Source organism: Stenotrophomonas sp. YJH_SMC_25 (genome assembly GCF_059369595.1).
In genome coordinates, this window is the sequence record NZ_JCAFSV010000019.1 from 1 (window position 1) to 57671 (window position 57671).

At 67.5% G+C, this 57671-nt stretch carries 49 protein-coding genes and 1 tRNA gene (1 of these 50 running past the window's edge); 15 read left to right on the top strand and 35 right to left on the bottom strand.

The genetic code is table 11. The features are described from left to right. Positions 1-230: 230 nt before the first annotated feature. The 8 genes from tsaB to AC5P7E_RS19175 form a co-directional block, all read right to left on the bottom strand. A complete protein-coding gene (gene tsaB / locus AC5P7E_RS19140) occupies positions 231-944 on the bottom strand; it encodes a tRNA (adenosine(37)-N6)-threonylcarbamoyltransferase complex dimerization subunit type 1 TsaB (RefSeq protein ID WP_005410720.1) in 714 nt (237 codons plus the stop codon). A 9-nt stretch (positions 945-953) separates the two neighbouring features. Continuing rightward, positions 954-3002 carry a DNA repair helicase YoaA gene (gene yoaA / locus AC5P7E_RS19145; protein WP_043033640.1) on the bottom strand — a complete coding sequence of 683 codons (2049 nt, stop codon included), beginning with the start codon at positions 3000-3002 and terminating at the stop codon, positions 954-956. Positions 3003-3562: 560 nt separating this feature from the next. Next, positions 3563-4099, bottom strand: coding sequence for a hypothetical protein (locus AC5P7E_RS19150; protein ID WP_114619126.1), 537 nt, complete (start codon positions 4097-4099; stop codon positions 3563-3565). Further along, entirely contained in the window at positions 4096-6534 is a 2439-nt protein-coding gene (gene mrcB, locus AC5P7E_RS19155; protein ID WP_049395340.1) for a penicillin-binding protein 1B, read from the bottom strand. The genes AC5P7E_RS19150 and mrcB overlap by 4 nt, the downstream gene beginning before the upstream one ends. Positions 6535-6618: 84 nt before the next feature. Continuing rightward, positions 6619-7671 (bottom strand): glycosyltransferase family 2 protein, encoded by a 1053-nt coding sequence (locus tag AC5P7E_RS19160; RefSeq protein ID WP_049395338.1) that lies wholly within the window; start codon positions 7669-7671, stop codon positions 6619-6621. Between the two features lie 74 nt (positions 7672-7745). Beyond that, positions 7746-8636, bottom strand: coding sequence for an SDR family oxidoreductase (locus AC5P7E_RS19165; RefSeq protein WP_005414259.1), 891 nt, complete (start codon positions 8634-8636; stop codon positions 7746-7748). A gap of 63 nt (positions 8637-8699) precedes the next feature. After that, on the bottom strand, positions 8700-10271 hold the full coding sequence (locus tag AC5P7E_RS19170) for a hypothetical protein (protein WP_024956415.1): 1572 nt from the start codon (positions 10269-10271) through the stop codon (positions 8700-8702). A gap of 30 nt (positions 10272-10301) precedes the next feature. Continuing rightward, complete coding sequence (locus AC5P7E_RS19175) at positions 10302-12458, bottom strand: bifunctional (p)ppGpp synthetase/guanosine-3',5'-bis(diphosphate) 3'-pyrophosphohydrolase (RefSeq protein WP_114619127.1); 2157 nt, start codon at positions 12456-12458, stop codon at positions 10302-10304. Positions 12459-12588: 130 nt separating this feature from the next. On the opposite strand from AC5P7E_RS19175, the gene AC5P7E_RS19180 reads away from it, so the two are divergent. Beyond that, positions 12589-13125 (top strand): hypothetical protein, encoded by a 537-nt coding sequence (locus AC5P7E_RS19180; protein WP_005410728.1) that lies wholly within the window; start codon positions 12589-12591, stop codon positions 13123-13125. Between the two features lie 73 nt (positions 13126-13198). Here AC5P7E_RS19180 and hrpA read toward each other — a convergent pair whose 3' ends face one another. Beyond that, a complete protein-coding gene (hrpA, locus tag AC5P7E_RS19185) occupies positions 13199-17284 on the bottom strand; it encodes an ATP-dependent RNA helicase HrpA (RefSeq protein ID WP_114619128.1) in 4086 nt (1361 codons plus the stop codon). An 86-nt stretch (positions 17285-17370) separates the two neighbouring features. On the opposite strand from hrpA, the gene AC5P7E_RS19190 reads away from it, so the two are divergent. From AC5P7E_RS19190 to AC5P7E_RS19215, 6 genes are all read left to right on the top strand, one after another. Continuing rightward, entirely contained in the window at positions 17371-17919 is a 549-nt protein-coding gene (locus tag AC5P7E_RS19190) for a Dps family protein (RefSeq protein WP_005410730.1), read from the top strand. A 560-nt stretch (positions 17920-18479) separates the two neighbouring features. Then, complete coding sequence (gene recQ / locus AC5P7E_RS19195; protein WP_005410733.1) at positions 18480-20285, top strand: DNA helicase RecQ; 1806 nt, start codon at positions 18480-18482, stop codon at positions 20283-20285. 154 nt (positions 20286-20439) lie between these two features. Next, on the top strand, positions 20440-20820 hold the full coding sequence (locus AC5P7E_RS19200) for a CopL family metal-binding regulatory protein (protein ID WP_049396260.1): 381 nt from the start codon (positions 20440-20442) through the stop codon (positions 20818-20820). 75 nt (positions 20821-20895) lie between these two features. Then, positions 20896-22707 (top strand): copper resistance system multicopper oxidase, encoded by a 1812-nt coding sequence (locus tag AC5P7E_RS19205; RefSeq protein ID WP_049396259.1) that lies wholly within the window; start codon positions 20896-20898, stop codon positions 22705-22707. Continuing rightward, positions 22704-23729 carry a copper resistance protein B gene (locus AC5P7E_RS19210; RefSeq protein WP_049396258.1) on the top strand — a complete coding sequence of 342 codons (1026 nt, stop codon included), beginning with the start codon at positions 22704-22706 and terminating at the stop codon, positions 23727-23729. Before AC5P7E_RS19205 ends, AC5P7E_RS19210 begins: the two co-directional genes overlap by 4 nt. Positions 23730-23810: 81 nt before the next feature. Then, positions 23811-24323 (top strand): GNAT family N-acetyltransferase, encoded by a 513-nt coding sequence (locus tag AC5P7E_RS19215; RefSeq protein WP_049432721.1) that lies wholly within the window; start codon positions 23811-23813, stop codon positions 24321-24323. 73 nt (positions 24324-24396) lie between these two features. Here the strand turns inward: AC5P7E_RS19215 and AC5P7E_RS19220 are convergent, their stop codons facing one another. Next, a complete protein-coding gene (locus AC5P7E_RS19220) occupies positions 24397-24705 on the bottom strand; it encodes a TFIIB-type zinc ribbon-containing protein (RefSeq protein WP_044570743.1) in 309 nt (102 codons plus the stop codon). 149 nt (positions 24706-24854) lie between these two features. On the opposite strand from AC5P7E_RS19220, the gene AC5P7E_RS19225 reads away from it, so the two are divergent. Both AC5P7E_RS19225 and AC5P7E_RS19230 read left to right on the top strand, forming a co-directional pair. Further along, positions 24855-25622 (top strand): CPBP family glutamic-type intramembrane protease, encoded by a 768-nt coding sequence (locus AC5P7E_RS19225; protein WP_111174254.1) that lies wholly within the window; start codon positions 24855-24857, stop codon positions 25620-25622. 92 nt (positions 25623-25714) lie between these two features. Continuing rightward, positions 25715-26137, top strand: coding sequence for a response regulator (locus AC5P7E_RS19230; protein ID WP_005414268.1), 423 nt, complete (start codon positions 25715-25717; stop codon positions 26135-26137). Positions 26138-26145: 8 nt separating this feature from the next. Here the strand turns inward: AC5P7E_RS19230 and AC5P7E_RS19235 are convergent, their stop codons facing one another. Both AC5P7E_RS19235 and AC5P7E_RS19240 read right to left on the bottom strand, forming a co-directional pair. Then, a complete protein-coding gene (locus tag AC5P7E_RS19235; RefSeq protein WP_111198483.1) occupies positions 26146-27084 on the bottom strand; it encodes an alpha/beta hydrolase in 939 nt (312 codons plus the stop codon). A gap of 82 nt (positions 27085-27166) precedes the next feature. Then, positions 27167-28009: an alpha/beta hydrolase gene (locus AC5P7E_RS19240; RefSeq protein WP_111198485.1), complete on the bottom strand. Its 843-nt coding sequence runs from the start codon at positions 28007-28009 to the stop codon at positions 27167-27169. A 174-nt stretch (positions 28010-28183) separates the two neighbouring features. Here AC5P7E_RS19240 and AC5P7E_RS19245 point away from each other — a divergent pair, with 174 nt between their 5' ends. Beyond that, complete coding sequence (locus AC5P7E_RS19245) at positions 28184-28522, top strand: hypothetical protein (protein WP_005410743.1); 339 nt, start codon at positions 28184-28186, stop codon at positions 28520-28522. A gap of 75 nt (positions 28523-28597) precedes the next feature. Here AC5P7E_RS19245 and AC5P7E_RS19250 read toward each other — a convergent pair. Then, a tRNA-Lys gene (locus tag AC5P7E_RS19250) sits at positions 28598-28673 on the bottom strand. Positions 28674-28851: 178 nt separating this feature from the next. On the opposite strand from AC5P7E_RS19250, the gene AC5P7E_RS19255 reads away from it, so the two are divergent. Then, the gene (locus tag AC5P7E_RS19255; protein WP_076739542.1) at positions 28852-29808 is read left to right on the top strand and encodes a DUF2268 domain-containing putative Zn-dependent protease; all 957 of its coding nucleotides are present in this window, start codon (positions 28852-28854) and stop codon (positions 29806-29808) included. Between the two features lie 187 nt (positions 29809-29995). On the opposite strand, the gene queC is transcribed toward AC5P7E_RS19255, so the two are convergent. The 18 genes from queC to aspS all read right to left on the bottom strand — a co-directional run bounded on the left by queC (position 29996) and on the right by aspS (position 46375). Continuing rightward, entirely contained in the window at positions 29996-30661 is a 666-nt protein-coding gene (gene queC / locus AC5P7E_RS19260; protein ID WP_005410745.1) for a 7-cyano-7-deazaguanine synthase QueC, read from the bottom strand. A gap of 78 nt (positions 30662-30739) precedes the next feature. Then, positions 30740-31441, bottom strand: a complete 702-nt coding sequence (queE, locus tag AC5P7E_RS19265; RefSeq protein ID WP_076739543.1) for a 7-carboxy-7-deazaguanine synthase QueE — start codon at positions 31439-31441, stop codon at positions 30740-30742. 139 nt (positions 31442-31580) lie between these two features. Continuing rightward, positions 31581-32399, bottom strand: a complete 819-nt coding sequence (gene ybgF, locus AC5P7E_RS19270; protein WP_005414274.1) for a tol-pal system protein YbgF — start codon at positions 32397-32399, stop codon at positions 31581-31583. Positions 32400-32402: 3 nt separating this feature from the next. After that, positions 32403-32921, bottom strand: a complete 519-nt coding sequence (gene pal / locus AC5P7E_RS19275) for a peptidoglycan-associated lipoprotein Pal (RefSeq protein ID WP_005410748.1) — start codon at positions 32919-32921, stop codon at positions 32403-32405. A 64-nt stretch (positions 32922-32985) separates the two neighbouring features. Next, positions 32986-34305: a Tol-Pal system beta propeller repeat protein TolB gene (gene tolB / locus AC5P7E_RS19280; RefSeq protein WP_005410749.1), complete on the bottom strand. Its 1320-nt coding sequence runs from the start codon at positions 34303-34305 to the stop codon at positions 32986-32988. A gap of 283 nt (positions 34306-34588) precedes the next feature. Next, complete coding sequence (gene tolA / locus AC5P7E_RS19285) at positions 34589-35644, bottom strand: cell envelope integrity protein TolA (RefSeq protein ID WP_111198487.1); 1056 nt, start codon at positions 35642-35644, stop codon at positions 34589-34591. Beyond that, complete coding sequence (gene tolR, locus AC5P7E_RS19290; RefSeq protein WP_005410751.1) at positions 35634-36062, bottom strand: protein TolR; 429 nt, start codon at positions 36060-36062, stop codon at positions 35634-35636. Before tolR ends, tolA begins: the two co-directional genes overlap by 11 nt. A gap of 24 nt (positions 36063-36086) precedes the next feature. Further along, positions 36087-36866 (bottom strand): protein TolQ, encoded by a 780-nt coding sequence (gene tolQ / locus AC5P7E_RS19295; RefSeq protein ID WP_005410752.1) that lies wholly within the window; start codon positions 36864-36866, stop codon positions 36087-36089. Positions 36867-36876: 10 nt separating this feature from the next. Next, positions 36877-37308, bottom strand: coding sequence for a tol-pal system-associated acyl-CoA thioesterase (gene ybgC / locus AC5P7E_RS19300; RefSeq protein WP_062605806.1), 432 nt, complete (start codon positions 37306-37308; stop codon positions 36877-36879). Then, positions 37298-38338 (bottom strand): Holliday junction branch migration DNA helicase RuvB, encoded by a 1041-nt coding sequence (gene ruvB / locus AC5P7E_RS19305; protein ID WP_005410754.1) that lies wholly within the window; start codon positions 38336-38338, stop codon positions 37298-37300. The genes ybgC and ruvB overlap by 11 nt, the downstream gene beginning before the upstream one ends. 522 nt (positions 38339-38860) lie before the next feature. Further along, the gene (locus AC5P7E_RS19310; RefSeq protein WP_005410755.1) at positions 38861-40780 is read right to left on the bottom strand and encodes a potassium transporter Kup; all 1920 of its coding nucleotides are present in this window, start codon (positions 40778-40780) and stop codon (positions 38861-38863) included. Between the two features lie 49 nt (positions 40781-40829). Further along, positions 40830-41423 (bottom strand): Holliday junction branch migration protein RuvA, encoded by a 594-nt coding sequence (ruvA, locus tag AC5P7E_RS19315; protein ID WP_005410756.1) that lies wholly within the window; start codon positions 41421-41423, stop codon positions 40830-40832. A 13-nt stretch (positions 41424-41436) separates the two neighbouring features. Beyond that, on the bottom strand, positions 41437-41958 hold the full coding sequence (ruvC, locus tag AC5P7E_RS19320; RefSeq protein WP_005410757.1) for a crossover junction endodeoxyribonuclease RuvC: 522 nt from the start codon (positions 41956-41958) through the stop codon (positions 41437-41439). 105 nt (positions 41959-42063) lie between these two features. After that, complete coding sequence (locus tag AC5P7E_RS19325; RefSeq protein WP_005410758.1) at positions 42064-42795, bottom strand: YebC/PmpR family DNA-binding transcriptional regulator; 732 nt, start codon at positions 42793-42795, stop codon at positions 42064-42066. Positions 42796-43028: 233 nt separating this feature from the next. Then, positions 43029-43661 (bottom strand): esterase/lipase family protein, encoded by a 633-nt coding sequence (locus AC5P7E_RS19330; protein ID WP_005410759.1) that lies wholly within the window; start codon positions 43659-43661, stop codon positions 43029-43031. A 75-nt stretch (positions 43662-43736) separates the two neighbouring features. Continuing rightward, a complete protein-coding gene (locus AC5P7E_RS19335) occupies positions 43737-44258 on the bottom strand; it encodes a GNAT family N-acetyltransferase (protein ID WP_076739546.1) in 522 nt (173 codons plus the stop codon). A gap of 31 nt (positions 44259-44289) precedes the next feature. Beyond that, on the bottom strand, positions 44290-44607 hold the full coding sequence (locus AC5P7E_RS19340) for a hypothetical protein (protein ID WP_005410761.1): 318 nt from the start codon (positions 44605-44607) through the stop codon (positions 44290-44292). A gap of 16 nt (positions 44608-44623) precedes the next feature. Beyond that, positions 44624-46375 carry an aspartate--tRNA ligase gene (gene aspS, locus AC5P7E_RS19345; RefSeq protein ID WP_005414279.1) on the bottom strand — a complete coding sequence of 584 codons (1752 nt, stop codon included), beginning with the start codon at positions 46373-46375 and terminating at the stop codon, positions 44624-44626. Between the two features lie 158 nt (positions 46376-46533). Here aspS and AC5P7E_RS19350 point away from each other — a divergent pair, with 158 nt between their 5' ends. After that, entirely contained in the window at positions 46534-47277 is a 744-nt protein-coding gene (locus AC5P7E_RS19350) for a DUF3011 domain-containing protein (RefSeq protein ID WP_076739547.1), read from the top strand. Between the two features lie 49 nt (positions 47278-47326). Here the strand turns inward: AC5P7E_RS19350 and AC5P7E_RS19355 are convergent, their stop codons facing one another. From AC5P7E_RS19355 to blaL2, 3 genes are all read right to left on the bottom strand, one after another. After that, positions 47327-47968, bottom strand: coding sequence for a hypothetical protein (locus AC5P7E_RS19355; RefSeq protein ID WP_043035113.1), 642 nt, complete (start codon positions 47966-47968; stop codon positions 47327-47329). Between the two features lie 53 nt (positions 47969-48021). After that, positions 48022-49236, bottom strand: coding sequence for a cation:proton antiporter (locus AC5P7E_RS19360; RefSeq protein WP_005410765.1), 1215 nt, complete (start codon positions 49234-49236; stop codon positions 48022-48024). Positions 49237-49321: 85 nt separating this feature from the next. Further along, entirely contained in the window at positions 49322-50233 is a 912-nt protein-coding gene (gene blaL2 / locus AC5P7E_RS19365) for a L2 family extended-spectrum class A beta-lactamase (RefSeq protein WP_076739548.1), read from the bottom strand. A 175-nt stretch (positions 50234-50408) separates the two neighbouring features. Between blaL2 and ampR the strand changes: the two genes are divergently transcribed. Further along, a complete protein-coding gene (ampR, locus tag AC5P7E_RS19370; protein ID WP_049459365.1) occupies positions 50409-51275 on the top strand; it encodes a LysR family transcriptional regulator AmpR in 867 nt (288 codons plus the stop codon). 78 nt (positions 51276-51353) lie between these two features. Here ampR and AC5P7E_RS19375 read toward each other — a convergent pair whose 3' ends face one another. Then, positions 51354-53219 carry an ABC-F family ATP-binding cassette domain-containing protein gene (locus AC5P7E_RS19375; RefSeq protein ID WP_005414284.1) on the bottom strand — a complete coding sequence of 622 codons (1866 nt, stop codon included), beginning with the start codon at positions 53217-53219 and terminating at the stop codon, positions 51354-51356. A 335-nt stretch (positions 53220-53554) separates the two neighbouring features. Here AC5P7E_RS19375 and AC5P7E_RS19380 point away from each other — a divergent pair, with 335 nt between their 5' ends. Next, on the top strand, positions 53555-55942 hold the full coding sequence (locus AC5P7E_RS19380; protein WP_100443389.1) for a TonB-dependent receptor plug domain-containing protein: 2388 nt from the start codon (positions 53555-53557) through the stop codon (positions 55940-55942). A gap of 237 nt (positions 55943-56179) precedes the next feature. Then, positions 56180-57671, top strand: the 5' portion of a protein-coding gene (gene ybaL, locus AC5P7E_RS19385) for a YbaL family putative K(+) efflux transporter (RefSeq protein WP_032958934.1). 206 nt of this gene lie beyond the right edge of the window; only the first 1492 of its 1698 coding nucleotides appear in the window; it begins with the start codon at positions 56180-56182; its stop codon lies off the right edge, out of view.

Genomic DNA, 57671 nt, shown 5'->3' on the forward strand with positions numbered 1-57671 from the left:
GCGACGCTGAAAACGGGCTGGTCCCTGCCTAAGGCCAGCCAGGGCGCAAGACCAAAGGCTGCCGGCCAGCGGCCGGCACTACCGTGCCCGTCTCATGGAGGGGCCAAGTCCCTCCATCAACACAGTTGCTACAGGGACGTACTTGCGGCGTCCCCTGCGCAGCCCACCCGCCCGGCCCTCTCACGATGCCAGTCGACTAACAGTCGACTCTACCGTCTGCCACGAGGGGCTCAGCCGTTGGCCTTCGCCTTCGCCTCGCGCGCGGCCTGCTGCTCGACCAGGGTCAGCGCCACATTGTCACGCAGGTACGCCGGCTCGACCTTCTCCGGTGCAATGGCTTCGCCGCGAGCGAACGCCGGCAGCGCCAGTGCCAATACATCCGACGCCCGCGGCAGCGCCGTCGCATCAAAGCCGCGCAGGCCGGTGCCCAGCTGGGTCACCAGTGCCCCCTCGGCTGCACCGAAACCGGTGCCGACACCGTAGGCCGACATCCCTTCCGGCAGCGCGACCGCAGCGGGTGCGCACACGCGCTCGGCATCACGTGCCACCGGCAGGCCGTCTACACGTTCGAAGCGCGCGACGTACAGCTCGCCCATCCGTGCATCGATCGCCGACAGGATCTGCGTTTCGTCCGCCGGTGCCCGCAGCGCCAGCACCTGCAGTGTCGAGACCGGCAGCAACGGCCGATCCAATGCCAGCGCAATGCCTTGCGCGATGGCGATCGCCAGGCGAACGCCGGTGAACGCACCCGGGCCGCGGCTGAGCGCGATACCGTCCAGCTGGCGGCGGCTGATGCCGGCTTCGGCCAGCAGCGCCTCCGCCCACGGCAGGCTCAGTTCGGCATGCCGGCGCGGGGCGATCTCGAAGCGTTCCAGCACCTGCCCATCGACATGCAGGGCAACGGAACAGGCTTCGGTGGCGGTTTCAAAGGCGAGCAGTTTCATCGGATCGGGTCAGAACAGGGGGAACGTGGCACCGGGCGCCGGCTCGGGGCCGGTCGCAACGGCGGCCGGGGCAGCCGCATCATCGGCCACGGGCGCCCATTGTGGCGTAAAGAAGGCCTGCACATCGGCCAGGCTGCGGGTACGGCGGAATGGCGGCAGTGAATCGAGGAAGACCCGGCCATAGCCACGGTTGAGCAGGCGCGGGTCGCACAATACCAACACACCACGGTCGCTCTCACTGCGGATCAGGCGACCGACGCCCTGTTTCAGCGCAATCACCGCCTGCGGCAGCTGCTCATCGCGGAACGGATTGCCACCCTGGCTGCGGATCGCCTCCAGCCGTGCCTCGTACACCGGATCGTCCGGTGCCGCGAACGGCAGCTTGTCGATCATCACCACGCTCAGCGCCTCGCCCACCACGTCCACGCCCTCGCGGAAACTGGCCGAGCCCAGCAGCACGCCATTGCCCGATTCGCGGAAGCGCTGCAGCAGCGTCGCGCGCGGCGCCTCGCCCTGCACGAACAACGGCCATGGCCCATCACGCAGTGCCTCGGCGGCCTCGCGCAATGCACGGTGCGAGGCAAACAACAGGAATGCCCTACCCTGCGACGCCTGCAACACGGGCCGCAGGGTCTGGATCAACGCAGTACCGAAGCCCCGCGCAGCCGGATCAGGCAGGCCTTCGGGCAGGTAGCACAGCGCCTGCTCCGGCCAATTGAACGGGCTTGGCTGGACCAGCGTATGCGGGTCGTCCAGGCCCAGGCGGGTGGCGATGTGGTCGAAGCCACCGCCCACGGTCAGCGTCGCCGAGGTGAAGATCCATGCCGCGCGACTGCGTTCGCGATGCTCACGCAACGGGCCGGACACATCCATCGGCGTGCGCTGGCAGCGAAAACCACGTGGCGTGAGCTCGTACCAGAGCACATCAGCGGCAGTGGCGGTTTCCGCCGGGTCGGTATCGAAATCGAGGGCAGGTTCGTCATCGCCCAGCCAGCGGCTGAGCCGCGAGACCGCCTCGCGCGCCCGCGCATGGCAGGCATCCAGGCCCGCCGCGGCTTCGCGCAGCGGCTGCAGTGCCTGCTCCAGCGTCACCAACCCCGCCATCACCGTATCGAATCCATCGCGCACCTGCGGCATCGCCAGTGCGCGCCATTGCGTGCCACGCGGCGGCAGTCCCTCCATCGCCGAACGCAGGGCCAGCAGCGCCTGCTGCAACTGGTCGACCGGTTCCTGCAGCGCCGACTGCGCGCCGCCGACGCCACGCGCTTCGGCCAGGCAGTCGCGGCCCAGTTCCTGCCACGGGCGCATGCCGAAACCTTCGCCGAAGAACTGCGCGGCCAATTCGGGCAGCTGGTGTGCCTCGTCGATGACGAAGGCCTGCGCCCCCGGCAGCAGTTCACCGAAGCCATCCTGCTTCAGGGCCAGATCGGCCAGCAGCAGGTGATGGTTGACCACCACCACATCGGCCGCCTGCGCACGCTGCCGCGCGCGCACCACGAAGCAGTCATCCCAGAACGGGCAGTCGGTACCCAGGCAGTTGTCGACCGTGGAAGTGACCATCGGCAGCAGCGGCGAATCATCGGCCAGGCCTTCCAGTTCGGCGATGTCACCGAACTCCGAACGACCGGACCAGGCCAGGATGCGCTGGAACTGCGCCGCCTGTTCGGGGCTGGAAAAACGCGGCTCGCCGCGTGCCTGCTGCAGGCGATAGCGGCACAGGTAGTTCGCGCGCCCCTTCAGCAGCGCACTGCGCAGGCCGACACCCAGTGCCTGACGCACCCGTGGCAGATCGCGGTGGTAGAGCTGGTCCTGCAGCGCGCGGGTTCCGGTGGAAATGATGGTACGCAGCCCGGACAGCAGCACCGGCACCAGATAGGCAAAGGTCTTGCCAGTGCCGGTACCGGCCTCGGCCAGCAGCAGGTCACGCTGCTGCAGCGCATCGGCGATGGCTTCGGTCAGGTGCAGCTGTGCCGGACGCGGGACGAAGGCATCCAGGTGCGAGGCGAGCGCGCCGCCGTCGCTGAGGGCTTCGCGGCTGGCATGGACAAGGTCGGACATCAGAGGGAAAGGATACCCGGCCGGGCGCTGCCCGGCACCCGTTTCAAGCCGGAGCACCAGCAACAGCAACAGCGGTGTTCATGGCTCTGGGTTGTACTGGGGACTGGCGGGGGACTGTGGGTTTGCGGGGACGCCGTAAACCCGTCCCTGGGGGCTTGGCCGCGGCATCCATGCCGCGGACACCCCGCAAACCCACAGTCCCCCGCCTTCGACAGTTTCCCGGTGACGGAGGGGACAGACTTCGCAAAGCCGAGCCTGCTCGACTGGCAGCTCAGAAGCGATGGGAGTAACGGGGAAAGAAGAAAAGAAATGGCAGCGAGCGCGCGCAGCGCGCGACCCGCTTTTGATTTTGATTTTGTTCTTGCCTGCGGCCCGCGCGATGTATGGCGGACCGGGTGGGTGGGGCGTGCAGGACCGTTGGCGCCATGGATGGCGCCATCGAGCCCCCAGGGATGGGTTTACGGCGTGTCCTGCACGCCCCACCCACACGGCCCATCACGACCATCCATCAGTGCGAGCGCTTGCCGCAGAGGGGGCAGCGCCCGATGGAGTGGAATACCTCAGTACCGCTTGATCCCCGGCACCGTGCAGCCCTCAATCTGCGCATGCGCCGACACCGCATTCTCCTTCTCGCCCCGCGCCAGGCGCGACTGCTCGATCGTCGCCCAATGCCGGCGGCACAGCGGCCCTGTCTTCGAGCCCAGGTCGACCGCCTTGCGCGCGAACGCCTCCGCCTGTGCCCACTGCCCCTGCAGCAGCGCCAGCTCGGCGCGCTCCTGCAGCACCGCCGGGTCACCAGCGACGATCTCCAGCGCATGGTCCAGGCTGCTGGCGGCGCCGGCCAGATCGTTGGCCAAGCGTTGTGCCTGCGCGGTCACCCGCAGATCTTCCACCTGCGAGTCACGCAACGGCTGCACCGACAACTCCTTGTCATCCGGGCCAGCGGCTGCGTCAACTGCGGCCAGGCGCTGCGCCGGCGTGGTGGTATCGACCGGCTTGACCACCGGCGGTGCACTGCTCACGCAAGCGGCCAGGGCCAGGCTGAGGCCGGTCAGGGCCAGGGGCTGCAGCAGGGATCGCATGTTCATCGGCATCATCGGCTCGGGGGAGGAGTGGCGGCGGCGGGTGTCGCAGCAGGTTCGGCAGGCGCTTCCGGCTTGCGGTCCAGGCCGAACCAGCTGCGCCAGCCGCCACCCTCGCCTTCGGCCTCGCCCTGCCCGTCCGGCGACACCGCCGGTGCACAGGGCGCATAGGCCGGCGCATAGCCGACCACGAACGGGAAGCGGCGCGCTCCCGGGCAGCCCTCATCAGTCGTGTTGAGGCCGGTGGCGGCCACCGACTGCCAGTCCAGGCCCTTGTTGCTGACCCGCAGCGGCGCACTGGGAAGACGCTGGAAGATGCCCGACCAGACCCGCATCGCGCCGGTGGCACCGTACAGGCCAGCCTGCTCGTTCTGGTCGTTGCCGATCCAGATCACCGCCAGGTGATCCCCGGTGTAACCGGCATACCAGCTGTCACGACCATCGTTGGTGGTACCGGTCTTGCCGGCCGGCTGCAGGCGGCTGAGGCCATCGGCGTTGAGCCGCTGCGCGGTGCCGCTGGCAACCACCTGCTGCAGGCCGACACTGATCAGGTTGGCGGCAATCGAATCGCCTTCCTGGGCCGGTGCCGGGGTCTTGTCGTAACGCTTGAGCAGCTTGCCCTGCGGATCGAGTACGCCACGCACCGCATGCAATGGCTGGATTTCGCCACCGGACGCGAGGAACTGGTACAGCTGTGCCATCGCGTATGGGCTCTGGTCGGTCGAACCGAGGATCACCGCCGGATTCGCTTCGGCCTTGATGCCGGCCAGCACGTGGATCAGCTGGGTCACACGCTCGGGGCCGACCTGCATGCCCACGCGCACCGTGGCCTGGTTGTAGGAATGCGCCAGCGCGTCGATCAGGCGCACGGTGCCGTGGCTGCGGTTGTCCGCGTTGCCCGGGCTCCAGTTGCGGCCACGGCCGAGCTGCACCGTCACCGGCGAATCGTCGACCCAGCTGGCCAGCGAGTAGCGGTCCGGCTGCGCCAGCGCCAGCAGGTACACGAACGGCTTCAACAGCGAGCCGACAGGACGCTGTGCTTCGATCGCTCGATTGAACCCCACCTCGGACACCTCACGGCTGCCGATCACCGCCAGCACGTCACCGTTGTGCACGTCGGTCAGCACCATGCCGGCCTGCAGTTCGGGACGGCGCTTGCTTTCCAGCGATTTGATGGTGCGGGTCACCGCGCCTTCGGCATAGGCCTGCGCAGACGGCGACATGCCGGTCATCACGCTCAGGCCGGCGCCCTGCAGCGCCGATTCCGGATAGTCATGGCCGAGCTGGCGGCGAACCAGGTCCACATAGGCCGGGAAGCGGTTGGCCGCCACCAGGCCCGGCGTCTTGGGCACGCCCAGCGGCGCCTTCAGCGCACGCTGGTACTCGGCATCGTCGATCAGCGTCGCCTCATGCAGCTTGCCCAGCACGAAATTACGGCGATCCAGCGCGCGTTCCGGGTTGCGCCGCGGATCGTAGTAGGACGGGCCCTTGACCAGGCCGATCAGCAGCGCGATCTGCTCGGTTTCCAGCGATTGCAGGTCACGGCCGAACCAGAACTCGGCGCCGGAAGACATGCCGTGGATGGCCTGGCTGCCGCGCTGCCCCAGGTACACCTGGTTGAGATAGGCCTCGAAGATGGTGCGCTTGTCGTAGCGCGCCTCCATGATCAGCGCGTACAGCACTTCGTTGAATTTGCGGGTGACCGTCTGTTCCTTGCCGATCCCGAGCAGGCCGCTGCGGGCCAGCTGCTGGGTCAGCGTGGACGCCCCCTGGCGACTCTGGCCACCGGAACGGACCGTCACCCACACCGCGCGCGCGATGCCGGACAGATCGATGCCGTGGTGACGGTTGAAGTCCTTGTCCTCCACCGCCTGCAGGCCGGTCACCAGCAGGTCCGGCGCCTCGTCCATGCGGATCAGGCGGCGTTCTTCCTGCTTCTGCCCGTACAGGGTGGCAATACGCGCCGGGTCCAGGCGCGCAGCCTTCAGCGCCTTGCGGTTGTCGGCATCACGCAGCGACGCGACCGCACCGTCTGCCAGCGACAGTTCCAGCCGACGCGGTGCGACGCGGCCATCCACATCGTTGTAGCCACGGCTGGAAATGACAAAGCGCCCGCCGTTCACCGCATAGGTCGCCGGCTCCTTGCCCTGCCCGTCATCGCGGTAGGCGGATGCGGCGAGTTCGGTCTTCAGGGTCGCCGCGTCCATCGCCTTGCCGGGTGTGAGCACCAGCGGCCGCGCATATACCCGGGTCGGGATCTGCCAGCGCAGTTCACCGAAGCGCTGGGTCACCTGTTGGTTCAGGTACAGCGTATAAGGGATCAGGAAGCCCAATCCCAACGCGACCGCAGCCATGCTCCAGGTGATCAGGCGACGCCGCCACAGCGGGCTGTCGTCCTGCTGGTCGTCGTCGAAATCGTCGATGTCGTCGGAATCGTAGCGTCGGGGCACGGGCATGCAGGCAGGTAGGGTCTGGCGAGTCTAACGCAGGCGCCGCGGTGGCTGGCAGGCGATGGCCCGCGGTTTCACTGCAGTTCAAGCAGCGCGCGGCGCCCGCCACCCGGCCCACGCACCCGCAAGCGCTGCCCAGCCCCCTTTCCAGCCGCCCCCCGCCAGGCAGACGTTGGCCAGGCGTGCGATCAACCGCGGCGCATCATGGGCGATCCAGCCTGCCGGCACATCCACGCGGCGATACAGTTGCAGGCGCGACCAGGCCATGCGCCAGGCGAGCGCGTGAAGTCCCTGGAAGCGCTCCGGCGCCACCACCACGCCGCGCTGCCCCAGCAGATCGGCCAGGGCCAGCAGGCGGCCGGCCGTGCGCTGGCGCGCCTGTGAATCGAACAGATCGAGATGGCGCAGGCGTTGCAGGAAACCGCGGCGACTGGCACCGATCTGGTTGTTGCCATGCTGCCGGTAGTCGATGGTCGGTTCGGCCAGCATGTCCAATCCTCCACGCAGCGATGCGTGGACCGCCAGCCATTCGTCGTGGCTCCAGCCCGGCGGGACCGGCAGCGATCCGGCCAGCAGCCCGCGGCGCAGCGCACAGGTGGCACCGGTGATGAAGTTGCGCAGCAGGATCGCGTCGATCGCAAGGCCCGAGCGTTCCAGCTCGACCTCGGCCGGATGGACCACCAGTACCTCCAGCAACCGCTGGCCAAGCGGCGCGCCCTGCGCGTCCACCAGCCATGCATCGCTGTGCAGCAGCAACAGGGCCGGGTCTGCCTGGAAGCGTTGAACATAGCGGCGGACACGCCCCGGATGCCAGACATCATCCTGGTCGCACAAGAACAGGATGTCGGCCTGGCAACGCATCAGTGCATCGGCGAAATTGCGCACATAGCCGAGATTGCGCGCGTGCTGGACGATCTCGACACGGATGCCCAGCGCCTGTGCACGCGGCACGAAGGCCTGCAACAGCTGCAGCGTCTGGTCGCTGGAACCGTCATCGCCGATCATGACTTCGTTCACCGGAAGATCCTGGTCGAGGATGCTGTCCAGCTGCGCCTGCAGGTAGCGCGCACCGTTGTAGGTGCACAGCGCGACGCCAATGCGCTCGGCAGGGGCCGATCGGGATGGCGCGTCAGGCATCGAACGTACTCGCGGAAACAAGGGCCGGGGGATGGTAGCAGAGCCCCTCCCAAGAGGATGGATACGATGGCTGGCTAGCCGTTGCCGGGATACGCAGCGATCCGCTGCACGGCCTGGGCCGCGCTCATCGGTCGCCACGTGTCCGCGTCGGGCTGGAACGGCCGCGGATGTACGTCCAGCAGCGCCTGCAGTGGGCCATTGTCCGCAATCAGATCCTGCTGCAGGCGTGACACCGGACCACGCGCCCGCGGCAGCACCGCGGCCAGGCCCCGCAGTGCCGCGCCCGGCAACGGCAGCGCCAATGTCGGCTGTGCCAGGCTGGCGTGCACGCGGCGGAACATCGCGTGATAGGGCAGGCGCTCGCCACCGCCGATTTCCAGCACCCGTGCCGACGCTGCACCGGTGGCAATGCAGGCCACCACGGCGCGGGCGATATCGTCGGCATGCACCGGTTGGCGCAGGCCTCCCACCAGCGGAATCGGAAACAGGCGCAGACGCAGCGCACGCTGCACGATCGGGGTGATGCTGCGGTCGATGCCGGCCCCATAGATCAGGGTCGGCCGCAGGATCGTCCAGCCCATGCCAAGGCGCTCGGCCTGCGCGATCAGGCCCGCTTCGCCCCGCTGCAGCATCGCCACGACGTCCTGCTCGTCGGCCTGCTCGGAATTCTGCTTGCTCAGCACGCTCATCGAACTGGTGGCGATGACCTGCCGCGCGGGGGCCGCCGTCTGCCGCGACAACCACTGCGCCAATGCTTCAAGGGGGCCGAAGCTGGCAATCGCCTGCCAGTCCGGAGACGGCACGCTGTCCAGCGCAGCCGCCAGGTCCCCGCACAGCCACTGCACGCCGTCCTGTGCCGGTTGCGGTTGCCGGCTCACCGCCTGTACCCGTCCATGCGCCTGCACCAGGCGCGGCAGCAGGAACCGGCCGATCTGGCTGGTGGCTCCGGAAACAAGGACGGTCATCGGCACTCCGTGGGGATGTTGCGAGGGGTGGCTACTATAGCGGTCCCTCCGGCAGCGGCGGGCTCAGGGCGACGACACCCCGATGTCGCGCAGGCGCTGCCGCAACTGCTGGTACTCGCTGCTGGAAGTGCCGACGCCAAGCTCGCCCGCCTGCTGGAGCGCACGTTCGGCAAAGGCGACATCTCCGTTGCCCAATCGTTCGCTGCCAATCGCAATCCAACGCTGCGCGAGGCGCTGGCGGGCCGCAGGCAGGCCGCCAGCGGTGGGAGACAACGTCTGCCAGGCCTGCAGGCAGGCACCTGCAGCCTGCACCCGGTTCTGCCGGAGGTTGTCGTCGAAACAACGGCGACTGGCAGGCAGCAGGCGCGCGGCCGCGGCCTTCACCCGTGAATCGCGCGGTGCCAGCGCCTGTGCTTCGCGAAGGGCATCGAATGCGCTGTGCCCCGGCGGGCTGATCCATTGGCCTGCGCGCTCGGCGCGTTCGATCCGGCGCAGGTGATCGCGCAGCTCGCGCTCACGCTGCGCGTTGCTCACTGCGGGCTGCTGCAGTGCCTCCCGGGCCTGCCGTGCACGCTGCAGGCGCTGCACCAGTTGCTGTCGTGCCGCCTGCGAAGCGCCCAGTGCTTCGGCCAGCACGGCATCACGCTGCGCCGCCTCGAACTGGAAATCGTCGGCCTGGATCTGGCTTCGCGCCAGCACCGCCTGCAGCACCTGCTCGCGGCCCCGCTGGGCAGTGGGATCGTCCGGCGCCACCGCCAGCACGGCCAGGAACCCCTTTGCGGCACGTTCCAGCTGCTGTCGCTGAAGTGCGAGCTGTGCCTGCCGCAAGCGCTCGTCGACCGCCCGTGCCAGGGCCTCCTGGCTGGCGGGAAGATCGGCGTGGCCTGCATCGAACAGGCGCGCGCGCTGCAACGTCGCAGCGGCTTCAGCCAGTTCCCCGCGTCCGGCCAGCGCGCGCGCATGCTGCAGCAGATCGCTCAGTGCATCCTCGCGCCCCTCCAGAGCGGGCAGGTTGTCCGGCTGCAGTGCCAGGATGCGCTGGAACAGCGGCAACGCACTGCTGTCGCCATCGTCCAGCCGGCCGGCCGCGAACGCATTGCGGGCCTGGGCCAGCAACGCGCCGATACCGGCGCCGGCGCTACGCCGCGCCTGCAGTTGACGGGCCACGGCGTCGGCGTCGCCCTGCGGCACCTGCAGCTCGCGGGCCAGCGCCAGTGACTGCGCGCTGCCCTCCAGATCGTCGCCCTGCAGCTTGTCGCGGGCCTGCTGCAGTGCTGCCGCGGCGGTTCGTGCAAGGCCCTGGCGCGCCTGCGGCCGATCGCCATCCAGTGCCAGCACCGCCTGGTAGCGCTCCCGCGCACCACTGCCGTCGGCCGCACTCAGCCGGCCGGCGGCGAGCGCGCGATCGCCTTCGACCAGCAGCTGTTCGATCTGCGGCTCGTCCCAGAACCAGTCGGCCAGCGGCTTGCGCAGCAGCACCAGCAGCACGAACACCGCCAGCGCCGCGACCAGCGCCCATCGCCAGACCCGCCGCGCATGACGTGCCTGCAGCCACCACCAGCGGCCTTCGCGGCGGACGCGATCCAGCGCAGGGTGTTCAGCGCCATGCGGGCGATGCGGGGGCTCGCGTTCCATGCGTGCAGGGTAGCCGGGTCGGCGTGAAGCTCAGCCGAGGCGACGCGCCTCGCTCACGCCCGGCAGCGCGTCCAGCTTGCCCAGCAGGTTCGACAACTGGTCGTAGTCGCTGACCTTCAGCCTCAGGCGCAGATGGGCACGGCCACTGTTGCGCACGTTGTCACTGTGGATGTCGAGCACGTAGGCGTCTTCCTGGGCGATCAGGTTGGTGATGTCCTTCAGCAGCCAGCGGCGGTCGACCGCATCGACCACCACGTCCACCTCGTAGCCGCCCCCGGCCTGGCCCCATTCCACCGGCAGGATGCGCTGCGGGCTGGTGGCCGCCAGCCGGGCCAGCGCGGCACAGTCTGCCCGGTGCACGGTGACACCACGGCTACGGGTGAGGTAGCCGACGATCGGTTCGCCGGCCACAGGCTGGCAGCAGCGCGCCAGCTGCACCAGCAGATTGCCCACGCCCTGCACCGTGAACTTGGACTTGCCCAGGTTCTCGCGGCGGGCGGTCGGGCGCGGAAGCGCCGGCGCAGGGGCCGGCTGGCTGGCCGCGCGCTCTGCCTCCAGCAGCGTACGGCTGACCTGGTTCGGGCCGGTGTCGCCCAACGCCACCTGGATGTAGAGGTCGTCAACGCTGTCGGCATGGAACTTCTTCGCCGCCACCGCCAGATCCGAATGCTGCAGCCCCAGACGCTTCAGCTCGCGCTCGAGCAGTTCGCGCCCGGCCTGCACGTTGCGCGCGCGGTCCAGCTTGTGGAACCAGCTGCGCACCTTTTCGCGCGAGCGGTTGCTGGCCAGGAAGCCCAGCGCGGGCATCAGCCAGTCGCGGCGGGGGTCGGCCTCCTTGCCGGTGAGGATCTCGACACGGTCGCCGCTGCGCAGGCGATAGGTCAGCGGCACGATGCGGCCATTGACCTTGGCGCCACGGCAGCGGTGGCCCACCATCGTATGTACCTGGTAGGCGAAATCGAGCGGCGTGGCCCCCTGGGGCAGGTCCAGCACCTCGTCCTTCGGGCTGAGCGCATAGACCCGGTCCTCGGTCAGCTCGGCGTCGAGTGCCCCGGCCAGTTCATTGCCCTGCCCGTCCTGCGCCTGCTCCAGCAGCTGGCGCATCCAGGTGATCTTGCGATCGAACGACTTTTCCGCGCCCTTGCCGCCTTCCTTGTACTTCCAGTGCGCGGCCACGCCCAGCTCGGCCTGGGAATGCATCTCGTGGGTGCGGATCTGCACTTCGATCGTGCGCCCTTCCGGGCCGACCACGGCGGTGTGCAGCGAACGGTAGTCGTTGGCCTTCGGGCGTGCGATGTAATCGTCGAACTCGCTCGGCACCGGGGCCCACAGCGCATGCACCACACCCAGCGCGGCGTAGCAGGCGGCAACGTCGTCGACCATCACCCGCACCGCGCGGATGTCGTACAGCTGGTCGAACGCCAGCCGCTTCTTCTGCATCTTCCGCCAGATGCTGTAGATGTGCTTGGGGCGGCCACTCACTTCGGCATGGATGCCCTGTGCGGCCAGCTCGCGCGACAGCTGCTTCTTCACGTTCTGCACGTAGCGCTCGCGCGCCACGCGGGTTTCGTCCACTTCGCGCGCGATGCGGCGGTAGGTTTCCGGCTCCAGGTGGCGGAACGCCAGGTCCTCCAGCTCCCACTTCAGCTGCCAGATGCCCAACCGGTTGGCCAGCGGCGCGTGGATGTCGCGGGTCAGCTGCGCCAGCGCCCGGCGCTGCTCGTCGTCCAGCTTGTCGGCAGCGCGCATTCTCGCCAGCTGCCGGGCCAGCAGGATCGGCACCACGCGCAGGTCGCGGATGATCGCCAGCAGCAGGCGGCGCAGGCCCTCGCTGTTGCGCCCGGCCTCGCGGCCAGCATGCAGCGCCCAGACCGGATCGGCGGCGTCCTGGCCGTCGAGCAGGCCGATCACCGCCGCCTTGTGGTTGCCCAGCGGCAGCTGGTCCAGGCTGGCGCGCAGGCCGGGCAGGTCGAACAACAGCGCGGCAAGCACCGCGCCTTCGTCGGCCGAGAGCATCGACAGTGCATCGAGGGTATCGCCCAGCACCGACCAGCTGGCGCGCATCTGGTGGTCGCACTCCGGTGCTTCCCAGTGTTCGCGCAGGGCCTGGCGCAGCGGAGCGGGCAGCACCGCGGCGGAGGGACGGTTCAACAAGGCATCCAGGCCGGGGACAGAAGCGCGGTTCACAGCATCGAGCAGGCAAGACAGAGGTTCCTACACTAGCGCCGGCGCCGTTCAGGGACAATCACCGCAGCCACCATCACCCGGCATGAAGACATGCCGCTACACTCGCCGGCAAACCCAGGAGAGTTCCGCCATGCCCTCGATCGCCCCACGTTTCCGTCCACGGCTGCTGGCCTGCGCCGCACTGCTGCTGTCCCTGTCGGCGCCTGCGCTGGCCCAGCGCGTGGTGGACGGTGACCTGCAGCAGCAGATGTCGCCGACCGAATTCAAGGCGGCCGGCCTGGACAAGCTGAGCGCGCAGGAACTGGCCACGCTCAACCGCTGGCTGCAGGGCAAGGTTGAAGCGGCGACGACCCAGGCTGTGGCAGCGGTACGCGAAGAAGCCCGCGAACAGGGCCGCCAGGAAGTGATCGTGAAGAACCGCGGGTTCTTCGATTTCGGCAGCAGCGAGCCGATCACCGGCGTACTGCAGGGCGAGTTCCGTGGCTTCGGCAAGGGCCGCGTCTACGTGCTGGACAACGGCCAGGAATGGGAGCAGACCGACAGCACCAGCGTGGTCGGCGTGCGCAAGCAATCGCCCAAGGTCAGCATCAAGCCCGGCGTGATGGGCGTGTGGTACATGAAGGTGGAAGGCGTGAACAGCCAGCCCAAGGTGCGCCGCTCCAAGTAGTGGATCCACGCCACGCGTGGATGACATCCCACCGTACCCCGCCGGTCATCGTCCGGCGGGGTCGGGTCGGGGGTTACGAGGCCTGGCGCAGTGCCGTCACCCGCTGCGCCAGCTTCTTCGCCGAAATGCCGGTACGTGCCCCCAGCTCCTGCGCGAACAGCGACACCCGCAGCTCTTCCAGGTCCCAGCGCAGCGCCTGCCATTGCGGGCGATCACGCAGGCCCTGCTGCTCGCCCGCCTCCAGCGCTTCCAGGAACGGATGCAGTTCCAGCATGCGCGCCTGGTCACGCGGCGGATCGCGTTTGGCGCGTTCGGTGCGCAGGATCATCGCCTTCAGGTAGCGCGGATACTGCGCCAGCGCGTCGGCCGGCGTATCGCGCAGGAAACCGGGGTGGATCAGCCCGGACAGCTGCGCTTCCATGTCGTCCAGGTTGCCGCGCGCCCAACCCATCAACGGTGCTTCCAGCATCGGCTTCAGTTCCGCCACCAGCGCCAGGATGGTTTCGGCCAGTTTCAGCCGCGACATGGCCTCGCCGAACAGGGCCTTGGCCGCATGCTCACGGCGCTGTTCGAAGGCCGCCGCATCGCGGATGTCTTCCAGGCCCTCCGCCAACACCGCGTTCATCGCCGCATCCACCAGGTCACCACGCAGGCGCTCCTGCGACTCGATCGCCGCATACAACAGGCCGGTCTTGGCGCCCACCGGCAGCTGCTTGCGCGCCTGCTTGACCTTCTCGGCCAGGGCGATCTCCAGCAGCCGGCGCACGCCCAGCGGGTGAGCCTCCTGTGCCTGCTGCCGATCGGCGAAGATGCGCAGCGCCACGCTGTCACCCTCGTCCAGCAATGCCGGATAGGCCGGAACGCCGGCTTCACCGGGCACCTGCAGCGGTATCGGCGTGGCCGGGAACGTGCGCAGGCCATCGGCCGCCATCTCGCGGCCAGCGCGTGCAGCGAAGGCGTCGCCGGCACGACCGCCGAATTTCGCGCGCAGTGCGTCCAGATCACGCGAAGTGGCCAGCACCTTGCCCTGCTCGTCGCGCAGCCGCAGGTTCATGTGCAGATGCGGCTCGATCGAACCGGGCTCGAAATCGAGCGCGGTCACGGTGGCACCGGTTGCACGTGACAGGAAACGCGCCAGTTCGCCGGTGATGGCATCGGCGCTGGGCTGCGGAAACGCCTCGTAGAACGCGCGGCCGAAGTCCGGCGCCGGCACGTAGTTGCGGCGCATTGCCTTGGGCAGGCTGCGGATCAGTGCCGAGGCCTTGTCGGCGACGAAGCCCGGCGCCAGCCAGCCCAGCTGCACCGGGTCCAATGCATTGAGCAGGTGCAGCGGCACGTCCAGGGTCACGCCGTCATCGTCGGCACCCGGCTCGAAGCGGTAGTGCAGCGGCAACCGCGCCTGGCCCAGCGCCAGGTATTTCGGGTAGCGCTCCTGCTCACTGCCCTCGCCGGGCAGCAAGTCTGCGAGCGACCAATGCAGCGCCTTGCGCTGTTCCGGTGCCAGTCCCTTCCACCAGGTATCCAGGCCCGCAGCCGAATGGATCTGCGGCGGCACCCGGTCCAGGTACCAGCGCGCCTGCCAGTCCTCGTCGGCGACGATGCCGGCGCGACGCAGCTTGGCTTCCTCCTCGCGGGCGACCTCCAGCACTTTCTGGTTGTCGGCCACGAAACTGGCGCGGGTGTTGATCTCGCCGGTCACCAATGCCTGGCGCACGAAGATGTCATGTGCCTCGCCCGGCTCGATGCGGCCGTAATGCACCGGCTTCTTCGGCGCCAGCACCAGGCCGAACAGGCTGATCTGCTCGGAGGCCAGCACCTGTCCCTGCGCGCGCGACCAGTGCGGATCGAAGTGCTTGCGCAGCAGCAAGTGCGGCAGCTCGGCAATCACCCAGTCCGGTTCGATCGCGGCCAGGGTCATGCCCCACACCTTCTGCGTATCCAGCAGGTTGGCCACCAGCAGCCACGGCGGCGGCCGCTTGGACAGCGCCGAACCCGGGAACGGCAGGAACCGGCGCTGGCGTGGCGCCTGGAAATCGCCCTTCTCGGTGCGGTGGCCGATCTGCGTCGGCAGGCCCGCCACCAGCGCCCGGTGCAGGGTCTGGTAGGCGGCGGCGCGCACTCGTTCGCTGAAACCGCCGCCAACCGGCGCCTGTTCCTTCTGCGCGCGCACGGCCACCGGCGCCGGTGCGGCCTCGGCCTTGCCTTCGCGGGCCAGGCGCGCGGCGCGGTGCAGCTGGCCCCGGGTGGCTTTCACCGCCGCCGCGTCGTCACGCGCCGGTGCCGGCGCACTGCTGCCGGCCAGCAACGGCGCCATCGACGCCTCGCTGGCCTCTTCCTTCCAGCCCAGTTCCTCGCACAGCAGCCGCAGCTGGCGATGCAGCTCGCGCCACTCGCGCATGCGCAGGAAGCCGAGGAAATGACGTCCGCACCAGTCGCGCAGCTTGGACTGGGTCAGGTCTTCATGGGCCTGCCGGTAGGCATCCCACAGGCGCAGCACGCCAACGAACTCGGAGCGGCCATCGGCAAACTGCGCGTGCGCGCTGTCGGCCGCACCGCGTGCTTCGGGTGGGCGTTCGCGCGGGTCCTGGATGCCCAGGAACGAGGCGATCACCAGCATCGGCCGCAGGCAGCCGGCAGCTTGCGCGGCCACCAGCATGCGCGCAAGCTTCACGTCCACCGGCAGGCGTGCCATCTGCTTGCCGATGGTGGTCATGCGCCGCTCGGCATCGATCGCGCCCAGTTCGGTCAGTTGCTGCCAGCCATCGGCCACCGCACGCTCGTCCGGTGCCTCCAGGAACGGGAATTCCTCGATCCGGCCCAGGCCCAGCTGCAGCATGCGCAGGATCACCCCAGCCAGGCTGGAGCGGCGGATTTCCGGATCGGTGAACTCCGGCCGCGCCTGGAAATCGGATTCGGCGTACAGGCGGTAGCAGATACCTTCGGCGATACGGCCGCAGCGGCCCTTGCGCTGGTTGGCGCTGGCCTGCGAGATCGGCTCGATGTGCAGGCGGTCCAGCTTGTTGCGCGGGCTGTAGCGCTTGACGCGGGCGAAGCCCGGATCGACCACGTAACGGATGCGCGGCACCGTCAGCGAGGTTTCGGCCACGTTGGTGGCCAGCACGATGCGCCGGTTCGGCCCGGGGTTGAACACCCGGTCCTGGTCCTGGTTGGACAGGCGCGCGTACAGCGGCAGCACCTCGGTATTACGGTACTTGCGCCGTTCCAGCGACTGGTGCGCATCGCGGATCTCGCGCTCGCCCGGCAGGAAGATCAGTACGTCGCCGCGCGCATCCAGGCGGGTGATCTCGTCAATGGCCGACACGATGGCGTCGTTGACGGTGCGTTCGCCCTGGTCTTCGCCCTCGCCTTCCAGCGCGCGGTAGCGCACTTCCACCGGATAGGTACGGCCTTCGACGCTGATCACCGGCGCATTGTCGAAATGCTGGGCGAAGCGCTCGGTGTCGATGGTGGCCGAAGTGACGATCAGCTTCAGGTCCGGGCGCTTGCGCAGCAGCTGCTTCAGGTAGCCCAGCAGGAAATCGATGTTGAGGCTGCGTTCGTGCGCCTCGTCGACGATGATCGTGTCGTAGTTCGACAGCCAGCGGTCACTGGCGATCTCCGCCAGCAGGATGCCGTCGGTCATGAACTTGATGCGGCTGTCTTCGCTGACCTTGTCATTGAAGCGCACCTGGTAGCCGACCAGCTGGCCCAGTTCACTCTGCAGTTCCTGTGCCACGCGGCTGGCCACCGCACGTGCGGCAATCCGTCGCGGCTGGGTGCAGCCGATCATGCCGGCCTGGCCACGGCCGGCGGCCAAGCACAGTTTCGGCAGCTGGGTGGTCTTGCCCGAGCCGGTTTCACCGGCGATCACCACCACCTGATGTTCGCGGATCAGCCCGATGATGGCGTCGGCTTCACGCGCAATCGGCAGCTGCGGGTCCAGAGTAATGGACGGCTGCTGTTGCGCCCGCACCTGCCGGCGCTGCACCGACGCCTGCAAGGCCTGCTCGAAGGTGGCGGCCAGTGCCGCATCCTGTGGCTTGGCCTGGCAACGCGAGAGCATCCCCAGCAAACGGCCCCGGTCGCGGCTCATGGCGCCGTCGATGGCGGCACGCTGTTGGCGCAGGCGGGGTGATGGATTTTTATCGATAGAGTTCATCAATCGGTTCGTTCAAAACTTTGAAAGCGACCAGTCATCACGACCGGTTTATTGTGAAGGCCAACGATTCCACAAGGAGGAACCCCATGGCGAAGACCAAGAGCACGACCAAGGCCAAGACCGGCAAGCAGAAGCTTGCTGCGGCGGCACCGTCGGCACCGAACATCGATATCGGGATCACCCAGGGCGACCGCAAGAAGATCGCCGACGGTCTGTCGCGCTTCCAGGCCGATGCGTTCACGCTCTACCTGAAGACGCACAACTTCCATTGGAACGTGACCGGGTCGATGTTCAACTCGCTGCACACCATGTTCGAGACGCAGTACACCGAGCAGTGGGCGGCACTGGACGACGTGGCCGAGCGCATCCGCGCGCTGGGCTTCAATGCCCCGGGCTCCTACCGGGAATTCGCTGCGCTGACCTCGATCGCCGAGGAACCGGGCCTGACCGACAGTGCGGACTGGCGTGAAATGGTACGCCAGTTGGTGGTCGCCAACGAAGCGGTCTGCCGTACGGCACGTGAAGTGCTGGAGGTGGCGGCCAAGGGGGACGACGCCCCGACCGAGGATCTGATGACCCAGCGGCTGCAGACACACGAGAAGTACGCCTGGATGCTGCGTTCCCTGCTCCAGTAAGGGTTGGGGGTATTCGGCAGGGCTGCGCCCTGCACCCGCAGAGGCCTTAAATCAAAGGCCAGAGCCAGAGCAGAAGCTGGTTTCCTGAGGGTTGGCGGGGTGGATCCGGTGGCAGGGGACGCCGTAAACCCGTCCTTGGGGGCTTGGCCGCGGCATCCATGCCGCGGACACCCCTGCCACCGGCCCCACCCCGCCTTCGACAGTTTTCCGCGATCTGCCAGCAAAGCCATTGGGGTCGGATCCGTTTTCCGCAGGAAAACGGATCCGACCCCATTTTGTTTGTCGATATCTGACAGATTTCATCCACGCATGGCGTGGATGGATCCACCGTCACCGGGAAACTGTCGGGGGTGGGGCTGTGTGGGCTTGCAGGACCGTTGGCGCCATGGATGGCGCCATCGAGCCCCCAAGGACGGGTTTACGGCGTGTCCTGCAAGCCCACACCGCCCCGCCCAGCCAGAAGACACCCCAGAGCCGGCTGTTGCCTTTGACGTTGCTCTGGCTTGTAGCAGGTGCAGGGCGCAGCCCTGCCGACTCCCCCGCCGGGGTAAACTAGCCGGATGGCTTCCCGTCCCGCGCACGACCTGCTCCAACGCGTCTTTGGTTACGACGATTTCCGTGGTCCGCAGCAGGACATCGTGGAGCATGTGGCTGCCGGTCATGATGCCCTGGTACTGATGCCCACCGGCGGTGGCAAGTCGCTGTGCTACCAGGTCCCGGCCCTGCTGCGTGACGGATGTGGCATCGTCATCTCTCCGCTGATCGCGCTGATGCAGGACCAGGTCGAAGCCCTGCGCCAGCTCGGCGTGCGTGCCGAGTACCTGAATTCAACCCTGGATGCCGAGACCGCCGGCCGCGTCGAGCGCGAACTGCTCGCGGGTGAGCTGGACATGCTCTATGTCGCTCCCGAGCGGCTGCTGACCGGCCGCTTCCTGTCGCTGTTGTCGCGCAGCCAGATCGCCCTGTTCGCCATCGACGAAGCCCACTGCGTGTCGCAGTGGGGCCACGACTTCCGCCCGGAATACCGCCAGCTGACCGTACTGCACGAGCGCTGGCCGCAGATCCCGCGGATCGCGCTCACCGCCACCGCCGACCCGCCGACCCAGCGCGAGATCGCCGAGCGCCTCGACCTGCAGGAAGCACGCCACTTCGTCAGCTCCTTCGACCGCCCCAACATCCGCTACACCGTGGTGCAGAAGGACAACGCGCGCAAGCAGCTGACCGATTTCCTGCGCGGCCACCGTGGCGAGGCCGGCATCGTCTACTGCATGTCGCGGCGCAAGGTCGAGGAGACCGCTGAATTCCTCTGCGGCCAGGGCTTCAACGCCCTGCCCTACCACGCCGGCCTGCCGCCGGAAGTGCGCGCGAACAACCAGCGCCGCTTCCTGCGCGAGGACGGCATCGTCATGTGCGCCACCATCGCCTTCGGCATGGGCATCGACAAGCCGGACGTGCGCTTTGTCGCGCATACCGACCTGCCCAAGTCGATGGAAGGCTACTACCAGGAAACCGGCCGCGCTGGTCGTGATGGCGAAGCTGCCGAGGCCTGGCTGTGCTACGGCCTGGGCGACGTGGTACTGCTCAAGCAGATGATCGAACAATCCGAGGCCGGCGAAGAACGCAAGCAGCTGGAGCGGGGCAAGCTCGATCACCTGCTGGGCTACTGCGAATCCATGCAGTGCCGCCGCCAGGTGCTGCTGGCCGGTTTCGGCGAGACCTATCCCCAGCCGTGCGGCAACTGCGACAACTGCCTGACGCCACCGGCCTCGTGGGACGCGACCATTCCGGCGCAGAAGGCACTGAGCTGTGTCTACCGCACTGGCCAGCGCTTCGGCGTCGGCCACCTGATCGACGTCCTGCGTGGCAGCGAGAACGAGAAGGTGAAGCAGCAGGGCCACGACAAGCTCAGCACCTACGCCATCGGCCGCGATCTGGATGCGCGCACCTGGCGCAGTGTGTTCCGCCAGCTGGTCGCCGCCAGCCTGCTGGAAGTGGACAGCGAGGGCCACGGTGGCCTGCGCCTGACCGATGCCAGCCGTGACGTGCTGACCGGCCGCCGCCAGATCAGCATGCGCCGCGACCCGGCCAGCAGCACCAGCGGACGCGAGCGCAGTGCGCAGCGCACCGGCTTGTCGGTACTGCCGCAGGACCTGGCACTGTTCAACGCCCTGCGCGGCCTGCGTGCCGAACTGGCGCGCGAACAGAACGTGCCTGCCTTCGTGATCTTCCACGACAGCACCCTGCGCAACATCGCCGAGCAGCGCCCGACCAGCCTGGATGAACTGGCCCGGGTCGGCGGCATCGGCGGCACCAAGCTGAGCCGCTACGGCCCGCGCCTGGTCGAGATCGTGCGCGAAGAAGGGTAACGCCCGGCTCCCTGTAGCGCCGAGCCCACGCTCGGCTGCCGTGGCCGCAGAAGCAGCCGAGCGCGGGTTCGGCTCTACATTGGTGCAGGTCCAACCTTGAACCGGCCATTCAGCCGGAAGTGCATCCACGGCCGCTTGCGGCTAGATTAGCGCCATGTCCCTCGCCTCGACCCTGCTCCGTGTCGTGCTCATGCTCAGCCTGCTGCTCAACGGGCTGAACGCGGCCATGGCCAGCGGTCACGAGGAAATGGGCCGGATGGCCCACGCGGCAGCCGCCCTTGAAGGCGGCAATGCCGACTGCCACCACCACGCCGCCATGCAGGCCGATCAGGCCCCGCAGGCCAAGGCCCCCGCCCACGACGCCCACTGCCAGATCAAGGACTGCGTGCGCAGCTGCGCCCAGCACCCGCTGCTGGTGGTGCAGGCGTTGCCGTTCATGGCCGGCCCGGCGTTGTCGCTGGCACCGCAGCCGATGCCGGCCACCGGCCGCCCGTCGCCGCCGCTGCCGCCGATCTCACGCCCTCCCATCGGCTGATTCCACACGCACTGTGCGCCCTGCGCACCGGAGCCGGCCACCTGCCGGCGTCTTTACGTGTCTGGAGTCACCACCATGAATACCCGCATTCCCCCCGGTCCGGGCGCTGTGCCCATGCCGTCGCGCCGCCTGTTCGTGCAGGGCCTGGCCGCCGGTGGCGTGGTTGCCGGCATCGCCGCTGTCGGCGTGCCGCAGCGCGCGCTCGCCGCCGCCACTGCCGCCCCACGGCTGGCCGGTGCCCCCGCCGTGCTCAGCGACACCCGTATCGAACTGGCCATCGGCGAATCGCTGGCCAATTTCACCGGCCGCACCCGCCCGGCGATCACTGTCAACGGCTCGCTGCCGGCACCGATCCTGCGCTGGCGCGAAGGCCAGACCGTGGACCTGTTCGTGCGCAACACCCTGGAACGCCACCCGACCTCGATCCACTGGCACGGCATCCTGCTGCCGGCCAACATGGACGGCGTGCCCGGCCTGAGCTTCAACGGCATCGGCCCCGGCGAGACCTACCACTACCACTTCGAACTGAAGCAGTCGGGCACCTACTGGTACCACAGCCACTCGATGTTCCAGGAACAGGCCGGCCTGTACGGCGCGCTGATCATCGATCCGGCCGAACCGGCGCCCTACCGGCACGACCGCGAGCACGTGATCATGCTGTCCGACTGGACCGACATGGACCCTGGCGCGCTGTTCCGCCGCATGAAGAAGCTCGCCGAGCATGACAACTACTACAAGCGCACCCTGCCCGACTTCCTGCGTGACGTGAAGCGCGAGGGCTGGTCAGCCGCGCTGTCCGACCGTGGCATGTGGGGGCGGATGCGGATGACGCCCACCGATATCTCCGATATCAACGCGCATACCTACACCTACCTGATGAACGGCACCGCCCCGGCCGGCAACTGGACCGGCCTGTTCCGCAGTGGCGAAAAGGTGCTGCTGCGCTTCATCAACGGCGGGTCGATGACCTACTTCGACGTGCGCATCCCCGGTTTGAAGATGACCGTGGTGGCCGCTGACGGCCAGTACATCCACCCGGTCAGCATCGACGAATTCCGCATCGCTCCCGCCGAAACCTACGACGTGCTGGTCGAACCCACCGGCCAGGATGCGTTCACCATTTTCTGCCAGGACATGGGTCGCACCGGCTACGCTGCCGGCACGCTGGCGGTACGCCACGGGCTGCAGGCACCGATTCCCGCGCGAGACCCACGCCCGTTGCTGACGATGAGCGACATGGGGCACGACATGGGCAGTGGTGGCCATGGTGGCCACGACATGGCCGCAATGAAGGGCACGGAAGGTAGCTGCGGCGCCAGCATGGGCCACGGTGCGCACGGCGGCGGCGGTACCGCCAGCAAGGTACCGAAGCATCCGGCCAGCGAGCGCAACAACCCGCTGGTGGACATGCAGAGTTCGGCCACCGAGCCGAAGCTGGACGACCCTGGCATCGGCCTGCGCGGCAACGGCCGCCAGGTGCTGACCTACGGTGCGATGCGCAGCCTGTTCGAAGACCCGGATGGCCGCGAGCCGAGCCGCGAGATCGAGCTGCACCTGACCGGCCACATGGAGAAGTTCTCCTGGTCGTTCGATGGCGTCCCGTTCGCCAGCGCCGAGCCGCTGCGGCTGAACTACGGCGAGCGCATGCGCATCGTGCTGGTCAACGACACCATGATGCAGCACCCGATCCACCTGCACGGCGTGTGGAGCGATCTGGAAGACGCGCAAGGTGAGTTCCAGGTCCGCAAGCACACCATCGACATGCCGCCGGGCACCCGCCGCAGCTATCGCGTGCGCGCCGATGCACTCGGCCGCTGGGCCTACCACTGCCATCTGCTGTACCACATGGAAGCAGGCATGATGCGCGAAGTGAGGATCGAAGAATGAGCCGCTCACTGCTTTCCCCCAGCCTGCTGGCCCTGGGCCTGGCCGCCGCGTTGCCGGTGTTCGCGCAGTCGCACGCCGGCCATGACATGGGCGCGATGAACGTGCCTGCGAAGAGCGCGAAGACCCCGGCCGAATCGGTCGATCATTCAAAGATGGATCATTCGGAGATGGACATGGGTGCGGCGGATCAGGCCGGCATGGACCACTCCACGATGGACCACTCGAAGATGGACCATGGCGCGATGCAGCCAGCGGCGATGGACCATTCGCAGATGGACCACGGGGCGATGGGCCACGGCACGCCTGCACCCACCGAACCGCGCGAACCGATCCCGGTCCCGACCGATGCCGACCGCGCCGCCGCCTTCCCGCCGATCGCGCATGGCGCGATGGAACACGCGCCGGAGATCAACAGCCTGCTGCTGATCGACCGGCTTGAGCATTGGGATGGCAAGAGCAGCAACGGCCAGGCATGGGAAGCCACCGGCTGGGTCGGCGGCAACATCAACCGCCTGTGGCTGCGCACCGATGGCGAACGCGGCCGCGGCCGCACCGAATCGTCGTCACTGGAAGCACTGTATGGCCGCAGCGTGTCGCCGTGGTGGGACGTGCTGGTCGGCGTGCGCCAGGACTTCCGCCCGTCCGACTCGCGCACATGGGCGGCCATCGGCATCCAGGGTCTGGCGCCGTACAAGTTCGAAAGCTCGGCCACGCTGTACATGGGCTCCGGCGGCCAGGTGCTGGCCAAGGCCGAGGTCGAGTACGACGTACTGCTGACCAACCGATTGATCCTGCAGCCGCTGCTGGAAGCTACCGTTGCGGCCAAGGACGAGCAGGAGTACGGCATCGGCCGTGGCCTTAACAAGGTAGAGGCCGGCCTGCGCCTGCGCTACGAGTTCAGCCGTCGCTTCGCGCCCTACATCGGCATCAGTCACGAACGCAGTTTTGGCGACACCGCCGACTATGCCGGTGACCACGCGCGCGACACGCGCTGGGTGGCCGGCGTGCGCATGTGGTTCTGAGCAGCAGATCGTGAGCAATGGCCAGCCCCGGCAGCCGCCGGGGCCGGCTACACTGCGCCACGTTCCAATGCAGGCACCGCCATGTCGTTGCAGATCCGCCGCGCCACCCTTGCCGATGTCGACGCGCTGTCGGCGATCGCCATCGCCACGTACAACGAAACCTGGGGCGATTCCTATCCGCCGCAGGAGCTGCACGATTTCCTGCAGGCGCACTACAGCAGCGAACCGCAGCGCATCGAACTGTCCGACCCACGCAGTGCCATCTGGCTGTTGCTGGACGATGACGCCGTGGTCGGCTACCTGGCCGCCGGTGCCAACACCTTGCCGCACACGGATGCATGCGAGGGTGACATCGAACTGAAGCGGTTCTACATCCTGGCCGGACACCAGAACGGCGGACATGGTGCACGCATGATGGACGCGTTCATGGCGTGGCTGGACCAGCCGCAGCGCCGCACCCTGTGGGTGGGCGTGTGGGAAGAGAATTTCGGCGCGCAGCGCTTCTACGCGCGCTATGGCTGCAGCAAGGTTGGCGAGTACGACTTCATCGTGGGCGATACCCACGACCGCGAGTTCATCCTGCGTCGGCCGTGATCACGCGCCCCATGTAGAGTCAAGCTTGCTCGACTGTTAGCGCCAAACGTCGAGCATGGCTCGACGCTACAAACTAGAAATCGAACAACTCCGACAGGAAGCTGTCCTTCTTCTTTTTCTTGTAGCCGTGTCCCCGGTTGTCCTCGTAGCGCTGGCCGAGGTGGCGGGTATCACGGTGCGTCACCGGTGGCGGCGCGGACGCCGGCTGAGCCTGCACGGGCGCTGGCGGAGGTACTGCAGCACCGGCGCCTGCACGTTCGATGATCTTGTCCAGCTCGCCACGATCCAGCCACACACCGCGGCAACTCGGGCAGTAATCAATCTCGATGCCATGGCGTTCGGCCATCTGCAGCGTCTGGGTCTTGCACACGGGGCACAGCATCGGCATTGCTCCTGTCGGTCTGGTTTCGACTGTACCTGCACCGCGATGACTGTGCGGCAACGCGTGACCGATGGCACAGGGACTTCCGGCGCGTGTCCACATGCATACCGCGTGGCACGCTGCGTCCTTGTTCCGCAGGGAATGCGTACATGACCGTGTTGTCCCGCCTGCCCACCACCGCACGCCTATTGCTGGTGCTGCTGGGTGTCGGCCTTGGCCTGAACCTGCGCGATATCGCCACGGCCATCGGCACACCGATTCCCGCACTGCCCATCCCCTATGGCGGCAGCCTGTTGGACAACGCGCTGGCGGTACTGGTGGCACTGCTGCTGGCCGCGCTGCTGCGGCCCCGTGGCATGAGCCTGCTGGCCAGCCTGGGGCTGCGCGGCAACGGCTGGAGCGGCCCCATGTGGGTGCTGCTGGCCAGCCTGCCGTGCTGGCTGGGCCTGGCGCTGCTCGGAACACCGAACAGGGCACTGAATGCACTGGATGCCGCCATGCTGGCGGTGCTGTTCCCGCTGGCCGAGGAAGTGCTCTTCCGCGGCTTGGGCTTCGTGCTGCTGGTAAAGATCGTGCGCGGCCCCTGGCCATGGCTTGCACTGCCGCAGGCGCTGTTGTTCGGCATGGTGCACTGGCTCGGCTTCGGCGGGTTCGACGGTGGCGGCATCGCGCTGTTCGTCGGCGCGGTGATCGCCCTGGGCGGCTTCATCTTCGCCTGGCTCGACCACCTTGACGGCAACACGCTCTGGTGCGGCCTGGTCCTGCATGTTTCGATGAACCTGGCCTGGAATGTGTTCAGCCTCGATGACGCCCTCGCATTGGGCTGGCAGGCCACCAGCCTGCGCATCGGCACCGCCCTGCTCGCGGTCGCGGTGCTGGCCTGGCACGTGCGGCTCCGGCGCCAGAGAGGCCTGTAACGCCCGCTTAGCTTGCCGTGCACGTCGGGATCACTACCGGCTTGCGCATACTTGCACGCCTTTTCACCGTTGCTGTCCGGAGTTGTCGCGTCATGTTGCTGTCCAAGCGCCACGTTGAACCCCGCGTCCTGCTTATCGAGGACGCCGAGGAAACCCGCGAACTGAGCCGGCTGGCGCTGGAAAGCCAGGCCTGCCACGTAGTGGGCGTGAGCTCTGCCGAAGCGGCGCTGGGCCTGCTGGCCGCCGGTGAGCGTTTCGACCTGCTGTTCACCGACGTGAATCTGGGCGCGATCAGTGGCATTGAAGCCGCCAATCGGGTCCGCGGCCTGTATCCCCAACTGCCGATCCTGGTGACGTCGGGCATGGACCAGCACCAGGTGCTACCGCAGCTGCGCGACGGCATCCATTTCCTGCCCAAGCCGTACAACATGAGCGAGCTGCTGGACGCCATCCGGCTGTGCTTCCGGCACGCCGATGTGGGCGTGTTGACCGGGCCGGATGCACAGGCGGCCTGAGGCATTCATCAACCGCTGCTGTACGGTCCGGTACCCGGGAACACCTTCAGCAGTGCGCGGGTGATCATGTCCGGGTAGACGGTGAAGTGATCCTCGTCATCGATCACCATGTTCTCCACCTTCAACGATCGCCCGCTGCTGCGCAGCTGCTCGGCGAATTCGGCGTTGTGGCGCAGCATGTCGTTGCGGGTGAAGTAGCGCGGTTCGGGCTTGACCGTTTCAAAGCTGCCCACCGACAGCACCACCGTGGTGGGCTGCGCCGGCGCCTTGGCTTCGGCCTGCATGCGCGGCACCCGATGGTCGTCGAACCACAGCGATGGGCTGGACAGGATGTAGGTGCGGAACATGTCCGGGCGCGTGGTCAGCACATAGGCGCCGAACAGGCCACCATAGGAATGACCCGCATAGGCACGCCGCGCCGGATCGGTGCGGTAGCGCGCATCGATCATCGGCAGTACCTGCCCAGCGAGGAAATCGCGGTAGTGCGCCGCGCCGCCGTAGCTGACGTCATCGCTGTAATCACGCGGATCGCTACGCGCCGGGTCGCTGGGCGTGTAATCGCGCGAGCGGCTCTGCTTGGAGGTCAGGCCTTCCTGCGGCGGCAGCCCGACCAGGATGAAATCCTCGATGTTGACGCCCTTCTGCCCGACCATGTTGCGCACGCTGCGCACCAGCGGGAAGCTGTACAGCGCATCGGTCACGTACAGCACCGGGTAGTGCTTTTCCGGATGCGCCGCATAGTCGGCCGGCAGCGCCACCCAGACCGGATAGTCGCGGCCGACCGGGTCGTGCACGCGCAGCGCTTCGGTGTCCGGCAGCACCACACCCGGCGTGGCACTCGGCGCACTGTCCTTCGCTTCACTCTGCATTGCGGGCGGCGCGACCGATATCGCACAGCCACTCACGGCCAGGCAGGCCGCCACACTCCATCCACGCACACGCTGCATCCACACGCTCCCGTTGCGGGCGGCGCACCCGATGGCGCCGCTGCCGCATCGTTGCATGGTGTGCAGGCGGGTACCAGTGCGGTCAGGGCGAGGCCGGCGGCGGCGCCGGGAACAGCGTGCGCAGCGCCTGCAATGCGGCCGGGTGATAGATGGTGGCGTGGGTTTCCTCCGGCAACGGCAGGTACTTCACCAGCGGCGACGGCGACGCCTGTTGCAGCAGCGTGGCCAACTGCGCGGCGGACACAGCCAGCTCTGGCTGCCCACTGCTGGCCAGGAACACGCGCGGCTGCGCACGCGTCACCGCCGCCAGCTGCTTGGCCGCGCCGGCCAGCATTGCGCCACGGTTCCACCACAGGCTGGGGTCCAGCGCGATGTAGCTGTTGAACAGCGTCGGCTCCTGCAGCAGCGTCTCGACCACGAACAGGCCAGCCAGCGACTCGCCGATCAACGCGCGTTCGTCGGTAGTCGGGTAGCGCTGGCGCACCTGCGGCATCAGTTCATCGCGCAGGAAGGTACGGTAGGCCGCCGAGCCGCCGATGCGCGGCGCGATCTTCTGGTCCTGAGGGTCCTTGCTGGGGCCGGTCATGTCGCGGCGGCGCTCGGTGTTCTCGATGCCAACCAGCAGGAACGGACGCATGCTGCCGTTGCCGCTGAGCACCTGCACCAGCCCGGCCACATGCAGGAAATCCTCGCCGATGCCGCCGTCGGGCATGTAGAGCACCGGTAGCGGTGCCTTCGGGTCCAGCCCCCACGGCTGCGGGCGGTAGACGTTGATACGACGGGTCTCGCCCAGCACCTTCGACTCGATGGTGAAGGTCTCGCCGATGACCAGCGGCGTGGCGGCGGCGGGCGACGCGGATTCGGCGGCCATCAGCGGCGCGGCGGAGACGACGGACAACAACAGCGACAGCACGATCAGACGCATGGGACGGCCCATCCTGGGAAAGATGCCGAGCATAGACCGCCGGAGGCACTGTCGTTCGCGGCACTTTGCCGATCTGCCGGAACTGGAGCACCATGGAGCCGGTGATGGTCATGCAACGGGCACTTTGGCTCAAGGACTGGTCGCCGCCACGCTCATATCCACAAGGAGGTTCCCATGTTGAGTGTATTGATCGCCACCACCCTTGCCGCCGCCTCACCGCAGTCCAGCAGCACTCCGCCAGCATCCGCAGCGTATGCGGACTGCCTGCTCGCCCACCTCCAACCGGGATTGTCCGACCACGCGATCCCGCTGCTGCAGCAGGCCTGCGTCGCGAAGTATCCGGAGAGCTACGTCGCATATTCAGAACTGGAACGCCGGATCAGCGCGCAGCGCCGGGCTGACTTTGACGCGGCTCAAGCGGAAGCCGTGCGTTCCGCGAATGCGGCAGCGACGGCCGCACAGCAAGCTGCCGACGCGGCGGCCGCAAAAGCCAAGGGAATGCGGGCGAAGTAGAGGCCACGAACCAGGGCAACAAAAAAGGCACCGCATTACGGTGCCTTTCTGAATGACCTGGGTCATTGGATGCAATGGTGGGCCGTGAAGGATTCGAACCTTCGACCAAAAGATTAAAAGTCTTCTGCTCTACCGACTGAGCTAACGGCCCATTGCACTGCCCCAGCCTTTCGGCGGGGTGGGCATTCTACCCTACTTTACCGGGCCGGGTGAAACCCTGGTGCGTCGAGGTTGCCGGCCAGCGGCCGGCACTACCCGATCTGGTGAGCCCGCTTAAACCTTCTGGGCCTCACGCGCATCCCAGCTGTGATTCCTGCCCGGAGCCACGGATGCGCCTGCCCTTCTGCCTCATTGCCGCCCTGTTGCTGCCCTGTGCGGCACTGGCCGCCCCATCCCAGGTCGTCACCGACGACATCGGCCGCTTCTGGGCCACTTATGACGCTGTGCGCGCCGAGCCCGACGTTGAACGCCACGTCGCACTGGTGCAGGAGCGCTACATCGATCCAGGCAGCCCCGGCCTGCATGCGCTGATGCAGGTCCGTAACTACACCGCCCGCGAATACGCCGAGGCCATGCGTGCGTGGCCGCGCTTCTGGACGTCGGTACGCCCATTGACCGCCAACGCGCAGCAGGCCAGCGCCACACTGGAACGGGACCTGGCCGCCTTCCGCACGCTCTACCCCGCCCTGCGCCCGGCCACCATCACCTATGCCGTGGGCGTGCTGCGTACTGGCGGGACCACGCTGGGTGACAAGGTACTGATCGGTGCGGAGATGGCGCTGGGCGATGAACGCGTGGACGTGAGCGAGCTACCGGAGCCGATGCGCAGCCGCCTGCGGATCTTCTACGACAGCCGTCCGGGGGCGAACAACGCGCAGAACAACCTGCACGAGTACGTGCATACCCAGCAGCGCGAGACTACCGGCAGCCTGGCGCAGTACGCGGTGCGCGAAGGCGTGGCGGAGTATGTGGCCGAACGGCTGAGCGGGCGTCGGCCGGCGTTGCCGCTGTACAGCTACGGGCCCGCGCACGAAGCGGAAATCCGCGCGCGTTTCGTCGCTGAAATGGACGGCGGGGATCTGGACAACTGGCTGTACAACAGCGCCGGTAATCCGTTCGGGGTGAGTGATGTGGGGTACTACGCCGGCTACCGCATCGCGCAGGAGTACATGCGCCAGCAAGCGGACGAGAAAACCGGTGTCGCGCGGATGATCGAGCTGGACTATGCCGATCCGAAGGCGGTGCGGGCGCTTATTGAAGCGTCGGGGTGGCTGCGGCAGCGGTAGCGCCGGGCCATGCCTGGCGGGTCAGGGAGTGCGAACCAACGGTTCGCACCCACCAGAGTCAGACCTGCCCGGCGGGTCGGGGAGTGCGAACCAAGGTTTGCACCCACCGAGGAGCAGTTCGCACCCACCATCTGGAAATTCACACCCATCAGGGAAGCCGGCCAGCGGCCGGCACTACCAGGGGCGATCAGGCGTACAGCGTCGGGTCCGGCACGCCGGCTTCGGCGAAGCCCTGCGCGCGCAGGCGGCAGGCATCACAGTGGCCGCAGGCGGCGCCGTTGGCGTCGGCGTTGTAGCAGGACACGGTCAGGCCGAAGTCCACGCCCAGGCGCACGCCTTCGCTGACGATCTGGCCCTTGCTGAGGAACTGCAGCGGCGCGTGTACCTTGATGCCCGCACCTTCCACGCCCGACTTGGTGGCCAGGTTGGCCAGTGCCTGGAACGCGGCCACGAACTCGGGGCGGCAGTCCGGATAGCCGGAATAATCCACGGCGTTGACGCCGCAGAAGATGTCGTTGGCACCGAGCACTTCGGCCCAGCCGAGGGCCAGCGACAGCATGATGGTGTTGCGCGCCGGTACGTAGGTGACCGGAATGCCGGCACCACCGGCCTCGGGCACGTCGATGTCGTCGGTCAGTGCCGAGCCGCCGATGCTGCGCAGGTCCACGTCCACGGTCTTGTGCGCGACCACGCCCTGGGCCTTCGCCACGCGGGCGGCGGCATCCAGTTCGGAGGTATGGCGCTGGCCATAGCGCACGCTCAGGGCATGCACGGCAAAGCCCTGTTCCTGGGCCATGGCAATGACGGCGGCTGAATCCATGCCGCCGGAGAGAAGCACGACTGCCTTCTTCATGGGTAAAACATCCGGTTGGGAGGGGAAAGCCAGCACGCTGTCCCGCGCCGGAGCTACATCAGGGAACGCCGCGCGGGCTCATCGGCCCGGCTCGTCGTTCCACAGGATTTTATGCAACTGCATCTGGAAGCGCACCGGCAGGCGGTCTTCGACGATCCAGTCGGCCAGCTGCCGCGCGGTGATCTCGCCCTTGCTGGGCGAGAAGAACACGGTGCAGCGCTTCACCAGCTCGTGCTCGGCGACCAGGGCCTTGGCCCAGTCGTAGTCCTCGCGGCTGCAGATGACGAACTTGATCTGGTCGCGTGCGGTCAGCAGCGGCAGGTTTTCCCAGCGGTTGCGCGCCACTTCGGCCGACCCCGGGGTCTTGATGTCGACCACGCGCGATACACGCGGGTCCACCGCGCTGACGTCCAGCGCGCCGGAGGTTTCCAGCGAGACGTCCATGCCGGCGTCGCACAGCTTCTGCAGCAGCACCAGGCAGCGTTTCTGCGCCAGCGGCTCGCCGCCGGTCACGCAGACGTGGCGCACGCCCTGGGCCAGCACCTCGGCCACGATGTCGTCGATGTCCCACCAGGTGCCGCCATGGAAGGCATAGGCCGTATCGCAGTACTGGCAGCGCAGCGGGCAGCCGGTCAGGCGCACGAACACGGTCGGCCAGCCGGCGGTATCGGCTTCGCCCTGCAGCGAGGTGAAGATCTCGGTGATCTTCAGGCGCGGCAGCGGCGACTGCACGATGTCGCTGGGGGTAGCGACGGCGTTGGACTGGGTAACGGCGGTCATGGCAAACAATTCTTCATGGGACGGGCGACCGATTTATCGGCGCCGGAAACGAAAGCAGCCGAGCATGGGCTCGGCTCTACAGGAGGCTGCCGGAAATCAGCCCGGCGCCAGGGTACGCATTGTACGCCCGGTCAGCGGATCAACGGATCTGCTTGCCGAGGCGGATGGACTGCAGCCGATCCTGGGCGGTGCGCGCGGCGTCCGAGCCCGGGTACTGCGCCACGACGCTCTCCAGCGTCTGCTGGGCCTGGTCGACCTTGCCCTCGCCATACTGCGAGAGGCCAACCTTGAGCAGGCCGCCAGCGGCCTTGTCGTGGGTCGGATAGCGCGCGAGCAGTTCACGGAACTGGGTCTCGGCCATCGGGAAATTGCGGGTCGCGTAGTAGCTCTCGCCCAGCCAGTACAGCGCGTTCGGCGCGTAGACGCCGTTCGGGTACAGCTGCAGGAAGCTCAGGAACAGCTGCGCCGAATCATCGTACTTGCCGGCCTTCAGCGAATCGAAGGCGACGTTGTAGGAGGTGCGCTCGTCGCCGGTGGCGGCAAGGCTGCCGGCATCACCATGGACGGAAGGCGGCCGCTCGGAAGTGGCCGCCGCTGCGGGTTTTGCCGGGGCCGGTGCGGCCTTCGGCGCGCTCGCCGGAACGGGCGGCAGGGCCGGGGCGGCATTGCCCCCTTCCAACCGGTTCAGGCGGCTGTCCAGATCCAGGTACTGGTCCTGGGCGGACTGCTTGAGCTGGGCGTTGTCGTGCTGCAACTGCTCGATCGAGGCCTGCAGGCTGGTGACCTGCTGCCGCAGCTGGTTGATCTGGTTCAACAGGTCCTGGTTGGCACTGTTGTTGTACATCTGCTGCTCGAGCGCGCCGACACGGTCAGCCAGGCTCTGTCGCTGTGCATGCGCCGGTGCGGCAGCCACGAGGGCTGCCGCAACGACCAGCATCAGTTTGATGCCAATGCGCATGGATTACTGCGCGGTGTAGACGATTTCGACGCGACGGTTCTGCGACCAGCAGGACTCGTTCGACTCGGTGCAGACCGGACGCTCTTCACCGTAGGAAACGACGGTCAGCTGCGAAGCCGAGCCACCGTTGGCCTGCAGGGCCGAGTTGACGCCGTTGCCACGACGCTCACCCAGGGCCTGGTTGTACGCGCGCGAACCGCGCTCGTCGGTGTGGCCCTGCAGGGTGATGCGCGAGGACGGACGGTCACGCAGGTACTTGGCGTGGCACGCCATGATGGCCTGGAATTCCGGCTTCACGTCTTCCTTGTCCAGGTCGAAGTAGACAACGCGCTGGCGCAGGCAAGCGTCGGTATCCAGGTCGCCCGGGCCGTACAGGCCCGAGGTCGACGGACCGGTCGGGGTGGTGGTCGAGGTGCCGGTGTCGACCGGGGCTGCCGGCTCTTCCTTCACCTTCTTCGAGCAACCGGCCAGGACGGCCACAGACAGCAGGGAAACAAGCAGAACGCGGGTGGACTTGTTCATGGCGATACCTTTGTGGCTCCTAGGCCGATGAGGGGTTCAAGACAACGAAAATATTAACACTCTTTTAGCGCTGGGTACGGTATGGGGACCATGCCGGCTCGCGCACATCACCATCGGCCAGGACCAGGCGCTGGCGAACCCGCGCATCGGCCGAGACGGCATACAACACACCACGGCCACCTTCGCGGGCGGCGTACAACACCATGCTCGCGTTGGGCGCAAAGCTCGGCGATTCATCCAGCGAGCCCGGGGACAGCGTGCTCCAGCGCGGCGAACCCAGCGAGCTGTCCATCACCGCGATCTTGTAGCTGTTGCCCGAGCCTTGGGCGACGGCGATCTTCTTGCCGTCGTAGGACACCGAGGGCTTGGCATTGTAGTTGCCCTGGAAGGTCACGCGCTCGGCGCTGCCGCCGCCCGCGCCGACCTTGTAGACCTGCGGACGGCCGCCGCGGTCGGAGGTGAAGTACACCGCGCTGCCGTCCGGCGCCCAGGTCGGCTCGGTATCGATGGCGAAGTGGTTGGTCAGCTGGGTCAGCTGCTTGCTGCCCAGGTCCATCACGTAGATTTCCGGGTTGCCCGAACGCGACAGGGTCAGGGCCAGCTTGCGGCCGTCCGGCGAGAACGCCGGGGCGCTGTTGATGCCGCGGAAGCTGGTGACGAGCTCACGCGCGCCGGTACCGATGTTCTGGATGTAGATGGCCGAATTGCCACGCTCGAAGCTGACGTAGGCCAGCTTGCTGCCATCCGGGCTCCACGACGGCGACAGCAGCGGCTCGGCCGAACGCACGATGGTCTGCGGATTGAAGCCATCGGAGTCGGCCACCATCAGCGCGTAGCGCATGGCGTCGCCCTTGCCGCTGGCGGTCACGTAGGCGATGCGGGTCCAGAAGGCGCCACGCACACCGGTGATCTTTTCGTAGATGGCGTCGGCCATCTGGTGGGCAACGTCGCGCATGGCGTTGCCACGGGCGGTCATCGCCAGGCCCAGCAGGCGCTCGCCCTTGGGTACGTCGAACAGTTCGTACTCGACGCGGTAGGCGCCGGCACCGGCGTCGAGCACGCGGCCGACCACGATGTAGTTCTGCTTCAGCGCGCGCCAGGTGGCGAACTGGATGTCGCCGCCGCGCACCGGCTTCTCGACGATCTGCGCTTCGGGCAGCGTACGGAACTGGCCCGAGCGCTCCAGGTCGGCACGGACCACGCCGGCGACGTCGGTCTGCGGTGCAGCCGACGACCCCTGGTAAGGCATCGGCACGATGGTGATCGGCAGCGCGGAAGCATTGCCGCCGATGATGTCGATATCCAGCCCCTTCTGCTGCGCGACGGCAGCAAAGGGCAGCAACAGGGCCGCAAACACGGCAAGCCAGCGAGGCATCTTTTTCATGGAGCGCTCAATAGGGGGAAACCGGAACGAGGGATAACAAAGCGGCAGTGAACCGCTTCGCAATCATGAACCAAGGGTACGTGAATTCCGGGTCAGTTCCAGCCCGTCCTCTCACGCACCGTTAACGTCGTGGCTAACATCGCGCCCATGTGCCCCGTCACGCCGCCCTGCGGGGCGGTGTCCGACAGCAGCCCACAGCCTGCCCGGCCGAGACCTGGCCTGCCAGAGGCAAGCGCGACATCCGTGGACGCGGGCAGCGGAGAGCCACCCTGCCCTGCCCGCCTCAGCGATCCTGGGCGGTGAAGGTGAAGTTGAGCGTGCGTGCGAACACCGACTCGAAGCCGCGGTACGGCAGCGGCTGCGCGTTGAGCACGGCGGCCTCGATCGAGCGCTTGCCGGCCTCGTCGTACGGGCAGTTCGGGCTGACCTTGGCCTGCATCACCGTGCCACCCGGAATCTGGGTGATGGTGATCTGGCAGCGCTGGCCCAACGGCACCGTATCCGGGCGCACCCACTGCGACAGCACCTTGGCCTGGATGGCGGCTGCGTACTTGGCCGAAAGGTCGTCGCTGTTGCCACCGCCACCGGCGGCCGGCTGCGAGGCACCACTGGCACCGGCAGCGGCACTGCCTGCGGCATTGCGCGCGGCGGCCACCTGGCGCAGCTTCTGCTCGGCCAGCTTGGCTTCCTTCTCGGCCTGCTCGCGGCGGGCACGGATCTCGGCGATCTTCTTCTGCTTCTCGGCCTCGGCCTTGTCAGCGGCCACGCGCTCCTGCTCGGCCTGCTTCTTCTTCTCGTCCGCTTCCTGCTGCTTGGCCAGGCGCAGCTTCTGCTCCGCTTCTTCCTGGCGCTTGCGTTCGGTCAGGTCGATCTGTTCCTGGCGGCGCTTGGCTTCCTGTTCCTGCTTGGCCTTCTCCTGGGAGATGGCCAGCGCACTCACCGCTTCCTGATCCTTGGTATCCGGCTGCGCGACACGCTCCTGCGCCTGTTGCTGCTGCGGCGTGGGGGCGTCCTGCGGGCGCGGTTCCGGGATCGGCTGCGGCGGCGGAATGGTGTCTTCCGGCACCGGGATGGGCTCGGCCACCGGCGGCGGCAGGTCTTCCAGCTTTTCCGACTGGCGCAGGGCCTGGCGCGCAGCGGAGGCCTCCGACGCGGACAGCGCCAGGCTGGCCTCGACCGACGGATCACCGGCGGCGGCGTCGGTGTTGCGCTCGGGCGACCAGAACCAGGCCACGATGAAGACCAGCGCGACCAGCAGGTGCACCAGCAACGCCAATGCCAGGGGCAGGCCCCAGCCGGGTTCGCGCTGATGCGGGGGTGGCAGGGCGTCAGCGTGCATCGGTGGCCAGGCCTACCTTGTCTACCTTGGCGCGCTTGATCACATCCATCGCGGCGATGACCTTTTCATAGGCCACGGCACGGTCGGCGGCGACGATCACGCGCACGCCCTTGTCCTGGGCGGCGATGCCGGCCAGGCGGCCTTCCAGTTCCTCGGCCGACACGGCGGTCGGTTCCTTGGCATCGGGCAGCTTCAGGCTGAGCTGGCCGTCCTGGCGCACCGAGACGATCACCGGGTCCTGCTTGCTCTCCAGCGCCTTGGCGTTGGACTGCGGCAGGTCGACGTCGAAGCTCAGGGTGAGCAGCGGCGCGGTGACCATGAAGATGATCAGCAGCACCAGCATGACGTCGATGTAGGGAACGACGTTGATTTCCGATTTCAGCTTGCGGCGCTTGCGGCGACCGATGGCAGCGGACATGGCTTGGACTCCCGGGTCAGGCGCTTACTCGTCGCCAGCGCTCTGGCGCTGCAGGATGGAGCTGAACTCTTCGGCAAAGGTCTCGAACCGCACCGACATGCGCTCAACGCGCGTGGTGAAGCGGTTGTAGGCCCACACCGCCGGGATCGCCACGAACAGGCCGATGGCGGTAGCGAACAGTGCCTCGGAGATGCCCGGCGCGACGGCCGCGATGCCGGCCTGCGCACCACTGCTGATCATGTCGTGCATGGTCACCATGATGCCGAACACGGTGCCGACCAGGCCCACGTACGGCGCGGTCGAACCGATGTTGGCCAGCAGTTCCAGGTTGCGCTCGAGCTGGTCCACTTCGCGGGTATAGGTGGTGCGCATCGCGCGCTGCGCGCCTTCCAGCTGTGCGCGGCCATCCAGGCGGCGCTTGTCACGCAGGCGGGTGTATTCGCGGAACCCTGCTTCGAAGATGGCTTCCAGGCCGGTCACGCTGCGGCTGCGGTCGGTGGCCGCGCTGTACAGCTTGCCCAGGTCCGCGCCGGACCAGAAGCGGTTCTCGAACTCGTCGGCTTCGCGGGTGGCCTGCTTGAACACGCGGGCCTTGCGGAAAATGATCACCCAGCTGACGAACGAGCCGACCAGCAGCAGCAGCACGATGATCTTCACCGGCAGGCTGGCCTTGGCCATCAGTTCGAGGTAGTTGATGCCGCCGCCGGTGGTGGCCTGGGCAAGGGTCTGTGTCGCGGCGTTGCTGACGTCGGCCGGCAGTGCCTCGGTGACCGTGGCCTGCAGGGCCAGGAGCGTTGCGATCATCCGTTGTTCCTCAGTGTTCGGATTCGGGGTGGAGGTGGGGTTGCAGCACGGCAAGGACGGCCTCGTCCATGCCACGCGGGCGGAAACTGGCCGCGTCCAGTGCGGCGATGCGGACCTGGGCCGACAGCAGCAATTCGCCGTCGCGCAGGATCTGCTGGTCGAAGACCATGCTGGCCTTCTTCAGCTGGACCAAACGGGCGCTCACCTGCAGGGTGTCATCCAGCCGTGCCGGCCTGATGAAATCCATCTGCATCGAGCGCACCGCGAAGACCATCCCGTGCTCGGCGCGCATGCGCTCCTGGCCGTAGCCGAGCGAACGCATCCATTCGGTTCGGGCCCGTTCCATGAAGGCCACGTAGCGGGCGTGGTAGACCACGCCGCCAGCGTCGGTATCTTCCCAGTAAATGCGTGTCGGCCAACTGAATAGTGGCTCAACCGACATCGGGAACCTCCGCGAACAGGTCCTGCGGCGGGTTCTTCGGCTTCAGACCCATGTGCCGGTAGGCCTTGTGGGTGGCCATGCGGCCACGCGCGGTACGCACCAGGAAGCCCTGCTGGATCAGGTACGGCTCGACCACGTCTTCCAGCGTGCCACGCTCTTCGGACAGCGCCGCGGCCAGCGATTCGATGCCGACCGGGCCACCATCGAAGTAGTCGACCATGGTCTTGAGCAGGCGCCGGTCAAGCTCATCGAAGCCTTCCGGGTCGACCTTGAGCATCTTCATCGCGGCCTGGGCCACGGGCTCGTCGATGTGGCCACCGGCCTTGACCTGCGCATAGTCGCGTACGCGTCGCAGCAGGCGGTTGGCGATACGCGGGGTACCACGCGCGCGGCGCGCGATCTCCCCTGCCCCATCGGCGGTGCAGTCGATGCCGAGGATGCTGGCGGAGCGGCGCACGATACGGGTCAGTTCCTCGACGCTGTAGAACTCCAGGCGCTGGACGATGCCGAAGCGGTCGCGCAGCGGCGCGGTCAGCAGGCCGGCGCGGGTGGTGGCGCCGATCAGGGTGAACGGCGGCAGGTCGATCTTGATCGAGCGGGCGGCGGGGCCCTCGCCGATCATGATGTCGATCTGGAAATCTTCCATCGCCGGGTACAGCACTTCCTCGACCACCGGCGACAGGCGATGGATCTCGTCGATGAACAGCACGTCGTGCGGCTGCAGGTTGGTCAGCAGCGCAGCCAGGTCGCCGGCCTTTTCGATCACCGGGCCGGAGGTCACGCGCAGGGCCACGCCCAGTTCGTTGGCGATGACATGGCTGAGGGTGGTCTTGCCCAGGCCCGGCGGCCCGAAGATCAGTACGTGGTCGAGCGCGTCGCCACGCCCCTTGGCCGCCTGGATGTAGATTTCCATCTGCTCGCGCACCGGCACCTGGCCGAGGTAGTCGGCAAGGCGCTTGGGGCGGATGCTGGCGTCGGCGGCGTCATCCTCGCGGGTGGCGCCGGCGCCGATGATGCGGTCGTCGGTCATGTGCTGATTATGCGGCAAAAGTGCGGGTTTCGGCCGGGCTGCGCCCGGCACCCGCAGAGGCAACGGCAACGGCAACATCCAGAGCAACAGCCGAAGCGGGCTTCCTGGGGAATGGCGGGGTGGGTCCGCTTGCGGGGGACGCTGCAAGTACGTCCATGTAAGCTCGGTCGCCGCATCCATGCGGCTCACGCCCCCGCAACCGGACCCACCCCGCCTTCGACAGTTTCCTGCGATCTGTCTGGATGGCGTGGCCTGTGCCTGCTCTTGTGGGTGTCGACCTTGGTCGACACGGCAGATCCACGCCATGCGTGGATGGAACAGAGGGGGAGAGTTGGCTCAGCTTCTGGCGCGCGGTGCCTCCGCAAGCGGAGCCCCCTTGTTGTTCAAGGGGGCGCGCCGATAGGCGGGGGGATAAGGTGGAATGCGCGGAACGCCGGCGCCAACGGCGCCTGCGTTTCAAGGGGGCGCGCCGATAGGCGGGGGATGAGGTGGAATGCGTGTGGGGCGTAGCGCAGGCGGAGATTAAATCTCCACCTGCGCGCCGAGTTCGACCAGGCGGTTGCCCGGAATCCGGAAGAAGCCGGTCGCGGGCGCGGCATTCCGGTGCATCAGCGCGAACAGCTTGTCGCGCCAGATCGGCATGCCGCGGTTGGCGGTGGCCACAATGGTTTCGCGGCTGGCGAAGAAGGTGGTGTCCATCGGGTCGAAGTAGATGCCACCGTGGTCACACGAGCGCATCAGCGCCAGCGGCACGTCCGGGGTTTCCATGAAACCGAAGCGCACATAGACCCGGTAGAACTCGTCGCCCACCGACTCGATCTTCAGCCGCTGCCCTTCCATCGCATAGGGAATGGGCAGGGTTTCCACGTGCAGGAACACGTTGCGCTCGTGCAGCACCTTGTTGTGCTTGAGGTTGTGCATCAGCGCGTGCGGGGCCACGGTCGGGTCGGCGGTGAGGAACACCGCGGTGCCCGGTACGCGTACCGGCGGTGCCAGCATCAGGCCCGGCAGGAAGGTGTCCAGGCGGATGCCGTCCTTGCGGATCTCATCACGCAGCAGCTCGCGGCCACGCCGCCAGGTGCGCATCATGGTGAACAGGAAGATGCCCAGCACCACCGGGAACCAGGCGCCCTGCAGCAGCTTGGCGCCGTTGGCGATGACGAAGCCGAGGTCGATGATGAAGAACACCACGCACAACGGCAGCAGCCAGCCACGCGACTTCGGCCACAGCGAACGTGCCACCACCGCCAGCAGCAGGGTGTCGATCAGCATCGTGGCCGACACCGAGATGCCGTAGGCCACGGCCAGGTTGGACGAGCTGCGGAACGCCAGCACCAGGCCGAACACCATCACCGCGATGCCCCAGTTGATGCCCGGGATGTAGATCTGGCCGATGGTGTCGTGCGAGGTGTGCTTGATGCGCATGCGCGGGATGTAGCCCAGCTGCATGGCCTGGCGCGAGACCGAAAACGCGCCGGTGATGACCGACTGCGAGGCGATCACCGCCGCCATGGTGGCCAGGATGATCATCGGGTACAGCGCCCACGAGGGCACCGCCTCGAAGAACGGATTCTTCAGGGCCTCGGGGTGGTTGAGCACCAGTGCGCCCTGCCCCAGGTAGTTCAGCACCAGGCACGGCAGCACGAAGAAGTACCAGGCGTGGCGGATCGGGCGCAGGCCGAAGTGGCCCATGTCCGCATACAGCGCTTCGCCGCCGGTCACCGCCAGCACCACTGCACCGAGAATGAAGATGCCGTGCCAGCCGTGCTCCATGAAGAAGCGGATGCCCCACCACGGGTTGAAGGCCTTCAGCACCTCGGGCGCATCGACAATGTTGTAGATGCCGATCGCCGCCAGCGATACGAACCAGATCGCCATGATCGGGCCGAACGCCTTGCCGATCTTCTCGGTACCGAAGCGTTGCGCGGCGAACACTGCCAGCAGCACCACCAGGGTGACCGGCACGATGAAGACATGCAGTCCGGGCGCGGCCACCTCCAGGCCTTCGACCGCACTGAGCACGGACATGGCCGGGGTGATCACGCCGTCGCCGAAGAACAGCGAGGCGCCGAAGATGCCGAGGATGCCCACTACATAAGCCGAGCGCGAGCCATTGCGCAGCGTGCGCTGGGTCAACGCCATCAGCGCCATGATGCCGCCCTCGCCATCATTGTCGGCGCGCATGATGATGGTGACGTACTTCAGCGTCACCACCAGGTTCAGCGCCCAGAACGCCAGCGACAGCACGCCCAGCACGGTATCGTGGTCGCTGTTGAGCCCGTAGTGCGGCGAGAACGCCTCCTTCAGGGTGTACAGCGGGCTGGTACCGATATCGCCGAAGACCACGCCGATCGCACCGATGACCAGCGCCAGTCCTCCAGCGGAGGGGGCGTGGCCATGGCCGCCGGGGGCGGCTGCGTGCGGGGTTTGACTGCTGGACATGGGACTCCTGGCGAAGCTCAGGCGGTTTGTTGAAGGAAAGGAAGGCGGATCAACGCAGCGCCGACTGCAGCGCCTTGCGGATCACGGTGGCCACTTCGTCGCCTTCATTGAAGGCATCACGGGCCATGCGCGCGGCTTCGGCCGGCTTGTAGCCCAGCTGCTGCAGGGCCACGGTGGCGTCGGACAGCGGATCGGCCGGGGCCGGGCCACTGCCGGTGGGCAGCGCGCCGCCGGCACCGAACTGGGCCGCGCGGTCACGCAGCTCCAGCACCATGCGCTCGGCGGTCTTCTTGCCGATGCCCGGAATGCGGGTCAGCGCGGTGATGTCACCGGCCTGGACCATGCGCGCGAACTCCTCGACAGTGACGCCGGACAGCACGGCCAGCGCGATCTTCGCGCCGATGCCGCTGACCTTCTGCACATCGCGGAACAGGCGCCGCTCGCCCTCGCGCAGGAAGCCGTACAGCGAGACGCTGTCTTCCTTCTGCGAGTAGTGGGTATACAGGGTGACCTCGCGGCCGAGCTCGGGCAGGTCGTAGAAGGTGCTCATCGGCGCCTCCAGTTCGTAGCCCACTCCGTTCACGTCCACCACCAGCCACGGCGGCGCCTTGTAGGCGACGATGCCGCGCAGTCGACCGATCATTGCGTGCAGCTCCTCATTTGCGGCCCCATGCCTGGCGGGCACTGAGCCCCAGGCGGTTGGCCGTCGCCCTTACGTGGGCATGGGTGATCGCCACCGCCAACGCGTCGGCCGCGTCGGCCTGCAGCTTGATTTTCAGGTTGAGCATGAGCCCGACCATGTGTTGAACCTGTTGCTTTTCGGCGCCACCGCGCCCGACAACCGCCAGCTTGATCTCGCTGGCAGCATATTCGTGCACCGGCAGGTCGCGCAGCACCACCGCCGAGATCGCCGCGCCACGGGCCTGGCCCAGCTTCAATGCCGAATCGGGGTTGCGGGCCATGAACACGCGTTCGATGGCCACTTCCTGCGGCTCATACTCGCGGCACAGGTCGGCCAGGCCCAGCACCAGCAGCTTCATGCGCTGCGGGAAGTCGTCAGCGCCCAGCAGCACCAGCGGCTGGTGGTGCACGTAGCTGACGCGGCCGGTGGCATCGACATCAATGATGCCGACCCCGGTCCGCTGCGAACCGGGGTCGATGCCGAGGATGCGGGTCATGCTGCACTCCTGGCGGGGCGGAACGGAATGCGCTGGCAGGCGTATGGGCTCATGACTGTCCGCGGTGACCGTTCAACGGCCCGCGCCCAGGCCGTCGAAGACGGCTCAGGCGTAGGCGTCGGCGCCGAGTTCGGCGTTGGAATACACGTCCTGCACGTCGTCCAGGTCTTCCAGCATGTCCAGCAGCTTCTTGACCTGCAGGGCGACCTCGCCCTCGACCTTGATGTCGTTGTCGGCGCGGAAGGTGATCTCGGCGTGGTCGGCGACATGGCCAGCGGCGGCCATCGCGTCCTTGACTGCGCTGAACGCGTCAGGGCTGGTGACCACATCGATCGAGCCATCGTCCGGATAGACCACGATGTCATCAGCGCCGGCCTCGATTGCCGCCTCGGTGATGGCTTCCTCGTCGGCACCCGGGGCGAAGCTGAGCACGCCCAGGCGCTTGAACATGAAGGCCACCGAGCCTTCGGTGCCCATGTTGCCGCCGCACTTGCTGAACGCATGGCGGACATCGGCCACGGTGCGCACGCGGTTGTCGGTCAGGCAGTCGACGATCACGGCCACGCCACCCGGGGCGTAGCCTTCGTAGCGGATTTCCTCGTAGTCGACGCCTTCCAGTTCACCGGTGGCCTTCTTGATGGCGCGCTCGATCACGTCCTTGGACATGTTCACGGCCAGGCCCTTGTCCACCGCCACGCGCAGGCGCGGGTTGTTGTTGGGGTCGCCTCCACCGCCGCGCGCGGCAACGCCGATCTCGCGGATGATCTTGGTGAAAATCTTGCCGCGCTTCGCGTCGGACGCGTTCTTGCGGGCTTCGATGGAGGGGCCTCTACCCATGGGTGCTACCGTCTGGCTGCTTCAGGATCAAGGCGCGGATTCTACCTGATCGGGGGCGGCAACCGTGTCTAGGGCGGAGAGATGCCGTCGGGCATGGCCCGGCGAAGCGCGTGCGAACCAACGGTTCGCACCCACCAAGGCAGGACGGTTCGCACCCACCGAGGTAGGCCGGTCGCACCCACCAGGGCAGGACGGTCCGCGCCCACCGAGCCAGGGCGGTCGCCCCTACCAGATTACGCGGCGGCGGCGTCGCGGCTGTGGTCGAACTGGCCGTGGCGCAGGAAATGCGCAGTCTGCCGCGCGGCATCCGGCGACACCACGAGGCCGCTGTGGCTGGTGCGCACCACGCAATGATCGGTCAGGCCCGGCAGGCGGGTCTCGGCCAGGGCCACGGTGCCATCGGAGGCGTCGTCCATCGCGCCCAGCAGGCTGCCCAGACCATGCGGCACCGAACCGGCGATCAGCCCGACCTCGGCCTTGCCCTGCCAGTCCGGCAGGCCGTCCAGCAGCAGCTCGCTGCTGCGCCCCAGCGCCAGGCCCCAGCCATGATCGGACAACGAGCGCGCAGTGCCACTGCCGCGCAGCGGCGAGCCCAGGCAGACCACGCGCTGCACCGGCAGCTGCGGATTGCGCCGCAGCGCTTCCAGCGCCAGCAGCCCGCCCAGGCTGTGGCCGACCAAACTCAGTGGGCCGGCGTCGGCCAGCCGCTCCAGCAGCTGCGGTACGGCCACGTCCGGGCCACCGAACACCGAGGAATAACCAAACGCGTGCACCTGGAAGCCGCGCGCGCGCAGGCGCCAGGCCAGCGGCCCGACCCAGGCGCGGGCATTCCAGATGCCATGCAGCAGCAATACGGGGGGAGTCATGCAAACAGCCTGGCGGTCAGCGGGGCAGGAACGTACGGTGATTGAACACGCGCGCGCAGCAAGCGGCAGTGAACATCAGGCCGCGCGCGGTGCGCGGCGCAGGATGAATTCGAGATCGTTCGTGTCGCCCACCGGGAACAGGTATTCGCCGGCCTTCTCGAAACCGTAGCGGGCGTAGAAGCGCTGTGCGCCGAAGTTCTCCGACCACACGCCCAACCACAGGGTGCGCGGGCCCACGTGTTCCAGCCAGGCCAGCGCGGTTTCCAGCAGGCGGCTGCCCCAGCCGCAGCTTTGCTGCGTCTTGATCAGGTACAGGCGCTTGAGTTCGCCGTCACCGGGCTTCACGTCCGGGTGCGGCAGGCCACAGGGACCGGCGGCGGCATGGCCGACCGCCTCCCCGTCCAGCTCCAGTAGCCACACCGCGTAATCCGGGTGGGCCAGGATCACGCGCTGGCGCTCGACCGTGTAGGCCTCCTCAAGGAAGGCCTGCAGGTCCTGCGGCGGATACAGATGGCCGAAGGTTTCGGTGAACGTGCGGGCGGCCAGCGCCGACAGGGTCGGCGCGTCGTCCACGGTGGCGCGGCGGATGGAATACATGCAGCAAGTTGACGTCAGCGCGAAGGGGCGGTCAAGCCTTTTCCGACGATTCCGCTTCTTCGTCTTCCTCGTCCTCTTCCTCGTATTCCTCTTCGTCCTCGTCTTCTTCGCCTTCCTCGTCCTCGTCGTACTCTTCCTCTTCGTCGTCCTCGTAATCCTCGACGCCGAAGTCTTCTCCATCCCAACGGCCTTCGCCGTCGGCGACGAAGGTCAGGGCCATCGCGGCCGGGTTGGTACCGACGCGGACCAGCCAACCGCCGAACACGCGTGCACGCTCGGTGACCAGGTTGGCCTCGGAGCCTTCATTGCCCAGCTTTTCCCACTCCAGCGAAAACGCAAACTCGGTCATTGCCTGGATCTCCTGATCAGTTGGTCTTGGGGCGAACCTGGATGTGCACTTCGGCCAGCTGCGCGTCGACGATCGGCGACGGCGCGTCGGTCATCAGATCCTGTGCACCAGTGGTCTTCGGGAACGGGATGACGTCGCGGATCGACTCGGTGCCGGCCATCAGCGCGGCGATGCGGTCGATGCCGAAGGCGATGCCACCGTGCGGCGGCGCGCCGTAGTTCAGCGCGTCGAGCAGGAAGCCGAACTTGGCACGGGCTTCTTCGGCACCGATGCCCAGCAGCTCGAACACCGCGCTCTGCATGTCCGGACGGTGGATACGGATCGAACCGCCGCCGATCTCATTGCCGTTGAGCACCATGTCGTAGCCGCGCGAAACGGCGGTACGGGCATTGGCGCGCAGGTCGGCGATGTCGTCCACGGCCGGTGCGGTGAAGGGGTGATGCAGGGCGACGTAGCGCTGTTCTTCCTCGTCCCACTCGAACATCGGGAAGTCGGTGACCCACAGCGGCGCCCAGCCGTCGGCGACCAGGCCGAAGTCCTTGCCGGCCTTCAGGCGCAGCGCGCCCATGAAGTCGGAGACCTTGTTGTAGCCGCCGGCACCGAAGAACACGATATCGCCGTTGCCGGCGCCGACGTGGGCGACCAGCGCGGCGAACGACGCTTCGCTGAAGAACTTCTGGATCGGCGAGCTGATTTCGCCGTTGTCGGCGATCTTGATGTAGGCCAGGCCCTTGGCGCCGTACTTGGCGGCATGCGCGGCGTATTCGTCGATCTGCTTGCGCGACAGCGACGCACCGCCCGGGATGCGCAGCGCAGCGACGCGGCCCTCGGCATCATTGGCCGGGCCGGTGAACACCGGGAACTCGCTGTCCTTGACCAGTTCGGCCACGTCCACCAGCTCCAGCGCGATGCGCAGGTCCGGCTTGTCCGAGCCGTAGCGGCGCATGGCCTCGGCCCAGGTCATGCGCGGGAAGCTGGCATCCAGCTGCACGTCCACCACTTCCTTGAAGATGGCGCGGATCATGTCCTCGACGAAATCCTGCACGTCGCGCTCGCGGACGAAGGCGAATTCCATGTCCAGCTGGGTGAATTCCAGCTGGCGATCGGCACGCAGGGCCTCGTCGCGGAAGCAGCGCGCGATCTGGTAGTAGCGGTCGAAGCCGGCCACCATCAGGATCTGCTTGAACAGCTGCGGGCTCTGCGGCAGGGCGTAGAACTCGCCTGGGTGCATGCGCGCCGGCACCAGGAAGTCGCGTGCGCCTTCCGGGGTGGCCTTGGTCAGGATCGGGGTTTCGATGTCCTGGAAGCCCTTTTCGTCCAGGTGGCGGCGCAGCGCCTGCACCAGCTTGATGCGGGTGCGCTGCATGCGCTGCATTTCCGGGCGGCGCAGGTCCAGGTAGCGGTACTTCAGGCGGGTTTCCTCGCCCGGGTTCTCATGGGCGTGGAACGGCAGCGGCGCAGCCTTGTTCAGGACGGTGATGGCGGTGGCGATCACTTCCACCTTGCCGGTGCGCATCTTGTCGTTCACCGCGTGGCGGGCGCGCACGACGCCTTCCACCTGCAGCACATCCTCGTAGCCCAGCGACGCGGCCACCGCGAACACTTCGGCATTGTCGACCTCCACCGTCACCTGCACGATGCCTTCATGATCGCGGAGATCGATGAAGCAGACGCCGCCCTGGTTACGGGCCACGTCGGTCCAGCCGGCGAGGGTGACAGTCTGGCCAATCAGGGTCTCGTCGACCAGGCCGCAGAAGTGGGTACGCATGGGGGGAAGCTCCGCTGGAGAACGCCGGCACCGGATGGGGGCCGGAAAGCCTCGTATTCTGCGGCCGAGGCCCCGGCTGGGGCAAATCCGGCCAGTCACACCGGCTTGATCGTCCCCCTCCCTATAGTCGGGCACCTGCCACCGTATGGGATGCCGCCATGAAACTGCTGTCCCTGGCCAGCTTGGCCGTGACCCTCAGCCTGGGTGCGCTGGGCACCCTTGCCCTGCCCGCTCCGTCCGCCTCTGCGCAGAACGGGGTGATCCGCTGCGAAAGCCAGAGCAACCGCGAACGGGTCTGCAACACCGGCTGGCGCGGCGCGCAGCTGGTCCGCCAGTTGTCTGGCAGCCCCTGCGAGGAAGGGCGCTCCTGGGGCAGCCGCAATGGCAGCATCTGGGTCACCAACGGTTGCCGCGCCGAGTTCGTCGAGGCCCGTGGTGGCTGGGGCGGCGGCAATGGCGGTGGCTGGGGAGGCAACAACGGTCGCCCCGGCGAGACCATCCGCTGCGAAAGCCAGAACAACCGCGAGCGCAGCTGCCCGGTCGGCTGGCGCAATGCCCGCCTGGTCCGCCAGTTGTCCGGCAGCCCTTGCGACGAAGGCCGCACCTGGGGCGTGCGCAACGGCGCGGTGTGGGTCAGCAGCGGCTGCCGCGCGGAGTTCGCCGAAGCCCGCGGCTGGGGCGGTGGTGGCGGTGGCTGGGGAGGCGGCAACAGCAACTATTCGATCACCTGCAGCAGCAACAACAACCGCTCGCAGACCTGCGACTGGGACGAGCGCCAGGGCCGGCCGGTGCTGCAGCAGCAGTTGTCCGGCAGCGCCTGCCAGGAAGGCCGCAGCTGGGGCTATTCGCGTGGCCAGGTGTGGGTGAGCAACGGCTGCCGGGCGCGCTTCGGCACGCGATGAGTGCAGGGTTGGGGTCAGAGCCCTCCGCAGGAGGGATCCGACCCCGGGATCACGGCGCGGGTGCTGTGTCGTCGCCCCACGGTGCAGGCGGCAGGTCGACCGGCTTGCTCAGGTCGAACTGCACGCGGAAGCGGCGGCCATCCGGGCGCGTCAGTTCGTAGACGAACGTCTGGTCCGGATCGATCTCCATCGCCCAGGTGTTGTGCGTGGAAGCCAGCATGTCGGCACGGCGGAACATCGCCACCGAATCGGCATCGGCCGGGAACTGCTGGCGCTCGGCGGTGCCCGGCGGCGTGCTGTCGCCACCGTACAGGGTGATCGCGTCGGGGCTGCCGTCTTCGTGGCGATGGTCGTGCTTCAGCCGCAGCCCGTTCGGCGTGCGGGTCAGCACCCAGGTCCGCGAGTGGTCATCACCGACATGGAACGGGATGCGCAGCTCGTGCGCCGGGTCGGCGCAGCCGCGCACATGCATGACCAGGCGCTGCCCGGCGAACGGATCCTTGGAGGTCGGTGCAGGCGTGTCCTCCACCACCTTGCCGACGTAGGCCTGGCCGCAATGTGCGGCGACGGCGGCCATGAACGCATCGGCCGGTGCGGTCGCCAGGTCATGAGCGACTGTATCGGAGCGCTGCGTGCACGCAGCGAGGCTGAGCAGGAGGGCGGCGGTAGTGGCAACGGCAATCGGTCTCATGCCCCAACCCTAACGGCCATGGACGATGGGCGCAAACCGCGCGCCAGTCCCGCTCAGCGCTCGGCAGACGGTGCTGCCGGCAGTGCTTCGGTCGCCGCCACCGGTGCGGCCTCGCCCTCGCCGGCCGGCTCCTGCTCCACCGGATCAACGTCAAACGGTGTACGGAACACCAGCGACGGCAGCAGCGTGGTCAGCGCCGCGTACAGCAGCAGCGCACCGAACAGCACCGCCGGAATCTGGAAGCGCTCACGCATGATCGCCGCCAGCACCAGGGTGAAGATCAGCGTCGGTGCCAGCGCCAGCGAGACCCGCAGGCTGCTGCGGAAGCTCTCGCCGAACATCACCCGGCGCTGCAGCCAGACCACGCCGATGCGCAGCGGCAGCACCACCAGGGTGATCACGATGCCCAGCCCCAGCGCCTCGAAGCTCAGCGCTTCGGCGGGCACCTTGGTGCCGGCGTTGAAGAAGTAGAACGGCACGAAGAACGAGGCGAACAGGCGCAGCGCGTGCAGGTTCTCGTGCGAGGCCAGCAGCGGCATGCGCTGGTGCAGCAGGCGCGCGACCAGGCCGGCGATGAACGCGCCAACCAGGTAGTACACGCCCAGCAGGTAGGTGATGTAGGCCGCCACCATGCCGACCATCACCAGCAGCGAGAATTCCGAGCCCGGCGCGTGCGGTGCCACCCAGCGGCCCAGCGCGATGAACAGCAGCGGCAGGCCGATCATCATCGCCAGCAGTGCCAGGCTGGACAACGCCATGTGCCCTGGGTCACCGGCCTGCAGCACGATGAACAACGCCGCCAGCGCCAGCAGTTCGCCGGCGATGGCCTTGCTGGTCACCCAGAACCGCTCGTCTTCGCTGAGGCCCAGCCGCGACAGCGAGTCCATGATGAAGCCCGTGGACGGCGTCAGCAGCGCCAGCGCCAACAGGCCCGCGGCCTGCCACGGCAGCCCCGCATAGCGCCAGGCCAGCCAGCCCACGCCGAACAGCGTGCCGGTACGGATCACCAGGTGCGCCAGCAGCGGCCACATGCCACGGCGCAGCGCCTGCAGGTCCACTTCCAGGCCGGCGAACAGGAACAGCGAGGAAATGCCCAGCGTGGCCAGCAGGCCGATCACCGCATCGTGGGCCTGGTCGCCCAGCCAGAGCATGCCGATGATGCCGAACAGCAGGCAGGTCAGCGGCGCGGGCAGGCTGAAACGCTGCAGCGCGCGCGGAATCACCAGCAGCGCGAAGATCAGCAGCAGGTAGATCAGTTCATGGCTCATGGGGGACTTCCGTGTGGTTCGAACGCGCGCAGGATGCGCGCGCCGAACCGATCCGGCAAGCCACGTTTGAATGACCCCGGTTACCTCATCCGATCAACCGGTCGGCAATCCGCCCCACCTGTGCCAGCACGCTAGCGCGTTGCTCGTAGCTGATCGCGCCCGCCTGCAGATAAGCCGTCAACACCCACGGGGCGCCTCCGGCTACGGGCCACAGCACGGCGATGTCGTTGCGCGCGTCTTCACCATTGCTGCCGGTCTTGTCACCCACGCGCCAGCGCTTGCCCAGGCCCGCGCGCAGGCAGGCGTCGCCGGTTTCGTTGTCGATCAGCCAGTCGGCCAGCTGCTGCCGCGAAGCCGGTTGCAGTACCTCGCCCAACACCACGCGCTGCAGGGTCGCGGCCATCGCCGCCGGCGTGGTGGTGTCGCGCGGGTCGCCCTTGGCAAAGCTGTTCAGCTCCGGCTCCAGGCGGTCACTGCGGCTCACCGTGTCGCCGCTGGCGCGCAGGAACGCGGTCACTGCGGGCGGGCCACCGACCACGCCGAACAGCAGGTTGGCGGCGGTGTTGTCGCTGGTGATGATCGTGGCACGGCACAGGTCGCGCACGGTCATGTCCTTGCCGGCGTGGCGGCGGGTGACCGGTGCATGCGAGAGCAGATCGGCCTCGCCCACCGGCACGCGCCTGTCCAGCAATGCCGGCATGCGTTCGGCCTGGCTGAGCACGGTGGCCGCCAGCATGCTCTTGAAGGTGCTGCACATCGGGAAGCGCTCGTCCTGGCGATGACCGATGCGGCGACCGCTGGCAGTGTCCAGCAGGGTCACGCCGAGGCGTCCGGCGCAGGCCTTTTCCAGCGCGGCGAAATCACTGGCGGCGGTGATGGCGGCATCGGTGGGTGCGTTGGCGGTGGCCTTGCCCGCTGCACGTGCCAGCAGCGGCAAGGCAAGCGAGGAAGCCACGGCGGCACCACTGAACTGCAGGAATCGGCGACGGGCGAGCATGCGGGTTCTCCTGGGAGACCGCTCGATTATTGAAGCCTTGATCGGGGGCGACCAGCGCAAAAAATCTGCGAGAGACATTAGTTAAATTAATGTCTGACGCATTCAACCCCTTAATTTTCCGAAATGTTTCGTTGAAGCGTTAGGATCATCCATCACTCCAGCTCACGACTGTGCGATGTTGCACCCTACCCTGCCACTGAACGCGCTGCGCGCCTTCGAGGCCGCCGCCCGCCACCAGAACTTCACCCGTGCCGCGCTGGAGCTGTGTGTCAGCCAGGCCGCACTGAGCCACCAGATCCGTGGACTGGAGGACCGGCTCGGCATCCGCCTGTTCCATCGCCTCCCGCGCGGCGTGGCGCTCACCGATGAAGGCGCGGCCCTGTATCCGGTGCTCAACGAATCGTTCGAGCGCATCTCCGCCAGCATCGCGCGTTACACCGGCGGACCTGCGCGTGAAGTGCTGACCCTGGGCGTGGTCGGCACCTTCGCCACCGGCTGGCTGCTGCCACGGCTGGCCGCGTTCGAGGCAGCGCACCCGGACATCGAGCTGCGCCTGCAGACCCACAACAACCGCATCGACCTGGCCGGAGAAGGGCTGGACCTGGCGATCCGCTTTGGTGATGGCGACTGGCAGGGCCAGGCGTGCACGGCGATCCTCGACGCGCCGTTTGCACCGCTGTGCGCACCGGCGCTGGCGCGGCGCCTGAAACAGCCACGCGACCTGGGCACGCTGCCGCTGCTTCGTTCCTACCGCAGCGACGAATGGCCGCGCTGGCTGCAGGCGGCCGGGGTCAGCGGCGTGGAAGCGCGCGGGCCGGTATTCGATTCCTCGTTGACGGTCGCGATGGCGGCCGCCGGTGGCGCCGGTGTGGCCTTGCTGCCGCTGCGCATGTTCGAGCAGGAACTGGCCGAGGGTCGCCTGCTGCAGCCGTTCAGCACCACGCTGGAGCTGGGGCGCTACTGGCTGACGCGGTTGCGATCGCGTGCAGAGCGCGAGCCGGCCAAGCGGTTCCGCGAGTGGCTGCAGGCACAGGGCGGGTAGGCAGTGCCAGCCGCTGGCCGGCAATCCCTTGATCGTTGTGGGCGCATCGCGCTGCCGGCCAGCGGCCGGCACTACCGGTCAGGACTCGAGCAGTTCCATCCAGGCGGCTTCGGCCTTTTCCAGCTGCGCGGCGGCGGTTTCGCGATCGCGGCCAAGCACGGCCATGCGCGTGGCATCGGCGTAGTTGGCCGGGTCGGCCAGCTGGCGGTCCAGCTCGGCCAGGGCACCTTCCAGCTCGGCCACCTTGGCTTCAGCGGCGGCCAGCTTGTGCGGGTTCACCGGCTTCTTCTGCACCACCTGCGCCACCGGGGCGGTCTTGACCACCACCGGCTCTTCCACCTGTTCCATGCGCGCCTTGGTGCCCTGCGCCTGCGGGCGGGTACGCAGCCACGCGGCGTAGGCATCCAGGTCGCCATCGAACGGCTCGACCACGCCATCGGCCACGCGCCAGTAGGTATCGCAGACCAGGCCGATCAGATGGCGGTCGTGAGAGACCATCACGATCGCGCCTTCGAAGGTGGCCAATGCTTCGGCCAGCGCTTCGCGCATTTCCAGGTCAAGGTGGTTGGTCGGTTCGTCCAGCAGCAGCACGTTCGGCTGCTGCCAGGCGATCAGCGCCAGCGCCAGGCGTGCGCGCTCGCCACCGGAGAAGCCATCGACCGGCTCGAACGCGCGGTCACCCGGGAAGTTCCACTTGCCGAGGAAGTCGCGGAACGACTGGTTCGGTGCGTCCGGGGCGATCTCGCGGAAGTGCTCCATCGGCGACTGGCCTTCGTGCAGCGACTCCACCGTGTGCTGGGCGAAGTAGCCGATCTTCAGGTCCGGGTGCGCCATGCGCTCGCCGACGATCGGCGCCAGCTCGCCCACCAGGGTCTTCACCAGGGTGGTCTTGCCGGCACCGTTCGGGCCGAGCAGGCCAATGCGCTGGCCCGCTTCCAGACCGAAGCCGACGTTGTGCAGGATCACTGCGTCCTTGCCGTAGCCGGCCTCGACATGGTTCAGGCGGATCAGTGAGAACGGCAGCTTGGCCGGCGGCGCGAACTCGATGCGGAACTCGCGCTCGGCGCGCACTGCTTCGGTGCCGGCCAGCTTGGCCAGGCGCTTCATGCGGCTCTGTGCCTGCGCGGCCTTGCTGGCCTGTGCCTTGAAGCGGTCGATGAAGCTCTGCAGGTGGGCGCGCTCGGCCTGTTCCTTCTCGTGCGCGATCTGCTGCTGGCGCAGCTGTTCGGCGCGCTGGCGCTCGAAATCGGTATAACCGCCCGGGTAGAGCTTGGCGCCGCCGCCGTGCAGGTGCAGGGTGTGGGTGGCCACGTTGTCGAGGAACTCGCGGTCATGCGAGATCAACAGCAGGGTGCCGGGGTACTTCAGCAGCCACTGCTCCAGCCAGTACACCGCGTCCAGGTCCAGGTGGTTGGTCGGTTCGTCCAGCAGCAGCAGGTCGCTGGGCATCATCAGCGCGCGGGCCAGGTTCAGGCGTACGCGCCAGCCGCCGGAGAACGAGGACACCGCGCGGTGGTGGGTCTCGGCCGGGAAACCGAGGCCGTGCAGCAGCTTGCCGGCGCGCGCTTCGGCGTCGTAGGCCCCCATCTCGGCCATCTTCGTGTGCGCGTTGGCCACCGCCTCCCAATCTTCGCGCGCGGTTGCCTCAGCCTCTTCAGCCAGCACCGCAGCCACATCGGTATCCCCGCCCAGCACAAAGCTCAGCGCCGGGTCCGGCAGCGACGGGGTTTCCTGGGCCACGCTGGCGATACGGACCTTGCCGGGCAGGTCGACGTCACCCTTGTCGGCCTCCAGCTCGCCCTTCACCGCCGCGAACAGGCTGGACTTGCCAGCACCGTTGCGGCCGACCACGCCCACCCGGTAACCGGCGTGCAGGGTCAGGTCGACATTGGACAACAGCAGCCGCTCGCCGCGGCGCAAGGCGAAATTACGAAGGGAGATCATCGGGGGAGGGGTCCATATAACCGGATGGAATGTGCTGGTGAGCACTGTTCCTGCGACGTAATTCTAGCGTTAACGAATACTTGACGCGCCCCGGGATGCGCGGCGGCAGGCCAACTCTCTCCCTCGTCGGCCCCGCGCAGCCCCCGGGCCCCACCTCCCGCCGCTGCCCTCTGCCGCTAAATGGTTGCTGCTGCAACGTTTTTTCCTGTTGCAACCATTTGACAGGCACTGAATATCCCGTTAATTCCTGCCTTGCGCACCGCAACAACCGCCGTCCGCCTCACCCCCGTGATGTCGATTCCGGTGCCACCCCCGCCAACCGGAGCCCCATCCCGATGACCCGCAAGACCAGCCTGATCGCCGCCGCCGTCGCTGTCGCACTCGGTGGCTCTCCGTTCGTTGCCGCTGCCCAGCAGGCCGGCACCGCCGCCAACACCCTGGACACGGTGATCGTCACCGGCACCCGCGTGGCCGACCGCACCGTCGCCGAATCGCAGTCGCCGATCGACATCATCACCCCTGAAGTGCTGCAGTCCACCGGCACCAGTGAACTGGCCACCGCACTGTCGCGCGCCCTGCCCTCGCTGAACTTCCCGCGCCCGGCCTTGACCGACGGCACCAGTGGCGTGCGCCCGGCGCAGCTGCGCGGCCTGTCGCCGGACCAGGTGCTGGTGCTGGTCAACGGCAAGCGCCGCCACACCTCGGCGATGATCAACGTCAACGGCAGCATCGGCCGTGGCTCGTCGGCGGTGGACATCAATGCGATCCCGATCGCCGCCATCGAGCGCGTGGAAGTGCTGCGCGACGGTGCGTCGGCACAGTACGGCTCGGACGCCATTGCAGGCGTCATCAACATCGTGCTCAAGGGCAGCGGCCGTGGCGGCAGCCTGGCCGTGGACTACGGCCAGTACTCGGCCGGTGACGGCAACAAGTACCAGCTCTCCGGCGATACCGGCGTCGAGTTCGGCAACGGCCGTGGTCGCGTGCACGTGGCTGGCCAGATCAGCCAGCAGGACGAGAGCAACCGCGCCGGCCCGTACCGCGGCGCCACGCCGAACACCGGCAACTTCCCCAGCATCGGCCAGAAGACCTTCATCGTCGGCGACCCGCGCGTGGATGCCACCGCCGCGTCGGCCAACGCCAGCTTCGACTTCAGCGACCACGTGACCGGCTACGCCAGCGCGCTGCTCAGCAACCGCGACATCACCTCGTTCGCGTTCTACCGTTCGCGCAACCACAGCGGGCAGAGCGCGCTGCTGGCGCAGACCTACCCCGACGGCTTCGTGCCGGAGATCAACCAGTATTCGAAGGACCGCTCGCTGGTGGCCGGGGTCAAGGGCAACACCGACAACGGCTGGACCTGGGACCTGAGCCTGAACCACGGTGAGAACACCCTCGACTTCCACACCCGCAACAGCATCAACTACAGCCTCGGCGCAACCAGCCCGCGCTCGTTCTACGACGGCACGCTGAAGTACCAGCAGGACATCTTCAATGCCGACCTGACCAAGTCGCTGGACTGGGGCCTGGCCTACCCGGTCACGCTGTCCTTCGGTGGTGAGTACCGCAAGGAAAAGTGGGACCAGAACCCGGGCGAACTGAACTCGTACACCGGCAGCGGCGCGCAGGGCTTCGCGGGCTTCACCCCGACCAATGAAGTGCATGCCGACCGCCACAACTACGCGGTCTATGCTGGTCTGGAAGCGGACCTGACCGAGAAGTTCTCGGCCGGCATCACCGGCCGCTACGAGGACTACTCGGACTTCGGCGACCGCTTCTCCGGCAAGCTTTCGGCGCGCTATGCATTCACCGACAAGGTCGCGCTGCGGGCCACCGCCTCCAGTGGCTTCCGTGCACCGTCGCTGGCGCAGCAGGGCTACCAGGCGGTCACCAGCCAGTTCCTCAATGGCGTATTCGTCGAGCGTGGCACCTTCCCGACCACCAGCCCGGCCGCGCAGGCGCTGGGCGCCTCGCCGTTGAAGGCCGAAACCTCCACCTCCTATAGCCTGGGCCTCGTGCTGCAGCCGGCCGACCGCCTGTATATCACCGTCGACGCCTACCAGATCGACATCGATGACCGCATCGCATTGTCGTCCAGCATCACCACCAACGCGGCCACCAGCGCGCTGCTGGGCACCCTGGGCCTGCCGCAGGTGACCGCGTTCTCCTACTTCACCAACGGCCTGGATACGCGCACCCGTGGCGTCGACTTCGTGTCCAGCTATACGGTGCCGTTCAACGCCAGCAGCCTGGAGCTGACCGCTGCGTACAGCTATAACGATACCGAAGTGCGCCGCGTTGGCGGCACCCCGCCGGTGTTCGGCACGCTGGGCCTGACCCAGTCGCTGATCGGTCGCGATGAAATTGGCCGCATCGAGGACAGCTACCCGCGCGACAAGGCGATCCTGAGCGGCACTTGGCGCTCGGACCACTGGGAACTGGGCCTGGCCGCCACCCGCTACGGCAAATTCACCGTGCGCAACTCGGCCACCGCGCTGCGTGACCAGACCTACGGCGATGCATGGGTGGTGGATGCCTCGGCCAGCTACAAGCCGAGCAGCAACTGGACCCTGACCGTGGGCGCCGACAACCTGCTGGACAAGTACCCGGACCGCACCGAAGACCTGCAGAACTCGACCTTCGGCATGCTGCCGTACAGCAACTACTCGCCGTTCGGCTTCAACGGCGCGTATGTGTACGGGCGGATCAAGTACACCTGGTAAGCGGTAACGGGCGTGCCGGGCCCTGCCCGGCGCCGCTCTGGTAGTGCCGGCCGCTGGCCGGCATCCCCTCGCCGCATCTGGAGGAGAGCCCCTTCTTGTTGAAGGGGCGCGCCGAATGCGGGGGTAGAGGAGAAATGCGTGGGCAAACCCGCCGGCCACGGCACGTGGACGGCGGGTTTGCCGTATCTGGCCGCTTCGGTGAAAATCGGGGTATCCCCCTGCTTTCTGCGAGTGCCGATGCACCATGACACCGACCTGATCAACATCGTTGCCGTTGGCCTGGGGCTCGCCTTCATCTTCGGCGCGCTGGCCAACAAGCTCCGCTTGTCTCCCCTGGTCGGTTACCTGGTTGCTGGCATCTGCGTAGGTCCGTTCACCCCCGGCTTCGTCGCCGACCAGGCGCTGGCCAACCAGCTGGCCGAACTGGGCGTGATGCTGCTGATGTTCGGTGTCGGCCTGCACTTCTCGCTGAAGGACCTGATGGCGGTCAAGGCCATCGCCATTCCCGGTGCCATTGGGCAGATCGCAGTGGCCACCCTGCTCGGCTGGGGCGTGGCCTCGCTGATGGGCTGGCCGGCCATCCATGGCGTCATCTTCGGTTTCTCGCTGGCCACCGCCAGTACCGTGGTGCTGCTGCGGGCGATGGAGGAACGCCGTCTGCTGGAGACCATGCGCGGCAAGATCGCGGTCGGCTGGCTGATCGTGGAAGACCTGGCCTGTGTGCTGGCACTGGTGATGATGCCGGTGATGGCCGGCGTGTTCGGCCCCGACGCGGCCAAGGAATCGCACTCGCTGGGCAGCGTGCTGGCCGATATCGGCTGGACCTTCGTGCAGCTGGGCCTGTTCGTGGCGGTGATGCTGGTGGTCGGGCGCCGGGTCATCCCGTGGATCCTGGAACGCATCGCCGGTACCGGTTCGCGTGAGCTGTTCACCCTGTCCGTGCTGGCGATCGCGCTGGGCGTGGCGTTCGGCTCGGCGATGCTGTTCGGCGTCTCGTTCGCGCTGGGCGCGTTCTTTGCCGGCATGCTGCTCAACGAATCGGAGCTGAGCCACAAGGCCGCGCATGATTCGCTGCCGCTGCGCGATGCGTTCGCGGTGTTGTTCTTTGTGTCGGTCGGCATGCTGTTCGACCCCAACATCATCGTGCAGCACCCGTGGCAGGTGCTGGCCACGGTGCTGATCATCATGTTCGGCAAGTCGGCCGCCGCGTTCTTCATCGTGCGTGCGTTCGGCCACCCGACCAGCACCGCGCTGACCATCTCGGCCAGCCTGGCGCAGATCGGCGAGTTCGCCTTCATCATCGCCGGCCTCGGCGTGGCGCTGCAGATCCTGCCGAAGGAAGGCCAGTCGCTGGTGCTGGCCGGGGCGCTGGTGTCGATCATGCTCAACCCGCTGGTGTTCGGCCTGCTCGACCGTTGGCAGGCCAAGCAGGAGCAGTCTCCGCAGGTACCCGAGCCGCCCGAAGCGATCGGCCCGTCGCGCGACCTGCATGACCACGCCATCGTGATCGGCTATGGCCGGGTGGGCAGCGAACTGGCGCAGGTACTGCGCGACCGTGGCGTGCCGGTGCTGGTGATCGATGACAACAAGGAACACGTCGAGCAGGCGCACGCCAAGGGCCTGGCGGCGATCCGCGGCAGTGCCGCTGCCGACCGGGTGCTGGCCGAGGCCCATCCGGAACGCGCGAAGATCGCGGTGCTGGCGATTCCGCAGCCGCTGGAAGCCGGTG

Coding starts and splice junctions, on each gene's coding strand:
- tsaB (WP_005410720.1), bottom strand. CDS start 944: ATGAAACTGCTCGCCTTTGAAACCGCCACCGAAGCCTGTTCCGTTGCC.
- yoaA (WP_043033640.1), bottom strand. CDS start 3,002: ATGTCCGACCTTGTCCATGCCAGCCGCGAAGCCCTCAGCGACGGCGGC.
- AC5P7E_RS19150 (WP_114619126.1), bottom strand. CDS start 4,099: ATGATGCCGATGAACATGCGATCCCTGCTGCAGCCCCTGGCCCTGACC.
- AC5P7E_RS19160 (WP_049395338.1), bottom strand. CDS start 7,671: ATGCCTGACGCGCCATCCCGATCGGCCCCTGCCGAGCGCATTGGCGTC.
- AC5P7E_RS19165 (WP_005414259.1), bottom strand. CDS start 8,636: ATGACCGTCCTTGTTTCCGGAGCCACCAGCCAGATCGGCCGGTTCCTG.
- AC5P7E_RS19170 (WP_024956415.1), bottom strand. CDS start 10,271: ATGGAACGCGAGCCCCCGCATCGCCCGCATGGCGCTGAACACCCTGCG.
- AC5P7E_RS19180 (WP_005410728.1), top strand. CDS start 12,589: ATGCCCTCGATCGCCCCACGTTTCCGTCCACGGCTGCTGGCCTGCGCC.
- hrpA (WP_114619128.1), bottom strand. CDS start 17,284: ATGAACTCTATCGATAAAAATCCATCACCCCGCCTGCGCCAACAGCGT.
- AC5P7E_RS19190 (WP_005410730.1), top strand. CDS start 17,371: ATGGCGAAGACCAAGAGCACGACCAAGGCCAAGACCGGCAAGCAGAAG.
- recQ (WP_005410733.1), top strand. CDS start 18,480: ATGGCTTCCCGTCCCGCGCACGACCTGCTCCAACGCGTCTTTGGTTAC.
- AC5P7E_RS19200 (WP_049396260.1), top strand. CDS start 20,440: ATGTCCCTCGCCTCGACCCTGCTCCGTGTCGTGCTCATGCTCAGCCTG.
- AC5P7E_RS19205 (WP_049396259.1), top strand. CDS start 20,896: ATGAATACCCGCATTCCCCCCGGTCCGGGCGCTGTGCCCATGCCGTCG.
- AC5P7E_RS19210 (WP_049396258.1), top strand. CDS start 22,704: ATGAGCCGCTCACTGCTTTCCCCCAGCCTGCTGGCCCTGGGCCTGGCC.
- AC5P7E_RS19215 (WP_049432721.1), top strand. CDS start 23,811: ATGTCGTTGCAGATCCGCCGCGCCACCCTTGCCGATGTCGACGCGCTG.
- AC5P7E_RS19220 (WP_044570743.1), bottom strand. CDS start 24,705: ATGCTGTGCCCCGTGTGCAAGACCCAGACGCTGCAGATGGCCGAACGC.
- AC5P7E_RS19225 (WP_111174254.1), top strand. CDS start 24,855: ATGACCGTGTTGTCCCGCCTGCCCACCACCGCACGCCTATTGCTGGTG.
- AC5P7E_RS19230 (WP_005414268.1), top strand. CDS start 25,715: ATGTTGCTGTCCAAGCGCCACGTTGAACCCCGCGTCCTGCTTATCGAG.
- AC5P7E_RS19235 (WP_111198483.1), bottom strand. CDS start 27,084: ATGCAGCGTGTGCGTGGATGGAGTGTGGCGGCCTGCCTGGCCGTGAGT.
- AC5P7E_RS19240 (WP_111198485.1), bottom strand. CDS start 28,009: ATGCGTCTGATCGTGCTGTCGCTGTTGTTGTCCGTCGTCTCCGCCGCG.
- AC5P7E_RS19245 (WP_005410743.1), top strand. CDS start 28,184: ATGTTGAGTGTATTGATCGCCACCACCCTTGCCGCCGCCTCACCGCAG.
- AC5P7E_RS19255 (WP_076739542.1), top strand. CDS start 28,852: ATGCGCCTGCCCTTCTGCCTCATTGCCGCCCTGTTGCTGCCCTGTGCG.
- queC (WP_005410745.1), bottom strand. CDS start 30,661: ATGAAGAAGGCAGTCGTGCTTCTCTCCGGCGGCATGGATTCAGCCGCC.
- queE (WP_076739543.1), bottom strand. CDS start 31,441: ATGACCGCCGTTACCCAGTCCAACGCCGTCGCTACCCCCAGCGACATC.
- ybgF (WP_005414274.1), bottom strand. CDS start 32,399: ATGCGCATTGGCATCAAACTGATGCTGGTCGTTGCGGCAGCCCTCGTG.
- pal (WP_005410748.1), bottom strand. CDS start 32,921: ATGAACAAGTCCACCCGCGTTCTGCTTGTTTCCCTGCTGTCTGTGGCC.
- tolB (WP_005410749.1), bottom strand. CDS start 34,305: ATGAAAAAGATGCCTCGCTGGCTTGCCGTGTTTGCGGCCCTGTTGCTG.
- tolA (WP_111198487.1), bottom strand. CDS start 35,644: ATGCACGCTGACGCCCTGCCACCCCCGCATCAGCGCGAACCCGGCTGG.
- tolR (WP_005410751.1), bottom strand. CDS start 36,062: ATGTCCGCTGCCATCGGTCGCCGCAAGCGCCGCAAGCTGAAATCGGAA.
- tolQ (WP_005410752.1), bottom strand. CDS start 36,866: ATGATCGCAACGCTCCTGGCCCTGCAGGCCACGGTCACCGAGGCACTG.
- ybgC (WP_062605806.1), bottom strand. CDS start 37,308: ATGTCGGTTGAGCCACTATTCAGTTGGCCGACACGCATTTACTGGGAA.
- ruvB (WP_005410754.1), bottom strand. CDS start 38,338: ATGACCGACGACCGCATCATCGGCGCCGGCGCCACCCGCGAGGATGAC.
- AC5P7E_RS19310 (WP_005410755.1), bottom strand. CDS start 40,780: ATGTCCAGCAGTCAAACCCCGCACGCAGCCGCCCCCGGCGGCCATGGC.
- ruvA (WP_005410756.1), bottom strand. CDS start 41,423: ATGATCGGTCGACTGCGCGGCATCGTCGCCTACAAGGCGCCGCCGTGG.
- ruvC (WP_005410757.1), bottom strand. CDS start 41,958: ATGACCCGCATCCTCGGCATCGACCCCGGTTCGCAGCGGACCGGGGTC.
- AC5P7E_RS19325 (WP_005410758.1), bottom strand. CDS start 42,795: ATGGGTAGAGGCCCCTCCATCGAAGCCCGCAAGAACGCGTCCGACGCG.
- AC5P7E_RS19330 (WP_005410759.1), bottom strand. CDS start 43,661: ATGACTCCCCCCGTATTGCTGCTGCATGGCATCTGGAATGCCCGCGCC.
- AC5P7E_RS19335 (WP_076739546.1), bottom strand. CDS start 44,258: ATGTATTCCATCCGCCGCGCCACCGTGGACGACGCGCCGACCCTGTCG.
- AC5P7E_RS19340 (WP_005410761.1), bottom strand. CDS start 44,607: ATGACCGAGTTTGCGTTTTCGCTGGAGTGGGAAAAGCTGGGCAATGAA.
- aspS (WP_005414279.1), bottom strand. CDS start 46,375: ATGCGTACCCACTTCTGCGGCCTGGTCGACGAGACCCTGATTGGCCAG.
- AC5P7E_RS19350 (WP_076739547.1), top strand. CDS start 46,534: ATGAAACTGCTGTCCCTGGCCAGCTTGGCCGTGACCCTCAGCCTGGGT.
- AC5P7E_RS19355 (WP_043035113.1), bottom strand. CDS start 47,968: ATGAGACCGATTGCCGTTGCCACTACCGCCGCCCTCCTGCTCAGCCTC.
- AC5P7E_RS19360 (WP_005410765.1), bottom strand. CDS start 49,236: ATGAGCCATGAACTGATCTACCTGCTGCTGATCTTCGCGCTGCTGGTG.
- blaL2 (WP_076739548.1), bottom strand. CDS start 50,233: ATGCTCGCCCGTCGCCGATTCCTGCAGTTCAGTGGTGCCGCCGTGGCT.
- ampR (WP_049459365.1), top strand. CDS start 50,409: ATGTTGCACCCTACCCTGCCACTGAACGCGCTGCGCGCCTTCGAGGCC.
- AC5P7E_RS19375 (WP_005414284.1), bottom strand. CDS start 53,219: ATGATCTCCCTTCGTAATTTCGCCTTGCGCCGCGGCGAGCGGCTGCTG.
- AC5P7E_RS19380 (WP_100443389.1), top strand. CDS start 53,555: ATGACCCGCAAGACCAGCCTGATCGCCGCCGCCGTCGCTGTCGCACTC.